Origin of the sequence: Ureibacillus massiliensis 4400831 = CIP 108448 = CCUG 49529 (assembly GCF_000772965.1) — a bacterium.
GTDB lineage: Bacteria > Bacillota > Bacilli > Bacillales_A > Planococcaceae > Ureibacillus > Ureibacillus massiliensis.
In genome coordinates, this window is sequence record NZ_JPVQ01000001.1 from 173015 (window position 1) to 230685 (window position 57671).

At 37.0% G+C, this 57671-nt stretch carries 56 protein-coding genes, 2 pseudogenes, 1 riboswitch and 1 other annotated feature (2 of these 60 running past the window's edge); of the genes and pseudogenes, 38 read left to right on the forward strand and 20 right to left on the reverse strand.

The window, feature by feature from the left end:
* From CD30_RS00870 to CD30_RS00880, 3 genes are all read left to right on the forward strand, one after another.
* A protein-coding gene (locus CD30_RS00870; RefSeq protein WP_036171058.1) for a DUF5704 domain-containing protein crosses the window boundary here: on the forward strand, positions 1-899 show its 3' end. The gene continues 1435 nt to the left of window position 1, outside the view; only the last 899 of its 2334 coding nucleotides appear in the window; its start codon lies off the left edge, out of view; its stop codon occupies positions 897-899.
* Between the two features lie 475 nt (positions 900-1374).
* Positions 1375-2250, forward strand: coding sequence for a transporter substrate-binding domain-containing protein (locus CD30_RS00875; RefSeq protein ID WP_036171060.1), 876 nt, complete (start codon positions 1375-1377; stop codon positions 2248-2250).
* A gap of 200 nt (positions 2251-2450) precedes the next feature.
* A complete protein-coding gene (locus CD30_RS00880; protein ID WP_036171061.1) occupies positions 2451-2993 on the forward strand; it encodes a cysteine hydrolase family protein in 543 nt (180 codons plus the stop codon).
* A 197-nt stretch (positions 2994-3190) separates the two neighbouring features.
* Here the strand turns inward: CD30_RS00880 and CD30_RS20485 are convergent, their stop codons facing one another.
* Positions 3191-3394 carry a hypothetical protein gene (locus CD30_RS20485; RefSeq protein WP_235801979.1) on the reverse strand — a complete coding sequence of 68 codons (204 nt, stop codon included), beginning with the start codon at positions 3392-3394 and terminating at the stop codon, positions 3191-3193.
* 311 nt (positions 3395-3705) lie between these two features.
* Here CD30_RS20485 and CD30_RS00890 point away from each other — a divergent pair, with 311 nt between their 5' ends.
* From CD30_RS00890 to CD30_RS00900, 3 genes are all read left to right on the forward strand, one after another.
* On the forward strand, positions 3706-4959 hold the full coding sequence (locus CD30_RS00890; RefSeq protein ID WP_036171453.1) for a Y-family DNA polymerase: 1254 nt from the start codon (positions 3706-3708) through the stop codon (positions 4957-4959).
* 325 nt (positions 4960-5284) lie between these two features.
* A complete protein-coding gene (locus tag CD30_RS00895) occupies positions 5285-5611 on the forward strand; it encodes a YolD-like family protein (protein WP_036171064.1) in 327 nt (108 codons plus the stop codon).
* 157 nt (positions 5612-5768) lie between these two features.
* Positions 5769-6722 carry an L-threonine 3-dehydrogenase gene (locus CD30_RS00900; protein ID WP_036171066.1) on the forward strand — a complete coding sequence of 318 codons (954 nt, stop codon included), beginning with the start codon at positions 5769-5771 and terminating at the stop codon, positions 6720-6722.
* A gap of 85 nt (positions 6723-6807) precedes the next feature.
* Here the strand turns inward: CD30_RS00900 and trpA are convergent, their stop codons facing one another.
* From trpA to CD30_RS00935, 7 genes are all read right to left on the reverse strand, one after another.
* Complete coding sequence (trpA, locus tag CD30_RS00905; protein WP_036171068.1) at positions 6808-7590, reverse strand: tryptophan synthase subunit alpha; 783 nt, start codon at positions 7588-7590, stop codon at positions 6808-6810.
* Positions 7587-8777, reverse strand: a complete 1191-nt coding sequence (gene trpB, locus CD30_RS00910) for a tryptophan synthase subunit beta (RefSeq protein WP_036171070.1) — start codon at positions 8775-8777, stop codon at positions 7587-7589. The genes trpA and trpB overlap by 4 nt, the downstream gene beginning before the upstream one ends.
* Entirely contained in the window at positions 8777-9400 is a 624-nt protein-coding gene (locus CD30_RS00915; protein WP_036171073.1) for a phosphoribosylanthranilate isomerase, read from the reverse strand. The genes trpB and CD30_RS00915 overlap by 1 nt, the downstream gene beginning before the upstream one ends.
* Positions 9397-10197, reverse strand: coding sequence for an indole-3-glycerol phosphate synthase TrpC (gene trpC, locus CD30_RS00920; RefSeq protein ID WP_036171075.1), 801 nt, complete (start codon positions 10195-10197; stop codon positions 9397-9399). The genes CD30_RS00915 and trpC overlap by 4 nt, the downstream gene beginning before the upstream one ends.
* The gene (gene trpD / locus CD30_RS00925) at positions 10197-11231 is read right to left on the reverse strand and encodes an anthranilate phosphoribosyltransferase (protein ID WP_036171078.1); all 1035 of its coding nucleotides are present in this window, start codon (positions 11229-11231) and stop codon (positions 10197-10199) included. Before trpD ends, trpC begins: the two co-directional genes overlap by 1 nt.
* Positions 11232-11309: 78 nt before the next feature.
* Positions 11310-11549, reverse strand: a binding site (T-box leader).
* Between the two features lie 216 nt (positions 11550-11765).
* Positions 11766-12032 (reverse strand): coat protein, encoded by a 267-nt coding sequence (locus tag CD30_RS00930; protein WP_036171081.1) that lies wholly within the window; start codon positions 12030-12032, stop codon positions 11766-11768.
* Between the two features lie 170 nt (positions 12033-12202).
* Positions 12203-12706, reverse strand: coding sequence for a QueT transporter family protein (locus CD30_RS00935; protein ID WP_036171083.1), 504 nt, complete (start codon positions 12704-12706; stop codon positions 12203-12205).
* A gap of 6 nt (positions 12707-12712) precedes the next feature.
* A riboswitch (PreQ1 riboswitch) is annotated at positions 12713-12757 on the reverse strand.
* 402 nt (positions 12758-13159) lie between these two features.
* On the opposite strand from CD30_RS00935, the gene CD30_RS00940 reads away from it, so the two are divergent.
* The 4 genes from CD30_RS00940 to CD30_RS19380 all read left to right on the forward strand — a co-directional run bounded on the left by CD30_RS00940 (position 13160) and on the right by CD30_RS19380 (position 17295).
* Positions 13160-14182, forward strand: a complete 1023-nt coding sequence (locus tag CD30_RS00940; RefSeq protein ID WP_036171086.1) for an ABC transporter substrate-binding protein — start codon at positions 13160-13162, stop codon at positions 14180-14182.
* 57 nt (positions 14183-14239) lie between these two features.
* Complete coding sequence (locus CD30_RS00945; RefSeq protein WP_036171089.1) at positions 14240-15280, forward strand: ABC transporter permease; 1041 nt, start codon at positions 14240-14242, stop codon at positions 15278-15280.
* Positions 15273-16067 (forward strand): ABC transporter ATP-binding protein, encoded by a 795-nt coding sequence (locus CD30_RS00950; protein ID WP_036171092.1) that lies wholly within the window; start codon positions 15273-15275, stop codon positions 16065-16067. Before CD30_RS00945 ends, CD30_RS00950 begins: the two co-directional genes overlap by 8 nt.
* Before the next feature lie 256 nt (positions 16068-16323).
* Positions 16324-17295, forward strand: a complete 972-nt coding sequence (locus CD30_RS19380; protein ID WP_052126002.1) for a nuclease-related domain-containing protein — start codon at positions 16324-16326, stop codon at positions 17293-17295.
* A gap of 536 nt (positions 17296-17831) precedes the next feature.
* On the opposite strand, the gene ilvA is transcribed toward CD30_RS19380, so the two are convergent.
* The 5 genes from ilvA to thiD all read right to left on the reverse strand — a co-directional run bounded on the left by ilvA (position 17832) and on the right by thiD (position 22958).
* The gene (gene ilvA, locus CD30_RS00960; protein ID WP_036171096.1) at positions 17832-19094 is read right to left on the reverse strand and encodes a threonine ammonia-lyase IlvA; all 1263 of its coding nucleotides are present in this window, start codon (positions 19092-19094) and stop codon (positions 17832-17834) included.
* A 164-nt stretch (positions 19095-19258) separates the two neighbouring features.
* Positions 19259-20611 carry a YjiH family protein gene (locus tag CD30_RS00965; RefSeq protein ID WP_036171099.1) on the reverse strand — a complete coding sequence of 451 codons (1353 nt, stop codon included), beginning with the start codon at positions 20609-20611 and terminating at the stop codon, positions 19259-19261.
* 273 nt (positions 20612-20884) lie between these two features.
* On the reverse strand, positions 20885-21562 hold the full coding sequence (gene bshB2 / locus CD30_RS00970; RefSeq protein ID WP_036171102.1) for a bacillithiol biosynthesis deacetylase BshB2: 678 nt from the start codon (positions 21560-21562) through the stop codon (positions 20885-20887).
* 14 nt (positions 21563-21576) lie between these two features.
* Entirely contained in the window at positions 21577-21927 is a 351-nt protein-coding gene (locus CD30_RS00975) for a YojF family protein (protein WP_036171106.1), read from the reverse strand.
* Between the two features lie 200 nt (positions 21928-22127).
* Entirely contained in the window at positions 22128-22958 is an 831-nt protein-coding gene (gene thiD, locus CD30_RS00980) for a bifunctional hydroxymethylpyrimidine kinase/phosphomethylpyrimidine kinase (protein ID WP_036171109.1), read from the reverse strand.
* A 376-nt stretch (positions 22959-23334) separates the two neighbouring features.
* Between thiD and CD30_RS00985 the strand changes: the two genes are divergently transcribed.
* The 6 genes from CD30_RS00985 to CD30_RS01010 all read left to right on the forward strand — a co-directional run bounded on the left by CD30_RS00985 (position 23335) and on the right by CD30_RS01010 (position 28300).
* Complete coding sequence (locus CD30_RS00985; protein WP_036171112.1) at positions 23335-24009, forward strand: uracil-DNA glycosylase; 675 nt, start codon at positions 23335-23337, stop codon at positions 24007-24009.
* Between the two features lie 86 nt (positions 24010-24095).
* Complete coding sequence (locus tag CD30_RS20490) at positions 24096-24272, forward strand: hypothetical protein (RefSeq protein WP_036171115.1); 177 nt, start codon at positions 24096-24098, stop codon at positions 24270-24272.
* Positions 24269-24544 carry a YwdI family protein gene (locus CD30_RS00995; RefSeq protein WP_036171118.1) on the forward strand — a complete coding sequence of 92 codons (276 nt, stop codon included), beginning with the start codon at positions 24269-24271 and terminating at the stop codon, positions 24542-24544. The genes CD30_RS20490 and CD30_RS00995 overlap by 4 nt, the downstream gene beginning before the upstream one ends.
* Before the next feature lie 43 nt (positions 24545-24587).
* Complete coding sequence (locus CD30_RS01000; RefSeq protein WP_036171121.1) at positions 24588-24968, forward strand: DUF423 domain-containing protein; 381 nt, start codon at positions 24588-24590, stop codon at positions 24966-24968.
* 290 nt (positions 24969-25258) lie between these two features.
* Positions 25259-26440: a M20 family metallopeptidase gene (locus tag CD30_RS01005; protein WP_036171124.1), complete on the forward strand. Its 1182-nt coding sequence runs from the start codon at positions 25259-25261 to the stop codon at positions 26438-26440.
* 174 nt (positions 26441-26614) lie between these two features.
* On the forward strand, positions 26615-28300 hold the full coding sequence (locus tag CD30_RS01010; RefSeq protein ID WP_036171127.1) for a methyl-accepting chemotaxis protein: 1686 nt from the start codon (positions 26615-26617) through the stop codon (positions 28298-28300).
* Positions 28301-28355: 55 nt separating this feature from the next.
* Here the strand turns inward: CD30_RS01010 and CD30_RS01015 are convergent, their stop codons facing one another.
* On the reverse strand, positions 28356-28835 hold the full coding sequence (locus CD30_RS01015) for a spore coat protein GerQ (protein ID WP_235801980.1): 480 nt from the start codon (positions 28833-28835) through the stop codon (positions 28356-28358).
* Between the two features lie 684 nt (positions 28836-29519).
* Between CD30_RS01015 and CD30_RS20265 the strand changes: the two genes are divergently transcribed.
* The gene (locus CD30_RS20265; RefSeq protein WP_036171130.1) at positions 29520-29684 is read left to right on the forward strand and encodes a hypothetical protein; all 165 of its coding nucleotides are present in this window, start codon (positions 29520-29522) and stop codon (positions 29682-29684) included.
* A gap of 60 nt (positions 29685-29744) precedes the next feature.
* Here CD30_RS20265 and hemQ read toward each other — a convergent pair whose 3' ends face one another.
* The gene (gene hemQ / locus CD30_RS01025; protein WP_036171134.1) at positions 29745-30494 is read right to left on the reverse strand and encodes a hydrogen peroxide-dependent heme synthase; all 750 of its coding nucleotides are present in this window, start codon (positions 30492-30494) and stop codon (positions 29745-29747) included.
* Positions 30495-30700: 206 nt separating this feature from the next.
* Here hemQ and CD30_RS01030 point away from each other — a divergent pair, with 206 nt between their 5' ends.
* A complete protein-coding gene (locus CD30_RS01030) occupies positions 30701-31534 on the forward strand; it encodes a lipoate--protein ligase family protein (RefSeq protein WP_036171139.1) in 834 nt (277 codons plus the stop codon).
* Positions 31535-31622: 88 nt separating this feature from the next.
* Here the strand turns inward: CD30_RS01030 and CD30_RS01035 are convergent, their stop codons facing one another.
* Positions 31623-32294: an RsfA family transcriptional regulator gene (locus CD30_RS01035; RefSeq protein WP_036171142.1), complete on the reverse strand. Its 672-nt coding sequence runs from the start codon at positions 32292-32294 to the stop codon at positions 31623-31625.
* 269 nt (positions 32295-32563) lie between these two features.
* On the opposite strand from CD30_RS01035, the gene CD30_RS01040 reads away from it, so the two are divergent.
* Together CD30_RS01040 and CD30_RS01045 are read left to right on the forward strand one after the other, a co-directional pair.
* Complete coding sequence (locus CD30_RS01040) at positions 32564-32788, forward strand: YuzB family protein (protein WP_036171145.1); 225 nt, start codon at positions 32564-32566, stop codon at positions 32786-32788.
* Positions 32789-32951: 163 nt separating this feature from the next.
* Complete coding sequence (locus CD30_RS01045; RefSeq protein WP_036171459.1) at positions 32952-34271, forward strand: HD domain-containing protein; 1320 nt, start codon at positions 32952-32954, stop codon at positions 34269-34271.
* 148 nt (positions 34272-34419) lie between these two features.
* Here CD30_RS01045 and CD30_RS01050 read toward each other — a convergent pair whose 3' ends face one another.
* Entirely contained in the window at positions 34420-34608 is a 189-nt protein-coding gene (locus tag CD30_RS01050) for a 2-hydroxymuconate tautomerase (protein WP_036171148.1), read from the reverse strand.
* Between the two features lie 70 nt (positions 34609-34678).
* Here CD30_RS01050 and CD30_RS01055 point away from each other — a divergent pair, with 70 nt between their 5' ends.
* Positions 34679-35197, forward strand: coding sequence for a YwhD family protein (locus CD30_RS01055; RefSeq protein ID WP_036171151.1), 519 nt, complete (start codon positions 34679-34681; stop codon positions 35195-35197).
* 334 nt (positions 35198-35531) lie between these two features.
* On the opposite strand, the gene CD30_RS01060 is transcribed toward CD30_RS01055, so the two are convergent.
* A complete protein-coding gene (locus CD30_RS01060; RefSeq protein ID WP_036171154.1) occupies positions 35532-37586 on the reverse strand; it encodes a transglycosylase domain-containing protein in 2055 nt (684 codons plus the stop codon).
* Positions 37587-38035: 449 nt separating this feature from the next.
* Between CD30_RS01060 and speB the strand changes: the two genes are divergently transcribed.
* The 14 genes from speB to CD30_RS01130 all read left to right on the forward strand — a co-directional run bounded on the left by speB (position 38036) and on the right by CD30_RS01130 (position 53530).
* Positions 38036-38908, forward strand: a complete 873-nt coding sequence (gene speB, locus CD30_RS01065; RefSeq protein WP_036171157.1) for an agmatinase — start codon at positions 38036-38038, stop codon at positions 38906-38908.
* 505 nt (positions 38909-39413) lie between these two features.
* Positions 39414-39860 (forward strand): YwiB family protein, encoded by a 447-nt coding sequence (locus CD30_RS01070; RefSeq protein ID WP_036171159.1) that lies wholly within the window; start codon positions 39414-39416, stop codon positions 39858-39860.
* Positions 39857-41524 (forward strand): arginine--tRNA ligase, encoded by a 1668-nt coding sequence (gene argS / locus CD30_RS01075; RefSeq protein ID WP_036171161.1) that lies wholly within the window; start codon positions 39857-39859, stop codon positions 41522-41524. Before CD30_RS01070 ends, argS begins: the two co-directional genes overlap by 4 nt.
* 314 nt (positions 41525-41838) lie before the next feature.
* On the forward strand, positions 41839-42228 hold the full coding sequence (locus tag CD30_RS01080) for a MerR family transcriptional regulator (protein WP_036171164.1): 390 nt from the start codon (positions 41839-41841) through the stop codon (positions 42226-42228).
* Positions 42221-43723, forward strand: coding sequence for a class I adenylate-forming enzyme family protein (locus CD30_RS01085; RefSeq protein ID WP_036171167.1), 1503 nt, complete (start codon positions 42221-42223; stop codon positions 43721-43723). The genes CD30_RS01080 and CD30_RS01085 overlap by 8 nt, the downstream gene beginning before the upstream one ends.
* Positions 43723-45390, forward strand: coding sequence for an acyl-CoA dehydrogenase family protein (locus CD30_RS01090; RefSeq protein WP_036171170.1), 1668 nt, complete (start codon positions 43723-43725; stop codon positions 45388-45390). Before CD30_RS01085 ends, CD30_RS01090 begins: the two co-directional genes overlap by 1 nt.
* A 285-nt stretch (positions 45391-45675) precedes the next feature.
* Positions 45676-46896 carry an acyl-CoA dehydrogenase family protein gene (locus CD30_RS01095; RefSeq protein ID WP_036171174.1) on the forward strand — a complete coding sequence of 407 codons (1221 nt, stop codon included), beginning with the start codon at positions 45676-45678 and terminating at the stop codon, positions 46894-46896.
* Complete coding sequence (locus tag CD30_RS01100; protein ID WP_036171177.1) at positions 46883-47755, forward strand: transporter substrate-binding domain-containing protein; 873 nt, start codon at positions 46883-46885, stop codon at positions 47753-47755. The genes CD30_RS01095 and CD30_RS01100 overlap by 14 nt, the downstream gene beginning before the upstream one ends.
* 212 nt (positions 47756-47967) lie before the next feature.
* Positions 47968-48678, forward strand: coding sequence for an amino acid ABC transporter permease (locus tag CD30_RS01105; RefSeq protein ID WP_036171180.1), 711 nt, complete (start codon positions 47968-47970; stop codon positions 48676-48678).
* Between the two features lie 14 nt (positions 48679-48692).
* Complete coding sequence (locus CD30_RS01110) at positions 48693-49412, forward strand: amino acid ABC transporter permease (RefSeq protein WP_235801982.1); 720 nt, start codon at positions 48693-48695, stop codon at positions 49410-49412.
* A gap of 12 nt (positions 49413-49424) precedes the next feature.
* Positions 49425-50180: an amino acid ABC transporter ATP-binding protein gene (locus CD30_RS01115; protein ID WP_036171183.1), complete on the forward strand. Its 756-nt coding sequence runs from the start codon at positions 49425-49427 to the stop codon at positions 50178-50180.
* A gap of 332 nt (positions 50181-50512) precedes the next feature.
* Positions 50513-51505 (forward strand): FecCD family ABC transporter permease, encoded by a 993-nt coding sequence (locus CD30_RS01120; RefSeq protein WP_036171186.1) that lies wholly within the window; start codon positions 50513-50515, stop codon positions 51503-51505.
* Positions 51506-52966, forward strand: a complete 1461-nt coding sequence (locus CD30_RS01125) for an adenosylcobinamide amidohydrolase (protein WP_036171189.1) — start codon at positions 51506-51508, stop codon at positions 52964-52966.
* A gap of 3 nt (positions 52967-52969) precedes the next feature.
* Complete coding sequence (locus CD30_RS01130) at positions 52970-53530, forward strand: cob(I)yrinic acid a,c-diamide adenosyltransferase (RefSeq protein WP_036171192.1); 561 nt, start codon at positions 52970-52972, stop codon at positions 53528-53530.
* 261 nt (positions 53531-53791) lie between these two features.
* Here CD30_RS01130 and CD30_RS01135 read toward each other — a convergent pair.
* Positions 53792-54134: pseudogene (locus CD30_RS01135) on the reverse strand (ATP-binding protein); the annotation flags it as partial.
* Between the two features lie 52 nt (positions 54135-54186).
* Here CD30_RS01135 and CD30_RS19685 point away from each other — a divergent pair.
* Positions 54187-54288, forward strand: a pseudogene (locus tag CD30_RS19685) (IS3 family transposase); the annotation flags it as partial.
* Positions 54289-55237: 949 nt separating this feature from the next.
* Here CD30_RS19685 and CD30_RS01140 read toward each other — a convergent pair.
* A complete protein-coding gene (locus CD30_RS01140; RefSeq protein WP_211254617.1) occupies positions 55238-56077 on the reverse strand; it encodes a transposase in 840 nt (279 codons plus the stop codon).
* A gap of 439 nt (positions 56078-56516) precedes the next feature.
* Between CD30_RS01140 and CD30_RS01145 the strand changes: the two genes are divergently transcribed.
* Both CD30_RS01145 and CD30_RS01150 read left to right on the forward strand, forming a co-directional pair.
* Entirely contained in the window at positions 56517-56939 is a 423-nt protein-coding gene (locus CD30_RS01145; protein WP_036171195.1) for a hypothetical protein, read from the forward strand.
* A gap of 11 nt (positions 56940-56950) precedes the next feature.
* A protein-coding gene (locus tag CD30_RS01150; protein WP_036171198.1) for a hypothetical protein crosses the window boundary here: on the forward strand, positions 56951-57671 show its 5' portion. Its footprint extends 53 nt past the window's final position; only the first 721 of its 774 coding nucleotides appear in the window; it begins with the start codon at positions 56951-56953; its stop codon lies beyond the right edge, outside the window.

Below are 57671 nucleotides of genomic sequence, written 5' to 3' on the forward strand. Positions count from 1 at the left end.
TGGATTGCTTTACGGAAGATGCAACAGAACTTCCAAGCTCTGATATTGTTGATCTTTATCGAAACGGCTATTACATAGATGCTGAAAAAGTAAATAACTATAAGACACGTAGCGAAATTACAGCAAACTATGAAAGAATTATTAATATCAATAAATCACCATCAAGAACGAAATCGTTTACGAATGATTCCGATGGACGAGATATTAATACCGTAACCGTCCATACACCGGTTGTGATGTATTCAAGGTCATCTGACGATAAGGAACATGACCAACGAATTAATCCACCGCTGCGTTCCACACCAGCCAATCCTGATATAGATCGACATGCGTATATCCTTGATCGACCGTTTACCGTTTGGTTGCCAACAAATGGACAGCATTTAGATTATCCAGGATATGGGGAACGAGATTACTTGAAGTATTATAAAAATAAACAAGTAAAATTTCCATTTGATGTGTACTCAGAAACAAAAGCGGCTTTCTATCCAGCAAATACATGGATTAACGTACCGCCCGATATGCAACAAGTAACATTTTTCTTACCGGTATGGGTACCAGAAGGAGAATATACGGTAGATTATCGAGCCTTTGCGATCAATTATCCAGGAGCAACGTATCCATATGAGGTAGCAGAAGGTGGAGAACAGCACGAAAAGAACACAACGATACCAAATAGTGAATACAACGTACCGCCTGCAGGAACGCAATCAGCTGCTCATACCGTATATGATTCTATTGAAGTCGATGTGGTGGGAAGATTATATGACTTCCATATTACCGATATCATGGATTACAACTGGAAAAACACATTCCGTAATCAAGATGGGTTAACACCGACAGGAAATTCATATTGGGTAGGATTGAATGGAATTGACGGACAATTCTCTTTAGGATAAGGAAGATAAGGAGCTAGGGTTAGATACATTTATTCGAATAGCAGTGATAAATATCGTTCTAATAGAGTAGCGCCGGGGTGATTCTTTCTAGAATGTGGTCTATCGAGGTGTGAGTTATACGTGTTTTCTGGCATTGGATGAAATGAAAAAGCTTCTACATAATATATCTGCAATTATTTTAAGAAGAATGTTTATTTAATCAAGAACTCATTTAGCTTTTTTCTGGAGAAGGGATGAAGTGTAAGTAAACTTTTTAGTATGTGACGAACTTTTCAATATGTTTTTGATATGAACAGGCAAACCATTTGCGTGACAAGACCACTAGTTCAAATGGTTATGATTATTTATTCTTAACCAATCCCATTTCTGGTATTATCTTTATATCCATTTCTGACCATTTTATTCCTCGCCAAATCTGCTACAATATGTAAAGTGCGCATTCCCATAGTTAAACGTATAAAAGGAGTTTTAAAAAATGAATTTCAAACAACTAGGTAAACTTTTCGCCTTAAGTTTTGCCACGGTATCGATTCTCGCGGCGTGTGGTAATAATGAAACGGCGACTGAAAATGAGCAGCCAGAAAAAGTACAAGAAACACAGGATGTTACAAAAATCAAAGTAGCCTTTGCACAAGCGGCAAAGCCAATTACATATGTAGATGAGAATGGAAATCCTGCGGGATATGATGTCGAAGCGATGATGTTAGTGGATGAGGCGTTAGAGGATTACGAATTTGAATTTGTTCCGACAACAGATGAAGACCTATTTATCGGTGTTGAGCAAGGGAAATATCAAGTGGGTGTGAAAAATGCTTTCTACACAGAAGAACGTGAAGAAAATTTCCTATTCCCAAAAGAGTTTCTTGGTTTAAGCAGTGCTGGGTTGTTATTACCTGCTGATCAATCCAATATTAAAAACTTAAGTGATTTTGCAACTTCTGAAATGACATTAGCACCGATTGCAGCAAGCAGCGCTCAATATACACTTGTTGCTGACTATAATGAAGCAAACCCATTTAACGAAGTGGAGCTTGAAGCTGGTGAAGAGTTCAATTTAGACGTTGTGCAATGGGTCAACGAAGGTCGTGCGGATGGAGCAATCACTATTGAAGCGTTATATACAGCACAAGTTTTAGATGAAAACGGTCCGTACTATGAGTTTAAAGATGACCTTGTTTACAATGAGTTTGCCGTAATCAAAACTTGGCCTTTATTCAACAAAGAACAAGAACAATTCGCTGCTGCTTATGACGAAGCGATTAAAGAAATCCGTGAATCAGGTGCTCTAAGTGAACTAATGGAAAAACACTATGGCAAAGATTTATTCCCGTTATTAGAGCAAGTAAATTAAACAAATCTTTACGAATTAGAGTAGAAGGAGTTTTCTTTCTGCTCTTTTTATTTAGAAACCTTCAGCTCGTTGTAAACCGAAAAGGCTTCACAGTATATTTAGTTGAAACGAAATAAAAATAGTTAGAGAAGTCCATTTGATTTTCCTTAATCATTTTTCGCTTTATAATGGATATATTAGGAATTTGAGGGGGAGAGTGTATGGCGAAAGAAGCTTTGATTATCGTCGATATGAGTAATGATTTTGTAGCGGATGATGGGAGTTTAACAGCGGGAAAACCTGCTCAAGAGATTGTCCCATATATTATTGAAACGGCAAATGAATTTCTGAGCCGTGATCAAGTGGTTGTAGTCGCAATGGATGCCCATCAAGAAAATGACCAACACTTTGAACTTTGGCCAGCGCATAATGTGGTAGGTACTTTCGGCCAACAGCTTTATGGTGACCTTATGACTTGGTATCAAGAACATGAAGCAAATTCCAACGTTATGATGCAGCCGAAATCGAATTACAATGCGTTCTTTAATACGAACTTAGCTGAAAAATTGCGTGCACTTGATGTTGAAAAAGTCCATGTTGTGGGTGTTTGCACGGATATTTGCGACTTCTTAACCGTTGCTGGTGCAGATGCAGAAGGATTTAAAACCGCTATCCACAAAAGAGGAACAGCAACCTTCACAGATTTAGGAGAAACATTTGTCAATCATATGAAAACATGCTTTTTTACTGAGATAGTAGAGTAATTATATTAGAGTTGAGTCTATAACTTATGGCTCAACTCTATTTTTCTAATGTAAATAATTGAAACGTACATGGCGTTTAAAAATACTTCAGTCGTGAAAAATATTAAGTTTCTTTAATAAGTTTTCGGATTTTCTTTTTTCATGCTGTAGATTTTTGCCTGATAGATAATCAACAGTTTCTTGTGTTTCAGTTAGCTCTACACGTAGACCATCCATTTTTTCTCTAGACGGTCAAATCGCTCATTCATCGTGTTTTCAAGTTGGTCAACGCGATTTTCTAATTTCTCCATACGAGTCTCAAAACTCCCCATTCGATTTTCTAAAGAATCGAATCGTCCATTCATCTCTGTTGAAAAAATTTTCAGTGCATTTAATACTTCTTGTAATTCATGCTTTTCCATTCAATTATCACTCCTACTTCAAAATTATCATTCATATTTTTGTGTTTTAAGGAATAATATCAAGAACGTTTGTTCCTATTGTAAAACGGATTGAAAAATTTGTAAAGTACGATGTTCCTCTTTAGTTTTCGATTCAACTTTTCTCCAAACCCCAAATAATACCACTTGCCGTCTCAATTATCTCATTTTAAAATGAATATAAGAACGTTTGTTCGCGTACACTATAATGAAATATTTTGGAGGTGTGTTTGATGCATGCAAGTAGTTTGAATGAATATGATACAGATTTTTGGCAGAAGGATTCTTTCTCTATATATAAAAATGCACCAGATCGACCGATTATTTGTATCGATATGAGGTGTTTTTATGCAAGTTGTATGGCAATGTTGGAAAATCTTGATCCGATGCAAGTGCCGATAGCCGTTGTCGGAAATTTTCAGCAAAAGGGAAGTGTTGTCCTAGCTGCATCGCCACCAATGAAAAAACGTTTCGGAATTAAAACGGGATCACGTCTTTATGAAATACCAAAACATCCTGATATTAAATTATTCGAGCCGAAAATGGAGTTTTTTGTTCAAATGTCAATGGCGATTACAGATTTAATTAATCAGTATGTGCCAAAAGAGGCTATTCATGTCTACAGTGTAGATGAAAGCTTTATTGATTTATCGGGTACGGAAAAGCTTTGGGGTCCACCTGAAGAGACAGCAAAACGTATTCAGTATAATATTTTTAATCAATTCCAAATTCAAAGTGCGGTTGGGATGGGGCCGAATATGCTGATGGCAAAGCTTGCCCTTGATATAGATGCAAAGAAAACAGGTTTTGCGAAATGGACGTACGAGGATGTTCCGAAAAAGCTATGGCCAGTTTCGCCACTTTCTGAAATGTGGGGAATTGGTAGACGGACAGAGCGCTCCTTAAATAATATGGGCATTTTTAAAGTGGGGGATTTAGCGAACGCAGATTTGAAAATGCTAGAGGATCGTTTCGGTATTATGGGAAATCAACTGTATTACCATGCATGGGGTATTGATTTATCGCCAATTGGAGCACCGCTTGTACAAGGGCAAATTAGCTTTGGAAAAGGGCAAATGCTCATGCGTGATTATCGTCATCGTGAAGAAATTTTAACGGTTATTTTAGAAATGTGTGAAGATGTAGCAAGACGTGCAAGGGAAGCATATCAGATTGGCAGAACAATTACTCTTGGTGTTACTTATAGTAAAGATACCTTTGGAGGAGGATTCCATCGCGCGCGAACAATCGATGAACCGACAAATGACACGATGATAATTTATAAAGTGTGTAAGGAACTGCTCGATGAATTCTACGCAGAAAGACCAGTACGACATATTGATATTAGTCTTTCGAAATTGGAATCAGAACACTCTATGCAGCTCAGTTTGTTTGATGAAATGAAATGGAAGAAGCGGAAGCTTGGCGCTACGATGGACTCTTTACGTTCAAAGCATGGAGCCACTGCTGTGTTGCGGGCGGTATCATTTACAGATGCAGGCACTGCTGTAGCGCGTGCTCAATTATTGGGAGGGCATAAGAAATAAGGGGGTTTTGCGAAATTCGAGGGGTGCTTGAATTGAGTTCCTTTTACTGGGAATACTCGCGGGTTGATCCAAAATACTCGCGCTTTTCGGAGGAATACTCGCGGGTTGATCCAAAATACTCGCACTTTTCGGAGGAATACTCGCGGGTTGATCCAAAATACTCGCGGGTTTCGGACAAATACTCGCACTTTTTCCGAAAATACTCGCGTCTCAGACCAAAATACTCGCACTTTTCGCACAAGATATCATACTTCGCCCGAAAATATTCTCGCACCCAAAACATCCACACCTCCCCGCATCCCTAATAAAAAAGAGGTGATGAACAATGATTCGAGATCGGGGGAATATTAAATGGAATGCCATGATGCTGCCAGAGCATGTGAAGCTGTTACGTGAATGGAAGGCACAGGACGAATACGTAAAAAAGCCGGAACTTGATGAATGGACGTTACAGGAGCTAAGTGAACAATTGCAAAGAGCTTACACCCAGAAAACTGAAGTAGAGCTAAAGGTTTGGGAAGAAAAGCAAATTTATAAAACAACAGGTGTCATTCACAAGTTAAATACCCAAAGCGGTAAATTTTATTTAGAAGATGGTCGTTCCTTTTCGTTTCAGTCCATTGTTGATATTTCATTAAATTTAATTGAATAAAGCACCATATGAAGTCAGAGCCTCTTTAAAAAAACATCGTCAACAGTCTCCTTTTTAATTACTTTATATAGGCGTATTGCATATGATAGGTTGATTAGTTTTGGACGGAATTTCTCCAATAAGGAAAACATATTCCATCAACCTAGGAGGAGACGACATGAAAAGAATACTCGTTACGGGGGCGCTTGGACAAATTGGCTCTGAATTAGTGGTCAAACTCCGCAAGCTTTATGGAGAAGAAAATGTTTTAGCAACGGATATAAGGGAACCTAAAGAAAAGGAAGGCCTATTTCAAGTACTTGATGTAACAGAAGGAAAGAGAATGTATGAGCTAGCGAAACAATTCAATGCAGATAGTCTCATCCATATGGCGGCTCTTCTTTCTGCCACCGCTGAGAAGAAGCCGCTCTATGCTTGGCAATTAAATATGGGTGGTCTTATCAATGCATTGGAGGTATCTCGGGAACTGAATTTACAGTTTTTTACCCCAAGTTCAATCGGCGCATTTGGTCCAACAACACCAAAAGAAAATACACCTCAGGACACAATACAAAGACCAACAACAATGTATGGAGTGAGTAAGGTGGCGGGGGAGCTATTATGCGATTATTACTTCCATCGCTTTGGTGTGGATACTCGAGGTGTTCGATTCCCAGGATTAATTTCTTACACGACGCCTCCTGGTGGGGGAACGACAGATTATGCTGTGGAAATTTATTATAAAGCGGTGGAAGAAGGGCGCTACACCTCCTACATTGCAGAAGGTACATACATGGATATGATGTATATGCCCGATGCGCTACAAGCAATTGTCGACTTAATGGAAGCAGATGGCTCCAAATTAGAGCACCGCAACGCCTTTAATATAACGGCCATGAGTATTGAACCAAATCAAATTGCCGAAGAAATTAAAAAGCATATCCCAGCATTTGAAATGGACTATGCTGTGGATCCTGTACGTCAAGGGATTGCAGAAAGCTGGCCTAACTTTATTGACCCGTCGGCTGCTAAAGAGGAATGGGGCTTTACAGCAGCTTACGATTTGGAAAAAATGACAGCAGATATGATTGAGAAATTAAGTAGCAAATTAAATAAAAAGTCATTTTCATAAAAAAGGCTAAGGAAAGGGAAATTAAATATCCCATTTCCTTAGCCTTTATTTAAGCGCGCACCAATCTCAATCTAGGGGCCACCAATTATTTCACGGCAGCCAATTTTGAAGCTTTCACTAATTCTTCAATAGTAGCCCAGTCATCTTTAGCTAAGCTATCCACAATCTTACTACCTACGATAACACCATCGCAAACGAGTGCGAAATTCTTCACATGCTCAGGTGTGGAAATTCCAAACCCAGCTAAAATAGGTGTATCGTTATAATTTCGAAGCTTTTTGAAATGCTCATCCAGCTCACTGGCAAAGCTTTGTCGTGCCCCAGTAATCCCATTCACAGTGACTGCGTAAATGAAGCCTTCGCTCATTTTAGTTAAACGTTCAATACGTTCAGGTGTACTTGTTAATGAAACAAGCTGAACTAAATCAATACCAGCCTCCTTTAAGGCAGGATGGACGATTTCACATTCCTCTAAAGGCATATCAGGAATAATAACGCCGCGAATTCCAGCTGCATAAGCATCGCGAGCAAATTCCCCAATTCCATAAGCAAGAATAGGATTTAAATAAGTCATCGCAACAAGTGGAATTGAAATTTCATCTGCAAAGCTAGTTAAAGTTTCAAGTACTTTTCGTAAAGTGGTACCCTCTGCTAATGCCCGTTCACCGGCAAGTTCAATGGTTGGACCATCTGCAACAGGATCTGTGAAGGGGATGCCTACTTCAATAGCAGTAACCCCAAGCTCCTGCAGCTTCAAAATGGTCGGTTGCACTTTATCTAATCCACCATCGCCAGCCATAATATATGGAACAAATGCTTTATCACCTTTTGCGACAGTAGATAAAATAGCTTCTTTTAATTGGCTCATGCTAAGTCACCTCCAAGGGCAGAAGAAATGGTGTGTACATCTTTATCTCCGCGTCCAGATAAACAAATGACTAAAATATCATCAGAAGACATAGTTTTCGCAAGATTTGAAGCAAAGTAAACCGCATGGGCACTTTCTAAAGCAGGTAAAATTCCTTCTGTACGGCAGAGTAGTTTTACACCTTCTAATGCTTCTTCATCCGTCACATTCCCATAGGTTGCGCGGCCGCTTTCATGAAGATGGCAATGCTCTGGACCAACACCAGGATAATCTAATCCAGCAGAAATGGAATGAGCCTCTTGAACGAATCCATTTTCATCCTGCAATAAGTACATAAATGCTCCATGAAGGACGCCTGTTTTACCGACATGAATGGCAGCGGCGTGTTTATCTGTATCGATGCCTTTTCCAGCAGCTTCAACACCGTATAAATCCACCTCCTGATCGTTTACGAAAGGATAAAACATACCAATGGAGTTACTTCCTCCACCAATACAAGCAACGACGGCATTTGGTAGACGATTTTCTACTTCTAGAATTTGTTTACGAGTTTCATCGCCGATCACTCGTTGGAAATCACGAACAATTGTAGGGAATGGATGAGGGCCCATTGCTGAACCTAAAATATAGTGCGTATCTTCAATGTTTGTAACCCAGTGGCGCAGTGCTTCATTGACCGCATCCTTTAACGTAGCGGAACCTTTTTCAACACCGACTACCTTTGTTCCAAGAAGCTCCATTCGGAATACGTTCAATGCCTGACGCTTTACATCTTCTGCCCCCATATACACGATACACTCTAATCCAAGTAGGGCACATGCTGTTGCAGTGGCTACACCGTGTTGACCAGCACCAGTTTCGGCAACAATTTTTTTCTTGCCCATACGTTTTGCAAGAAGCGCCTGGCCGAGGGCGTTGTTAATTTTATGAGCCCCTGTATGGTTTAAATCTTCCCGTTTTAAATAGATTTTGGCACCACCACAATGAGCTGTTAATCTTTCAGCGAAATAGAGGGGTGTTTCTCGCCCAACATAATTTTTTAAATAGTAATGAAGCTCCTTTTGGAATTCTTCATCAGCTTTATAGTTGTCATATGCTTCTTCAAGTTCTTGTAATGCCGTCATTAATGTTTCCGGGACAAATTGCCCTCCAAAACGGCCGAAACGTCCTTTTGTCTCAGTTGCCATTATATATACACTCCTTTTACAGTTGTTGCTGCTTGTATGAATTTTTTAATTAAATCGGCGTCTTTTCTACCATCTCGCTCCACACCACTTGATACATCTACGCCAAATGGGGAAACTTGCTGGATAGCAGGGCAAACGTTTTTACAATTTAAGCCACCAGCTAAAATTACGCGATCCTTTGAAATCGTAGCTTCTTCAAGTAATGTCCAATCAAAAACACGACCACTTCCACCAGCAAAATCAGTTCCTGGTGCATCAAATAAATAGTAATCTACATCATATTGACTAGCTTTTTCGACATCTTCATATCCACGAATGGAAAAGGCCTTAATGGAAGGAAATCCTAATTCTTGGATAAAGTCAGCACTTTCATGGCCATGATATTGGACGAAATCAAGACCAACTGTTTCGACTGCCTCGCAAACTTCTTCTTTTGTTGGATTAACAAACACGCCTACTTTTTTAACATGTGTTGGGACGTGTTTAGCAAGCTCTTTAGCATGATTTATCGTGATTTGGCGCTTGCTCGGGGCAAACATGAAGCCTATGAAACTAGCACCAGCATCCACAGCAGCTTTCACATGCTCGACTTCTTTCAATCCGCAAATTTTAACTTTTGTCATGACTTCACGACCTTTTCATTGTCAGAGAGGGGAACCTGTAAAGATTTTAAGGCTCCTTCAACATTCCCACTTCGCATTAAAGATTCGCCAACGAGTACACCACGAGCGCCTACTTTTGCTACACGCGCAGCATCTTCACTAGTCCATATGCCACTTTCACTAATAAAGGCGATTTCAGGAATCGTATTGATTTTCTCTGCTAATTTTTCTGTTTGTGCTAAATCAACATCAAAGGTCTTTAAATTACGATTGTTTACACCGATAATTTTTGGACCAATTGCAATGGCGCGATCCAGCTCTTCTTCATTGTGTACTTCCACTAAAACATCAAGATCTAAGCTAGATGCATAGTCGTATAATGATTTCAGTTTGTCGTCTGATAAAGCTGCAACAATCAATAAAATTACTGAAGCACCAGCAGCTTTTGCAACATCAATTTGAACCTCATGTATGATAAAATCTTTATTTAAAATCGGAATGTCCACATGATTTGCAATATCAGCTAAATCTTGAAAAGAACCTTTAAAATACTTATCTTCAGTTAATACAGAGATACATATAGCACCAGCAGCTTCATATTTTTTCGCTTGTGCAACAGGATCTACACCTTCATTTATTAACCCTTTAGAAGGAGATGCTCGTTTCATTTCCGCAATGACTTGAAGCTGCTTCGATTTCCGCAGTACATCATACAGTGAAGGACGCTCCTTTCTCACAACATTAAATTGGGGTTTGTTTGCAATTAATTGAGGTAGTAATGTTTCTTTATAGTCGATAATCGTTTGTAAAATCGTCATTATATTGCGCGCTCCTTTAAAATTCCTTGGCTAAATTCGATAACTGCCTCAAGCTTTTCGATAGCATGGCCTGACTGGATTGTTTCGAGAGCTAATTCCACGCCATCTAGAACGGAATCCACCTTGTTTGATGCAAAGAGGCCAAGTGCTGCGTTTAATAAAACGGCATCGAAGTAAGGACTTTGTTTTCCTTTTAGTAAATCTCTTAAAATATCAGCATTTTCATCTGGTGTTCCACCACGTAATTGGTTCACAGGCACAGAAGAAAGTCCAAGATCTTCTATACGAATCTCAATTTGTTTTACTTCACCATTTTCTAAAAGTGCAAATTTGTTTTCATTATCAAGGGAAGCTTCATCCATACCTTTTGTTCCAGAGACAACGACAGCACGTTTACGACCTAAAATATTTAACACTTCTGCATATTGAGTTACGAATTCTGGACGATTGATGCCAACAAGCTGAGTTTGTAAGTTTACGGGATTTGTTAACGGGCCTACCATATTGAAAATAGTTGGTGCGCCAATTGCACGACGTACTTCACCAATACGTTTAAGTTTCGGATGAACGTGTGGTGCAAATAGGAAGGTGATACCTTCTTGTTTTAGCATTTCAACATGATCCTCAATTGTAAAATCTGTATGGATGCCTAATGCCTGCAATACATCGGCACTACCGGATGCGCTTGAGATTTTACGATTCCCATGTTTAGCAATAGGGACACCACTTGCAGCAAGAACGAATGCACTTGTTGTACTGATGTTAAAGCTTTTAAGTCCGTCTCCACCAGTACCGCAGTTATCTAAATACGAACCTTCTGGAACAGGAACTGGTAAGGCATTTGCCTTCATCACCGTTGCGAGTGCTGCAATCTCTTGTACCGTTTCACCTTTTGTACTTAAAGCGATAAGAAAATCTGCAATTTCATCCTTTGGTGTTTCTTCATTAAATACGATTTTTACTGCTTCAATCATTTCTTCATATGGTAAGTTTTCACCTTTGCTCACACGATTTGTGAATTCTAAAATCGTCATATTCTTCATCCTCCTAAATGTAATATTTAAGATTAGATGGAAAATAAAAAAGCCCTCTACAAAAGGAAAATTCCTTTTGTAGAGGACGATTTAAACCGCGTTGCCACCTCTGTTGAAGTAATATAAATTACTTCCACCTTGGCGTGTTTTAGGTATCTAGTACTTAAAACACTTCCTTATAACGTAGGAAAAACGTCAGCAGACTAATGCCAGCTGCTCTCATAAGGCCCATTCACGAAAGGCATGCACTAGTTCACACCGACCACTAGCTCTCTAAACCATGCGAATTTCGCTACTATTCTTATTCATCAATTTTACTCGGCTATTCTCATCTAAACTAAATCTAAGCTCTTCTCGAAACGGTGGATGCGCTACCGCAACCTTTCTCCGTTACCGAACAATTAGTTAAGTTGAATTGTAGACTTAAAAACGGAATTTGTCAATGTATTCTGACAAAATAATAGCTACCACAAAGATATGCTAGTTATATATATTTATGAATGTTAATAAGGAACGGTGCTACATGTAATTTAATTAGAAAAAGAAATTACGTAATCTTATTACTTTAGAAAATAACGCCGCGTCTCTAGCCATTTTATCATTACGTCTCATATGAGGAGCTAAGCATCGAAAAAATTGTTCATCACAAAATGGTGTTCTACCGTATCTTGCATAACACTCATCATGCATTTTACAGCATGCATCAACGGGGTTTGTTGGTAAGCCAGGACCACTACAGCCAGGTCCGCAGTAGCGATAGCCAGGATAACATAAGCCTAGTCTTAAGCGTCTTCTTCTCATGATGATTCTACCTCTTTTCTTTTATTTACTAGTAGAAATAGAATATGTTTTTACAATAGAAATAGGAACGGCATATAGAGTAGAGTAAATAGACTAGAAAAAAGAATAAAAAAGAACAAACGAATTTGCCAATGGTTTTGTGATAGCAAATTGTTTGTTCTTAAGTTTTTTTATCCGCGATTTTTGATTAAATCTTTAAAATTTAATCGTTTATTTAAAAGGTACATAATCGGTGCCCCAACAGCTAATACAACAAACTCACCAACTGCACAAGTAAACCAAGTCCACAAGAACAATCCCCATGGAATATCATAAGCTAAGTGCAAATCTATCGTGATGATGAACATCGTGAAGGTAAATAAAAATGTATTGATGATAAGGCGTGCCCAGATGTTTTTCACAAATTTACAAATAAAAATAAAGATTGCAAGAGTAATAATCGAATGTCCCACACCGAACACTAAATCGTACAAACCTAATGGTGAGAATAAATTCGCAATAAACACACCAATTACAACACCCGTCATATAAAGTGGGTTAAAGGCGACTAAATGGTTTAATATTTCAGATACACGGAATTGAATTTCACCAAATCCAAAAGGTGCAATTAAAAATGTAATAGCCACATATAGGGCTGCAACTAAACCGATAGTAGCAATAAATTTCGTTTTCATATTCACTTCTCCTTAGTTTTTTTTCGTGGGATGGTTACGAACCACGGTGTATTAATATCTCATATTGAAAACGGACGATAAGATAAACACACAATTTAGTATATTAACATAAATGTAAAATTAGGTCAAAATCGTGCGATTAACAATTTGATGTAATTGTAAATTAATTACATTAAATTGGGAGGAATTGAGTAACTTTTTTTATTATATTTATATAATAATTTCATCGCAAGAAACCCTATATTAATTGGGTAATTTAGCGCTTTAAAGCGATAGATTAATATATTTGACTTAATATTTAGAAAATTGTTAAAGTCTGAAGATTCACAATGTTATTGACTATTATAGTTATCGGCTGTAATATAGCGGTAAACTCACATAAAGTAGAATACTAGAACGGATATGTGTAACCAAAATCATGTGAGAAAGAAAGACTAATGGGGGAAACAACGTATGAAAAAGCTATCGTTTTTATTATTTGGTTTAATTCTATTGCTTGCTGCGTGTGGGAGCGGGGGTAGTAGCGAACCTTCTAATGAACCTGCTGAATCAACTGAAAATACAAATGGTACAGCAGAGGAAACACCGACAGAAACGAAATCTTATAAAATTGGTATTACTCAAATTGTAGAACATGCATCATTAGATTCTGCGACAGAAGGATTTATTGCTGCTATTGAGGAATCTGGCTTAGACGTAGAATTTGTGAAAGAGAATGCGCAAAATGATCAAAGTATGAATATAACAATTGCGCAAAAATTAGTGAGTGAAAATGTTGATTTAATCTTTGCTAATTCAACACCGTCAGCTCAAGCTGCGAAAAGCGCGACAGGTGATATTCCTATCATATTTACGTCAGTAACTGATCCAATTGGTGCAGAGTTAGTTGACTCAATGGAAGCGCCAGGTGCAAATGTAACAGGTACAGTTGACTTACATCCAGAAACAATTTCAAATACAGTAGACTTTATTATTGATGAGCTTGGGATTACAAAAGTAGGTACGATTTACAACACAGGTGAACAAAACTCTGTAGTTCAAGTAAAACAAATGAAAGAATTATTAGAAGCAAAAGGTGCAACATTAACTGAAGCTTCAGTTTCAACATCTGCAGAAGTAAAGCAAGCTGCTGAATCTTTACTAGGCCAAGTAGAAGCATACTACATTATTACAGATAACACAGTTGTAACAGCACTTTCTACAGTAGTGGATGTAGCGAATACAAATCAATTACCTTTAATCGTTGGTGAATTAGATTCAGTTGCTGGTGGCGGTTTAGCTGCATACGGTTTCTCATATTATGATATCGGTTATGAAGCAGGAGAAATGGCTGTGAAAATTTTGAAAGGTGAAGCAACACCTTCAGAAATCCCAGCAGCATATCCAGCAAACTTAAAGTTAGTAATTAATAAAGCTACTGCTGAAACAATCGGCGTAGAAATTCAAGATTCATGGAACGCGGAAGTAATCGAATAATTCTTGTTAGCATGCAAAAAAAATAATTTGATATAACGAGCAAGGAGATGATTCAAAATGATACCATTTACAGCATTGTTCGGTTCAGTAGAACAAGGAATCATCTATGCAATTATGGCACTCGGAGTGTATTTAACATTCCGAGTGTTAGATTTTCCAGATTTAACGGTTGACGGAAGCTTTGTAACAGGGGCAGCTACAGCGGCGATGATGATTGCATTTGGCTACCATCCGATTTTAGCTACATTAACGGCGGTTGTTGCTGGATTTATTGCAGGATGTATGACTGGTTTATTACATACTAAAGGAAATATCAATCCGCTTTTGTCAGGGATTTTAATGATGATTGCATTGTATTCCATCAATCTACGAATTATGGGCCTTACTTCAGAAGATGCAATTGTACGCCCAAGTATTCCGTTGTTAAACGAAGAAACAATTTTTTCACAGTTTCAAAGTTTTTGGAGTAATTTAGGAATTGACGATGCATTAACAAGCTTTGTGAAAGATACTTTAGGATTTGAGACAGCACCTCAAACATGGGGAACAATTCTAGTTGTTTTAGTAATTACAATTACTATTAAAATGATCGCAGACTGGTTCTTAAAAACAGAGGTTGGGTTAGCAATCCGTGCAACAGGCGATAACAAAAGAATGATTCGAAGCTTCTCAGCGAACACGGATTCATTGATCGTATTAGGCTTAGGTCTTTCCAATGCATTAGTTGCATTTTCTGGAGCATTAATCGCTCAATATTCTAAATTCTCAGATGTGAATATGGGGATTGGGATGATTGTCATTGGTCTTGCATCGGTTATTATCGGTGAAGCGATATTTGGCACAAAAACAATCTTCCGTACAACTCTTGCAATTGTAATGGGGGCAATTATTTACCGAATCATTTACGCACTCGCACTACAGGTTGATTGGTTAGACACGGGAGATATGAAACTAATTACAGCAATCATCGTAATTTTAGCACTTGTTGTTCCGCAGATCATTAATAAGCAACGAGAGAAAAAACGTAAAGAAAAACGGCGATTAGAGCGTCTTGCGGAGCAACGATTAGGAATGCAAGGAGGGAATGACCTTGCTTAAACTAGAGGGAATAAACAAAATCTTTAATGAAGGCACACTGGATGAAAAAGTGGCTTTAAACAATATCAACTTACATCTGGCTCCTGGTGACTTTGTTACTGTCATTGGAAGTAATGGTGCGGGTAAATCGACGATGCTAAACATGATTGCAGGTGCATTAAGCCCGGATTTTGGTGCTATTTCCATTGATGGAAAAGATGTGACGAAGTACCCTGAGTATAAACGTTCAAAATTCATTGGCCGTGTTTTTCAGGACCCAATGGCTGGCACAGCACCAACGATGACGATTGAAGAGAATTTAGCGATTGCATATTCTCGTAATAAAAAACGTGCATTGCGATTCGGCGTTAATCGTGAGCGTAAAGATTTCTTCAAAACATCGTTAGAGAAATTGCATCTAAATTTAGAGAATCGTTTAAATGCAAAGGTTGGATTGTTATCTGGTGGTGAGCGTCAAGCATTATCATTATTAATGGCGACCTTTACTCAACCGTCCATTTTGTTGTTAGACGAACATACAGCCGCACTAGACCCATCTCGTGCTGAGCTTATTACAAACTTAACAAAGCAACTCGTTGAGGAAAACAATCTAACAACATTAATGGTAACGCACAACATGCAACAGGCAATTGACCTAGGCAATCGTTTAATCATGATGGATAAAGGTCAAATCATCTACGAAGTAACTGCAGAAAACAAACCAAGTTTAACAATCCCTGACCTAATGGCAGAATTCGAACGCATCCGCGGCGAAAAAATGGCATCAGACAGAGCATTATTAGGATAACGATAATCAAGGAAGAGCCTACTGAATTTTGGTGGGTTCTTTTTTTGTTGGGATAAACATGTGAAAGTTATAAAATGCAATATTTATAAACAAATGAAGGAACGCTTTATTACTAAGGTTTCTTCATTTTTTTAATTAAAAATGACCTTTGAAATTATAGATTTAATATCAAGAAAACCTTTAAAATTCGAATTTTCCACATTCGTCATATTTCCACTTACCATATAAAATACGAAAAGGAGGAGGAAAGAGGAAATTGATTGTTCTTGAACGAGTAAAATCTAGTAAATTACAAGTACTTGAAGCAATATCACGTAGGTTATTACTAAATGATTTTGAATATCCTAAATTTCAAGAAATGTACTTTCGTCAGAGGAAGGGCTACCAGGGAGAATTAAAAGTAGATAACGAATGGAATGAACTAAGCATCCCGATAGAATACTATTTACTCTTTAATTATGAAACGGTAAATGAAATAGGAAACTCCCATCAAATGGATACGATCATGTTGAGTCCAAATTTTATTTTTATTGTTGAAATTAAAAATATTTCAGGAAAAATTGATTACGATGAGGAGAAACGACAATTTACAAATACAAAAGAGGATGATAGGAAAGAAGTATACTCTAGTCCAGTGGATCAAGTAGAAAGACACACAAGATTAATTAGGCGAATGATGGATTTGGTAGGACTTCATTTACCAGTTGAAAGTGCAATCGTATTCAGTAATACGTCCACAATCATCGGGCAAATGTCGAAAAGAATCCCATCATTTCATTTAAGTGGTTTACACTCACATATTACGATGCTTTTAAAAAAGCATTCTAAACAAGAGATTTCAATTAAAGAAATGAATATGTTAAAAGATTTTTTATTAGAATCATTGAAAAGAGAACGATGGAAACCAAATATCGATAAACAAAAACTCTTAAATGGAGCAATTTGTGAGCAGTGTAATCAACAAACCATCATGACATATTCTAATGGTCGTTTTATTTGTCCAAAATGTAACGCTAAAAGTAAGGAAATCTTGTTGAAAAGTTTGAATGATTATCGATTGTTGTTTAGTCCGTGGATATCGAATCGTGCATTCAAACAATTTTTCAACATCGCATCATCAAAAACGTCTTATAAGCTATTAAAATCATTAAATTTACAGTGCTATGGAAATAATAGAGGCAGATTGTATTTCATACCGGAAGATATACTGAGTTATAAATTAGAGTGAATGATGATACGCGATCTAGTGAAGATGTGGAGGGCGATATGGACACAAAATAGGGCGATATGGACACAAAATGTATCGATTCGGACACAAAATAGGGCGATAACAAGGGTCGCGAAACGAGCATAAGAGAGTGGAAGGCGATACGGACAAAAAATAGGGCGATATGGACACAAAATGTATCGATTCGGACACAAAATAGGGCGATAACAAGGATCGCGAAACGAGCATAAGAGAGTGAGGGCGATATGGACACAAAATAGAGCGATATGGACACAAAATGTATCGATTCGGACACAAAATAGATCGATTCGGACACAAAATAGATCGATTCGGACACAAAATAGGGCGATAACAAGGGTCGCGAAACGAGCATAAGAGCATGGAGGGCGATACGGACACAAAATAGGGCGATAACAAGAATCGCGAAACGAGCATAACAAAATAGAGCGATAAACTTGAAATCCCAAATCCCAAATCCCAAATCCCACAAATAAACAAACCCCCCGCACTTCCAAAAAGCGCGGGGAGCCCTTAAACTAAACTAACAATCCAAACAATTGACTATCTTTATTCACTTCAGTAAATTCGAAGCCGTTGATGCGCATGCGATCGATTAATCCTTGGTAATCTTCAGGCTTGCTTACTTCAATCCCCACTAAAGCAGGGCCGCTTTCTTTATTGTTTTTCTTTGTGTATTCAAATGTTGTAATATCATCATTTGGTCCAAGAACAACCGTTAAAAATTGGCGTAGAGCTCCTGCACGTTGTGGGAAGTTTACGATGAAGTAATAAAGTAAACCTTCATACAATAAAGATTTCTCTTTGATTTCCGCCATACGGCTAATATCGTTATTACCACCAGTAATAACAGCAACGACAGATTTCCCTTTAATTTCATCAGCATATAGATCAATTGCTGAAATTGGGAGGGCACCAGATGGCTCCGCAACAATAGCATGTTTGTTGTACAAATCAAGGATTGTGGTACTCACTTTCCCTTCTGGGACAAGCAGGATGTCATCTAAATATTGATGACAAATTTCATAAGTTTTTTGACCGACGCATTGCACAGCTGTGCCATCACAGAATTTATCGATTTTCGCTAAGGTCGTTGGGCCACCGTTTTCAAAGGCTGCTTGCATACTTGCAGCGCCGGCTGGTTCAACACCAATTACTTTAGTAGAAGGGGATAGGTTTTTCACATAGGCTGCGATTCCTGACATTAATCCGCCACCACCGATTCCACCAAATACATAATCAATTGGTTCTTCGATATCGTTCATAAATTCTACTGCTACAGTTCCTTGTCCTGCAATTACATCTAAATCATCAAAGGGATGAATGAAAATCATTTCATGCTCTTCGCAATAATCCTTTGCAGCAGCTGCTGAGTCATCAAATGTGTCTCCAGCCAAGATAATTTCTATGCTATCACGTCCGAACATACGAACTTGGTCGACCTTTTGTTTTGGTGTTGTTAAAGGCATGAAAATCGCACCCTTAATATCTAAATGTGCACATGCAAAGGCAACACCTTGTGCATGATTTCCAGCACTTGCACAGACCACACCACTCTGACGTGCTTCATTTTCGATTTTTTTAATTTTATAGTATGCACCGCGCAGCTTAAACGAGCGAACATGTTGTAAATCCTCACGTTTAATGTAAATGTTAGCGCCGTACTTTTCTGATAAATATTCATTTTTTTGAAGAGGTGTATGTAATACTACTTCTTTCAAAAGATGATAAGCCTTTAAAATGTTTTCCACTGCAAAAGTTTTTGTATCTGCAACTTCCATCGTCTTGTTACCTCCGTAATTGTAAGAACATTTATTCATTTTAACATAAAATCAATGGTATTTTCACAAATATTGTGTGAATTCAAAAAATATAATCATTTAATTAAACCTGCTTGTATAAAAAAGAAGCTTACTCAGACAAAAGAGTAGCTTCTTTAAACAGCTTAAAATATTAAATGTGCAATCAATGCAATAATCGGCATTGAAATAAGTGTACGGATCAAGAAAATAAGGAATAGATCCCATATTTTTAATGGAAGCTTTGTACCTAAAATTAGGCCGCCTACCTCAGACATGTAAATTAACTGCGTTACAGAAATCGTAGCAATAAAGAAACGAGTCATCTCAGATTCTATGCCAGCCCCTAAAACGGAAGGTAATAACATATCAGCGAATCCTACGATCATTGTTTGAGCCGCCGCGCCAGCCTCAGGAATTTGTAGAAGAGCTAATATCGGCTCAAAAGGCATTCCTAAAATTTTGAAGAAGCTTGTATATTCTGCAAGTACTAACGCAATAGTACCGAAAGCCATAATGATTGGCGTAATTGCAAACCACATTTCAAGAACGTTTTTAAAGCCTGATGTAAGAACTCTACCTAGGTTTTTATTGCTATCCGCCTTGGCTAATGCATTTTGTAAACCTAATGAAAAAACATTGTGACCTTCTGGAATTGCTTCACGGTTTTCATCGGGCTTACTACCATTAAAATTCAAATCAGGTTTACGACTTAAAGGGAAAACACGTGGCATAATGAATGCTAAAATAATCCCAGTCAAAATTACGGTTCCATAAAATTGTAAAAAATAATTATTTAAATCAACCGTTTCTAAAACAACAAAACAGAATGTAATCGAAACAACGGAGAAGGTAGTAGCAATGGTTGCTGCTTCTCTAGCCGTATAGTTTCCTTCTTCATATTGTCTACTTGTTAGTAAAACACCAATTGTCCCGTCTCCAACCCATGATGCTAAACAGTCAATCGCAGAACGGCCTGGAATTTTGAATAGTGGACGCATCACTTTTACCATCATGGACCCAAAAAACTCTAGCAATCCGAAATCTGTTAATAATGGTAATAACAAACCCGCAAAAAAGAATAATGAAAACATCATCGTAACTAATCCACCATCTGGACTAAGTAGTAAACCAGAAGTATTGTCACTCATAAAGCTTTCAGGACCGATTTGGAACAAATACATCGCTGCGAAAATAACAGCAAGCACACGCATGATTGTCCAGAACCAATTTACGCGAAATAGAGAATCGAAAATTGTATGTCTTTCTTTTCTAGGAATAAACTGCATAATAATCGAACCAATTGCAGCAATGATAAACACAGCAAATGCAAACCAATGAATAAATGGCACAACGGCACTAGATAGCGTATTGGCTAAATATGCTATTGGAACCTTCAATCCATCTGCTGTATTAAATGGAGTTATAAATAAGAAAACGCCTAAAATAGAAAGGGCAAGAAATAAAAACCATGTATAAGGTGTGATTTTTTTTGTCATTTTTATATACCTCGATAATAATATAACTAATATTCAACACTGAATATTTATACACTATAACGTGATGTTATTCATATGTCTACATGTATAAAAAAAGAAATATTATTCAGAAAAGTCCGAATTTCAATCTACCTAATTCATTGCTATTTTGTGGATAGTAAGTATGGATTATTCAAAGAGGGAAAAGTTTCATTTAAGGAGCAAAAAGGCAGGAATGATTCACTCCTGCCCAAAATTTTAATTATATAATTTGTAATGCTTGGTTTAATTTCTTTAATCATTAAAAGTATAAAGATAGTAAGACTCGATATTAAACCAACTATCGCTCATCGGTTTTCCTTCTTCAACACGGTGTATCGTTTCTTCCATCATCCATGCTGTTTGAGATTTATGTGCGATAAGAGCAGCTTCTTTATCTTTTCGTACAGCCTTTACATCGTGTACGATTGTTGGTTGACCTAATTCATCAACAGTGTTATTTGCAAAGGCAGCGGCATAAATACGAGGGCGCGCACTTTTCTCCATACGTCGAACAGCCTCAACGACAGCTCGTGCTGTTGCCTCATGATCAGGATGTACTGCATATCCTGGATAGAAGGTGATAATTAAAGATGGGTTTAGTTCGTTGATTAAATCTGTCACTAGCTTCACCATTTTTTCATCATCTTCAAATTCTACAGTTTTGTCACGTAAGCCCATCATGCGTAAATCCTCAATACCCATCGCTTCGCAAGCAGCAATTAACTCCTTACGACGGATTTCAGGTAATGATTCACGTGTTGCAAATGGAGGATTGCCAAGATTACGTCCCATTTCTCCTAAAGTTAAGCAAGCATATGTAACGGGAACCCCCATATTTCGGTAAAGTCGAATTGTTCCAGCAGAAGAAAATGCTTCATCATCTGGATGCGGGAAAACGACTAATACATGATTTTCAGGTTGTAATGTCATCAGTTCATCACTCCTTAGTAAGTAAATGGCGTTTCACTTATTTCAAGTGCAACGGCAAGTTTTCCAGTATAGTCTAATCCAGCCATTAAAAGTCGACCTTGTTCATCCAGTTCGTAATGAGTAATGCCTTGAGCATAGACCCAACCATGCTCCATTTTTAATCCGACGCGATGAGGGGAATCAGCGACAACTTTTCCTAATTCATAGCGAATTTTCGCGTTGCGAATAAAAGCCCCTGCGTTAAATACTTGCTCATTAAAATGCGTAGCATAAGCCCCATTCGTTGTTTCTAAATGAATATAGACGTCTTTGTTCGCAAAAGAATTAAGCAGTTCTTGGAGCTCGTTAATTTGTACTTCCTTCATCCTAATTCTCCTTTCCACATCTATGTATTTTATAGTATAGTAAAAATTTCTAATTAATGAAATGAAAAAGCAGTGCGAAATGATGTCACACTGCTTTTCGTGTATCTGATTTCTTTGAAGATATACACATTTGCTGTTTTTGATACACACATTATAGAGTATTCCAAATTTCCATAAATATACCACTTTGGAGTGGATAGTTAAATTTCTCTAATTGTTACTTCTGGTGCACCTAAGCGAGGTTTTGCACCATGGTATACAGGGCCAACAAATTGGTTTAGTTTCCAGCCATGTTTAATACCTGCAGCGACAAATTCTTTTGCTTCAAAGACAGCATCTTTCACACTCATACCATTAGCTAAATTAGCCGTTACACTAGCTGCAAAAGTACAGCCTGCACCGTGGTTATAAGTGGTATCTACTTTATCTGTTTCAAGTAAATAGAATTTATCCCCATCGAAGAATAAATCAACTGCTTTATCTGTTGATAGAGCACGACCACCTTTAATCACGACGTTTTTAGCACCGAGAGAATGGATTTTTTCTGCTGCTGTTTTTAGCTCATCAATCGTTTTTGGTGTACCAGTGCCAGCCAATTGTCCTGCTTCAAAAAGGTTTGGTGTTGTTACTAATGCATGTGGTAATAAAAATTCAATCATTGCACCAACAGTACCTGGATTTAATACTTCATCTTCACCTTTACATACCATCACAGGATCAATCACTACATTTTTCACTCCTGATGCTGCTATTGCTTCACCTGAAGTTTGAATTACTTCCTCAGTTGATAACATACCTGTTTTTAAAGCATCGATTCCAGTGGAGAAAGCTGTTTTTAATTGTGCTTTTAATACATCAATAGGTAATGTATAAACGCCATGGTTCCAATTGTTATCTGGGTCCATCGTTGCAATCACTGTGACTGCTGCCATTCCGTAAGTATTATGCTCTTCAAATGCTTTTAAATCTGCTTCTAATCCTGCACCACCAGATGCATCAGATCCGGCAATTGTTAATGTTTTTTTCAACAATTTACATCGAACTCCTTTTACATTTGTATAGTAATTGTAAGTTAAGTATAAAGTAGAACTGATAGTATAAAAATAGCCAGAATCTTATAAAATTACATGGTCAGAAACTCTTACTTCAAACAATGTCTTTATCATAGGTAATGCTCTTTATATTGAATCGCTCTAATTTGTGTCGATATCGCTCTGTTTTGTGTCTGAATCGATACATTTTGTGTCCATATCGCCCTATATTGTGTCCAAATCGCTCTCCACACCGTTGAACTGGTTTCGCAACACTTGTTATCGCTCTGTTTTGTGTCTGAATCGATACTTCTTGACAACATTCATTGAAATTTCATTCCTAATAAAGTACCGTGAAAGGTAGAGGTGTTATGGAATGAAAAAAATATTTGAGAATGACTGGCAAGAAATTCTTGCAGATGAATTTGAAAAACCATATTATCAACAGCTCAGAAAATTTGTCGCACAGGAATACAGTACAACTACAGTGTATCCATCAAAAGAGGAAGTCATGAATGCATTTTACGTGAGCTATCAAGATGTTAAAGTCGTTATTTTAGGGCAGGATCCGTACCATGGACCTGGACAAGCGCATGGGATGTGTTTCTCAGTTAAGCCTGGAGTTCCACATCCTCCGAGCCTTCGAAATATTTTTCAAGAATTACAGAGTGATATAGGTTGTCCTATTCCGAAAGATGGCTATTTGATGAAATGGGCAAAGCAAGGAGTATTTCTTTTAAATACAGTACTAACGGTCCGTCAAGGTGAAGCCAATTCCCATAAAGGAATGGGTTGGGAGCAGTTTACAGATGCAGTTATAGAAAAATTAGCGAAGAGACAGGACCCAATCATTTTTGTGCTTTGGGGAAGACCTGCCCAATCTAAACAGTCTATTATCAGGCAATCAGGTGCACATCATGTCATACTACAAGCACCGCATCCAAGTCCATTAAGTGCTCATAGAGGTTTTTTTGGAAGTAAGCCATTTTCTAAAATAAATGAACAGCTTGAAGCTTGGGGAAAGCAACCGATTGACTGGTGTATAGAATAGTATAAAAGATTACATAAAACTTAAAAGACAAGCTTTCCTCTCTCTTAGTAATCTGATAAAGTGTACTAGAAAGTGAGGGAAGAGTTGTGCGAATCAATTGTTTTCAATGTCAATATTTTAAAGTTACTTGGGACCAAAACAGACCTCGTGGATGTACAGCCTATGGATTTAAAACAAAGCAGCTTCCTTCAGTAGTTGTAAAACAGTCTTCTGGTATGGAATGCATGAAGTTTGTGCCCAAAACACAGGAGGGAAAACGATGATCTCTGTCGATACAATACTCAATGAAATTGAAAAACATACGCGCATTGCAAAGGGTGTAAATGACAACCAATTAATACGTGAACATATCGTTGCAATCCGTGCATTATGCGATGTCCTATTAGCTGAGCAAAATTCTAATAAAACTGTGACATTCCAAAAAAATGAGGAACTAGATAACGTTCAATCGATACAAATGAAGAATACAGCATCACTACCTTCAAATAAATTAAAAGAAGAGGATGCGAACGGTGAGTCTTTGTTTGATTTTTAATAAATAAAAAACACAATAAAAAAGGAAATTGAGGGAAGTAAAAATGAAAGGTTCGATTATTTCAGGTGCTATTTATGGTTTCCTTGCTGTGGCGTTAGGAGCCTTTGGAGCACATGCACTAAAGAGTATATTAGATGATTATGGAATAGGGATTTGGAATACTGCTGTTCAATATCAAATGTTTCATGCTACAGCAATCCTCATAATAGGCGTATTGATGAGTGCAAAAATTCTAGGTTCAAGCAAATCATTAAAATGGGCAGCGATTTGTATGAACATAGGAATCATCTTTTTTGCAGGAAGTTTATATGTCTTGGCATTATCAGGAATTAAAGTTTTGGGAGCAATTACACCAATCGGTGGAGTGTTCTTCCTAATTGGATGGGTTCTACTAATTGTATCTACATTAAAACACGCAAAATAAACTGACACCAAAGAATCACAATGATCAAAAGCATTGTGGTTCTTTTTTTCTCAAAAAATGCGTTGGAACCTAGTATACTCGCTTTACTCTTGGATATTAACAATATAGGCTAAACGAATGTTTATGTCGCAGCCTAATACATTTTCCTATAAGTCATTAAATTTCTATGCTAAGTAACCTAACCAACTTAAAACATTCGTTCATTAAATAAGGTAAACTATTAATATTATAATTTTTGGTAGAATAGTTTTATAAAGGTTATAGATTTTAAAATGAAGGGGTTGTCGAGAGTGGAAAACCTAATAATGGGTTTAGATAAAGTGTTTGAAGAAATGGTATCAATTAGACGATATATACATGCAAATCCTGAGCTGTCATTCCACGAGGTACATACACCTGCATATATTGCAGATTTTCATCGTGAAATAGGGCTAGATGTGAGAGAAGGTGTAGGTGGAAGGGGCGTTGTTGCAACACTTAGAGGTGCGAAACAAGGAAAAACCGTTGCATTAAGAGCAGACTTTGATGCACTTGCCATCCAAGAATTAAATGACCTACCTTATAAATCAAAGGTTGAAGGTGTCATGCACGCCTGTGGTCATGATGGACACACAGCTACACTATTAGGGCTTGCAAAAGTATTAAAAGATATGCAAGAAGAACTGGCAGGAAATGTAGTATTTATTCATCAATTTGCGGAAGAAATTGCTCCAGGAGGGGCAAAGCCTATGATTGAAGATGGTTGCTTAGATGGTGTAGATGTCATTTTTGGCACACATTTATGGGCAACTACTCCTTTAGGTGACGTTTGGGTGAAAAATGGTCCCATTATGGCAGCTGCGGACCGCTTTGAAATTGAAGTAAAGGGAAAAGGCGGTCATGGTGCAGAGCCACATAATTCGATAGATGCTATTTTACTGGGCTCTCAATTCATTACTCAGCTCCAAACTATTGTCTCACGCAGAGTAAACCCTTTAAAACAAGCAGTTATATCAGTAGGTCATTTTGAAGCGATAAATCCATTTAATGTTATTGCGGATACTGCGATTTTAAAAGGAACTGTAAGAACTTTTGATGAAGAGATTCGTACATTTATAGAAAGTGAGATTGAATACTTATTAAAAGCCGTTTGTGAAGGTGCTCATGCGAATTATGAATATAAATATTTCAGAGGGTATCCACCGGTTGTGAACCATCCAAATGAAACGGCATTTATCGCAGAGATTGCTAGCCAAATTCAAGAGGTGCAGCAGGTAAAGGAATGTGATCCGTTTATGGTAGGGGAGGACTTTGCTTACTATTTACAACAGGTTCCAGGCACATTTTTCATTACCGGAGCAAAAGATCCGACTTGGGAGGTTGCCTATCCGCATCACCACGCCCGCTTCAATTTTGATGAAAGAGCCATGCTGATTGCAGCAAAAACGCTTGGATTAGCAACGATTCAATATTTGAATAATCAAGATAACTAAAAATTTTGATGATAATAGATATAGTGATGATGAAAGCATGTTTTTCACCTTCCTAAGATTATACAACATTAGTAAATTACTACTTTTTCATCTATTATTTTGGGATAAATATTTTAGTGTAATAGTTTAATAATAATATTTAAAATAAATAAACTAGTAAACGAGGGAACATACATGAAAATTGGGACAAAGTTAGGTGGATCATTCTACGCTTTAATTGTATTAATGTGTATATCAGTAGTTATTAGTTTTTTCAGTTTAAATAATGTTGAAACAAAGATGCGTGATGCTTTGGATAGTCGTGTTAATCAAATGCTAGTTGCAGATGATATTCGCTATGCTGTCTCTATGCAAGGTGCATTAGTGAGAGAAGTTATCCTCGAAGGCTCACAACGTGCTAAAGAAGAGTTAGCTCATTATCAAGGAGTATTTGATTCGAAAATTGAGGAGCTAGACGGGTTAGCACAAAGTGAAACAATGCGTGGATACTTAAGTGAAATCATCACACTTAATGAAGAATTTAAAAGTAATCTACAACTAGCCTTAGATGCTGTGGATACTGGAGAAACAAGACAAGCGTCCATTATAGTGTCAAACCTATTAAAAGAAGGCAATGCCGAGTTAGCGGAAATTACAACGGGTATGATTGACTATCAAAAAGGACAGTTAACAGCAATCAATAATGAAACGAATGCTGCAATTGCTATTACGAAATCTACAACAGTCATCGTATTGATTATTAGTATCTTTATAGGATTAGCATTAGTTTTCTATGTCAATAGAGCGATTTCTAAACCGATTAAATCTGTTGCAGAATCCGTTAAAATTTTATCATCGGGTGATTTAACAGTGGCGGATATCCATGTTAAATCAAAGGATGAAATTGGCCAGCTTGCTAACGCGATTAACACGATGAAAGGTAATTTTAGATCATTAGTACAAAATTTACAGTTAAATGCTGAGCATTTAAGTGCGGCAGCTCAGCAACTAAGTGCAAGTACTGAAGAAATTTCAGCAACAACGGAGGATGTAACAGGCAGAGTTAGCGCAACTGCACAAATTGCTAAAAGTAGTGCAAAAGCGGCAAGTGAGAGTGCAAATGCAATGGAAGAGACGGCAGCTGGAGTAGGGCGCATTGCTGAATCCACTCAAACTTTACATTCTACATCCCTTGAAGCAAGCGATACCGCTAGCAACGGGGAAGCAATTTTAAGCAAGGCAGAGCAACAAATGAATACAATCAACAACTCTACTACTTCTGTTAATGAATTAGTTCAGAAGCTGAGCAAGCAAACAGAAGAAATTGAAACCATTTCAAGAGTAATTACTGATATTACAGAACAAACCAACTTGCTTGCTTTAAATGCGGCAATTGAAGCAGCACGAGCAGGGGAGCATGGCAAAGGCTTTGCTGTTGTAGCAGATGAAGTACGTAAACTTGCGGTAGAATCCAAAGAATCTGCTAGTCAAATTGTTGCTTTAACCGTTGAAATTAAGAAGGACACTCACAATGTTACAAAGGCTGTAAATAACTCCATAACATCTGTAAACGATGGTGTTAAAGTTATTGGAGAGGCTGGACAATCTTTCACAAGTATTGTTCAAGCTGTTGAAAAGATGAAAGTTCAAATAGAAGAAATATCTGCTACTGCAGAACAAATATCAGCAAGCGCTGAAGAAGTTTCAGCGTCAGTAACTGAAATCGCTAGTGGCTCTACAAAATCCGCCAATGATGTGGAAATGATTGCAGCTAGCATTGAAGAACAATCTGCTACAATGGATCAAGTAAACACGATTGCGGTAGATTTAAGCGAAAAAGCACAAAATTTACAAACGCAAGTTCAAAAATTTAAAATCTGACAAAGAAGCCCACTTCAAACCTCGTTAGTTTGAAGTGGGCTTTACAATTACAGCATTATTGTCTGGCATTTGGATTAACAACTGATCCCCCACGTAAGTAAGTAATTGGTTCTTCAAATCTAGCGTAATCAAAATAAATCATCGGGAATAGGTAATAGTGGTCTGTTTGAAACTCACGAATGACAGCGTGGTCTCTACCAGCTTCAACAACAACTCCACGAACGAGTACAGTATTTCCGCTTTCATTTGTTCCTACAGCTGATGGAATGGTGAAAGAAAAAACAGCTTCTTTTCCACGATTTAATCGTAGAATATTCTCGATATAAGATTCTTCTCCACGAGCTCCTCCTGCGCTAGTTGTAAATGTTGGTATTCCAGCTGGCGCCATTGAGGCAGTACTAGGGAAGGCTGGTGTAGTCATTTGTTGTGTTTGATTAGGTGTTTGACTAGGTGTTTGAGCTGGGAACGGGTATTGTGGACTAGTAGTAAAGGGTTGTTGTTGCTGATTGTTATGATTCCAATAATAATAAGTCAACCAAAAACATCCTTTCAATTTTAAATTTAGATTCCAGGACAAACGCCCTGATTAGAGGCATAGATACATGGGATTTAAACTTTTACAGTGATAATACCACTGTGCTCGGGCAATTCCCTGTAGGCATAAAAAATCACAAAGCTCGGTCCATGGGCAAAAGAAAGTTCATCATTTACTACACGTCTAGCTAATGCAAAAATTTGAGGTCTTGATCGCTAGTAAAAGTAAATTTTTCCTGAGTCCTAAACCCTCGAGAACTTTTAAAAATTAATTTTCAATAGAGCGAATATTTTCGTAATCGAGGCAGTCAGCACGGACACGATTGACACCGACATTGCAAACTAAGCATCCCGAGATTCCCATCACTTCAGCCTCTGCACGCATTAATCTTGCGAGTAATTGGATTTGAGCATCATTAGCAGCAATTACAGCAATAGCTCATACCTCCTCAAAATAAATGTATGCATCAGTATATGTTTCAGAATAAAAAATGATAAAAATGTAGAAAATTGTATAGCAATGGCATTTTAGGGTGTAAAAAATAGTGTGTAAAAGTTGTATAAATGTGTCATTTTGTCAATAAAATAGGGGAAAAGATATGTTATGAACGGTTAATTTAACGGTTGTAAATTTTGAAATAAGGAGTATGAATATTCGAAAATAACTAATGAGGGGTTGGTTAAAATGCAGTTTGGTACGTGGATTGCTATCATTATTAGTGCAGTTATCGCTTTTATAGTTGCAGGATTTTATAATCAACCAGTGCATTGGTACTTATTTATTTTAATCTTATTCATTGGCTTCTTTATTAATACAATCATATTAATATTAAAATCGAATGATGAATAAAAATAAAAGGGCGACTCAGGTCTAATTGATTTGAGTCGTCCTTTCTTATGGTCAGTCTTATTAAACAGTTAAGAACTTAACTAATTTATCGTAGTCAAGGATGTTTCCTACAAGGAATTCGCCAAATTCACCGTAGCGAGCTGATACTTCGTCAAAACGCATTTCGTATACGATTTTTTTGAATTGTAGCATATCATCAGAGAATAATGTAACGCCCCACTCATGGTCATCAAAACCAACAGATCCAGTAATGTATTGTTTTACTTTACCAGCATAACTACGTCCGATTAAACCATGAGATCTCATTAATTCTCTACGTTCATCCATAGAAAGCATGTACCAGTTGTCATTACCTTCACGACGTTTATCCATTGGATAAAAGCATACGTATTTCGTGCGTGGTAATTCAGGGTAAAGTCGTGCACGCACATGTGGGTTTTGATATGGATCTTCGTCAGAGCCTTTTGCTAAGTAGTTTGAAAGTTCTACGACTGAGACGTAAGAATAAGTAGGAACAGTAAAATCAGCAATGGCAAGCTTATTGAACTCTGCTTCAAGCTCTTGTAGCTCTTCTGGTGTTTCACGAAGAATCATTAGCATGAAGTCTGCTTTTTGTCCTAAAATTGAATAAAACGCATGTGAACCAGTGTTTGCAACATGTGCTTCATTTAATTTTTCTAAGTATTGTACGAACTCATCAACTGCTTTCGTGCGTTCTTCTTCAGAAACTAATTTCCATGAAGTCCAGTCAATAGCTCGGAAATCGTGTAAACAGTACCAGCCGTCTAATGTAATAGCTGCTTCATTCATTGTATGAACACTCCCTTAATTGATTATCGTTTTCATTCACAATCTTAGCATAAAATCTAACAATTTCCTTGATTTGAATACTACAAATTGGTGAATTTATTCAATTCCAAAAGTAGTGTGCCCACTTTTAAAGAAAAAGTGAATCGTGTATGCTTGAAAGTAAATAAAACCAAATCAAAATAGACGATTTAGGAGCATTAGTGAAAATGAATCAATTATTAAATCAAAATAGTTGGCGTTTTATCGATCAATCCATCAGCTTTTTACAAAGAACTCCGCTTGAATCCTTTGCAATGGATGACACACTATGTCACATTGTGGGACAGGGGATGAGTGCTCCTACAGTTCGCACTTGGGTACATGAAAACTCTGTTGTATTAGGAATTCAGGATCACCGCTTACCTTATATTCAAGACGGAATCGAATGGTTAGAATCAAATGATTATAAAGCAATTGTGAGAAACTCTGGTGGATTAGCAGTAGTACTAGATTCAGGTGTATTAAACATATCGCTTGTATTAAGTGAAAATGAACAATCCATTAGTATTAATAATGGCTATGAAGCGATGGTAGATTTGATTAAAATGCTATTTCCTGAGGTTGCGGATCAAATTGAAGCATATGAAATTGTTGGCTCCTATTGTCCAGGTTCCTATGATCTGAGTATCGGAGGCAAGAAGTTTGCTGGTATATCTCAACGTAGAATGCGACAAGGTATTGCGGTGCAGATTTATTTATGTATTGAAGGTAGTGGCAGTGCCAGAGCTGAGCTCATCCGGAAGTTTTATCAAATAAGTCTAAAAGATGAAAAGACTAAGTTTGCTTATCCACAAATTAATCCAGAAGTTATGGCAAGCTTAAGTGAATTGATGAATCGACAACTTACTGTTTATGAAACGGTGTTGCGACTGCAAACTATTTTACAATCTACAGGGGATATGAAACTTCAAGTTTTGAATGATAATGAAACAGAGTACTATACTTTTTATATGAACAGAGTGTTAGAACGTAATAAAAAAATGCTCACATTAGAGAAATAGAATATGAAAGTAAGTTTAGTAAACAAAACTCTTAGCATAAGAAAATAAAAAACTAATCGTCTATGAAAGTAAAAATACGCGGATGTGCTTAATTAGGCACATCCACGTTTTCTTTTCCACTTTCAGCGTTACTAGTAGTAGAATAATTTGCAACGAGATTGCCGTTTTTCTCCATTTTAAAAACAGGTGCAATACGTTGTTCATCTTCTTCTAGTGTTACGAGTCTACGAGCGCGATTCATAATTTGTACGAATTGCTCATAGTCTTCTCGAATCTCTTTATTTTCAGTTTCGAGTTGTTTAATAGTTCTTTCTAGATCTTTAATTTTCTCAGTTGCTGCATTTGCAATTTGACGCCACTTAATAGCTTCATTGTCTGAGCCACTGTTATGCTGTAGGCGAAGTAAATATGCAATCACAATATCTAGATTAAGAGCAGATAGAGGAATAGATTTTGTTTCTTCACTACTTTGAGAACTTGGTAGTAAATAAACACCTTGATTACGGCGTCTACCGTTCATTCCTAATACTCGCATTCTCTCTTTTCTTTCTTTTTTAGCTTCGGCTAGTTCTTTTTCATATAAACGACGAACAACCGCATTCCAACGGAAACCGCATGCAGCAGCTGTACGATTTAATGCATCTCCAGCTTCTTCAAAAGCATTTAATTGTGTACTCCCTTCTTTGACATGGCGCAATACCGCTTCTGCCAAAAGTTCATCGTTTTCTTTTAACCAAGCATCCTGTCTAACTTTGACCATTATTTTACCTCCTGCGATGTTAATAGTTTTATTTGTTCAAAATGTATCTTCGCCATTTTTTTAGAAAAATATTCATATTTATTATATTAATAGGAAATTTTTTTGAATTTTTTGATTGAATTGGTTTCAGACCTTTGACGGATATAATCGTTTAATGCTTGAATGAATACTTCTTAATAGGCTAAAATAGCATTTAGATTTGAAATCCTTGTAAATAATCTCTCTACTTAAGAGTTAAAATATACAAATAGAAAGGGTTGTTGACGAATATGGCAAACGAATTTAAAGTTTGCGATGAATGTCAGGCCGTTAATTTAAAAACGTTAATTCCGAAATTAAAACAATTGGATCCAGAAGCAACGATTGAAATTGGCTGCCATTCATATTGCGGACCAGGACGAAAAAAAACCTTCACATTTGTAAATGGTCGACCTGTAAATGCATTAACTGAAGAAGAATTGATGGAAAAAGTAAAAGCGAAATTAAAAGGTTAATCATAATGTACGGGTGGATAGAATCACCCCTAAAAAGCTATCTCTGTTCGAATGGAGATAGCTTTATTATTTTTATTAAAAATTTTTATAGAATATATTTGATTGTAAGATATGAAGTGAAAATAGATGAAAAGTCACATATAATGAAAGTAAGATAATGGGAATGGGTGGTGTGCTAACAGTGAAAAATTATGCAAATGCAAAATTAGTAGAAGAAAAAGTATTTAAAGATCCTGTACACCGATATATTCATGTGCGAGATCAAGTAATTTGGGATCTTATCGGCACAAAAGAGTTTCAGAGATTACGTCGTATTAGGCAGCTAGGAACAACTTACCTTGTATTTCACGGTGCAGAGCATAGTCGGTTTAATCATTCATTAGGAGTGTATGAAATCGTAAGAAGAATTGTAGACGATGTATTTCGGGGTCGCCCAGAATGGGATGAGAGTGAACGTCTTCTCATTTTGTGCGCAGCGTTATTACACGATCTAGGTCATGGTCCATTTTCCCATGCATTTGAAAATGTGTTCCATACAGATCACGAATATTTTACAAGACGCATATTGTTAGAGGATACAGAAGTGAATGCCATCTTGAGGAAAGTTTCAGAAGATTTCCCTGAAAAGGTTGCCCAAGTTATCGAGAAAAAATATCCGAATGCATTAGTTGTTAGCTTAATCTCTAGCCAAATCGATGCAGATCGTATGGACTATCTACAAAGAGATGCTTATTACACAGGTGTAAGCTATGGTCATTTTGATATGGAACGAATTCTACGTGTCATGCGCCCTCGTAAAGGACAAGTCGTGATTAAATCTAGTGGTATGCATGCCGTCGAAGATTATATAATGTCGCGCTATCAAATGTATTTACAAGTCTACTTTCATCCTGTTTCACGCAGTGCGGAAGTATTGTTAAATAATATTTTAAAAAGAGCAAAACAATTAAATAAAGAAGGATATTCATTCAAACATGAGCCGACTCATTTTAAATCCTTTTTTGAAAAGAATATTACATTAGAAGAATACCTTTCACTAGATGAATATATTTTACTAACCTATTTCCAATACTGGATGAAGGAAGAGGACTTGATTTTAAGTGATTTATGTAAAAGATTTGTGAATCGTAAGCTCTTTGGGTATACAAGTATGAATCCAGAAGAAGAGCCTGAAAGATACGAAGAGTTAAAGACATTACTAGTTCGAAGTGGCATTGATATCGAATATTATTTATATCATGATTGCACATCCGATTTACCATATGATTTTTACCGTCCAGGAAAGGAAAGTCCAAGAATACCTATTTTCTTAGAAAAGCCAAACGGAGAGATACGAGAGCTATCTAAAGAATCCTTTTTAGTAGATGCCATTGCAGGCAGGATTAAAACGGATCATAAAGTGTATTATCCGAAAGAAATATTAGAAGATAAAAATATTAGTGTCGTTTTAAAAGAAAGATTGCAAAAGGTGTTAAGAGACTAGTATTAGGGGAGGGCATGCGAGAGATGGAGCTGTCCTAAAGAAGCAATTGAATTAGACGCTCGTTATGGTGACATCGCATCTAAAAAGGCGGGCATATCCTAAAAGAGTGGTGTACTTTTCACTTTTGGACATGCCCCATTTGCTATAACTAATTTTTATCGATTGCTCTTACGCCACCAGAAGCATAATGATTTTTAGACATTTCCTCAATTACGATTGTAACAGCTTCTCGTTTTGCATTTACTGTCTCAACAACGGCTTCAGTCACTTTTTCAACTAAAGCTTTCTTTTGCTCATCTGTACGACCTTCGAGCAATTTTACTGTAACGATTGGCATTTTTCCATCCTCCTTAGTGGATATATTGTAACTATATTCTTTATAATAGGCATATATGGAGGGATTTACAATGGCGAGTGAAGAAAAACCAAAACAAAAGATAGGATTTACTATCATTAAAAACGATCCTACAGATGGACATAAAGGATTTGGGATTGGTTCTTTATCCTTAGAAAATGTAACACCAGTTTTTATCGATATTGAAGAAAAACGAGGATTTATTGATATCGGTGCCATGCATGCAAAAAGTGAAGTAGAAAGACGAGTTAAGTTCACGACAAATCGTGAGGATTCAGAAGGTGGGAAACCTTATTGGCTCGTTTGGGTTACGATTGATTTTAAAGAAGAGGGACCTTATTATGCTGGGGTGACTGCTTGTGAAATGGTCGTAAATAAAGAAAAACGCCGTGGCTATAAAATATTAGCAGATCATGTAAATAAAATGGATAAATCCATGAAACGTAAAATCATGGTTGATTTTATGGATGACTTATCAAAGCAAGTGCTAGCAGAATTTTTAAAATCCCATAATCAAGAAATGTGGGATCGAAGTGAACAACAATTGAAGGATGATTTAGCTGTTCAGTAAAAAATTATTTCAAAATAATTCGTTGATTCTTGAAAAACAGGTTTGTCAAGAATAGTGAGTTAATAAAGAGTGGAAAATTGAACAATCTGTGACAGTTATTTTTCAAGTTCATTCCATTATTGAAAGTGAGTTTGAAAAAAAGTACACTAATTTTATAGCTCAAATAGTAGCTAGGACACCTTGGCGAAACGAAAGCTATGAGAGTTATGCGGCATTTTAAACCTTTCCCAAGCTAAATGCCCCATGATTCCCATGCTTTCTAACGCCATAAAAAAGCTCTCTCTTGTTACGGAAATAAATTCCGAATAAGAGAGAGCTTTTTTCATGGATTATGTTAAAAAGTAAACATGTCAGAGAATGCTTCAAATTGGAATAGGTTGAAGAAATCTCCCCATTCGTTATCATCAAAGATTGTACATTCCTCAGTTGGAATATCCTCTTCCTTCATATAAACAAGACGCTGCTTAGGACAAGCTTCCGTGGCAAGCTTACCGGTTTCAATATCAACAACGACTCCTTCAATACCAGAAGGGACTTCAAAGACTTCATTTTGTTTATCTTTATTAATTGTTTCCATGAACTCAATCCATACTTGTTTGGATGCGGCCATATCGGCTTGGACAGATAATGTTTTTCCTTGGTCGTAACCGTTCCAAACACCAGCAGTAACACTTGGTGTATATCCGATAATCCATTGATCGCTAAGTGTAGTTCCGGATTTAGCAGCATACGTATGTGTCATACGAGATCTTAAAGAAACACCCGTTGCAGGGGAATAGTCACTAAATACGGGATCAAATATACCTGTCATTAACTGAGTTAATATAAATGCATCCTGTTCTGTAAGGACTTGTTCTTCTTCAGACGACTCACTTTCATCGTATACAATTTCACCTTCAGCATTTTGAATGGAAAGAATAGTGGTTGGCTCATGTTTTTTTCCATATGCCGCAATGGTGTTATATGCACTAGTTAAGTCATATAAAGATGATTCGATTGTTCCTAACGCTACAGAAGGGTTATCCTCATCAGTATAATTCAACTCAAAACGTTTCAACATATCACGGAATTCATTGTACCCAATTTCTTGTAACGTTTTTACTGCGTAAATATTATCTGAAATCGCCAACGCTTGTGCAAGGGACATCTCACTGTCTGCATATTGTCCATTTACATTTTGTGGTTTGTAAGTAGCTCGTCCGTTATCATAGGTGAAAATTGTTTCACCAACCTCTAAATAAGTTAAAGGAGAAAAACCATTTTCTAATGCAGCCGCATATAAAATAGGTTTGATAGATGAACCAGGTTGACGAACAGCCTGAGTTACACGGTTAAATGAACTTTCATGATAATCCCGGCCACCCACTAATGCAGTAACGTGTCCAGTATCCACATCCATACTTACAAAACCGACTTGCAGCTCACTATCTGGCATATTATTGGCTACAGCTTCTTCTGCAGCTTTTTGATGGGATTGATTTAACGTCGTTTTAATCGTCCATCCACCTTCACGAATATTTAGTCCTTTTTCTGCAAGAACTTCCGTTGCTTCTTGCCACACGGTATCTAAGAAATAAGGAGCAATCGTTTGTGATGCAATCCATTCATCATTTTTTAATACGATTTGTTGAGAAAGTGCACGTTCTTTTTCTGTTGCGCTAATCAATTTTTGATCTTCCATTAGACTTAAAATTAACTTTTGACGATTTGATGCTTTCTCAAAATCGTTAATCGGTGAATAAATACTAGGACCTTTTGGAATTCCAGCAAGCATTGCAGATTCAGCTAATGTCAATTCACTAGCAGATTTACTGAAATAATACTGGCTTGCAGCTTCTACGCCATACATGCCGTGCCCATAGTTCACAGTGTTTAGGTATCCTTCTAATATTTCATCCTTTGAATAAAAGACTTCTAGTCTGTAAGCATAAAGTGCTTCATTGATTTTTCTCGTCCATGTTTTGTCTAATGTAAGATAAAGATTACGAGCTAGCTGCTGAGTGATTGTGCTAGCACCTTCAGCCATACTTTGTGTTTTTAAATCTTTAATAATGGCACTAACAATTCGAGAGTAATCAAATCCGTTATGTGAATAAAATTCTTTATCTTCCACTGCGATGGTTGCATCAACTAAATAAGGTGAAATGTCTTCAAGTTCGACCCAGTAACGACGTTCTTCTGTATAATAATCCCCGATTTTATTGCCATTACTATCTAAAAATACGGATGCTTTCGGTATAGTAAGAGGTGGAGCCCCTGCAATTTGAGCGTATATTCGCAATGACAACAGCCCGAAAGCTATTGCACAAATAAATCCGACAAGTGTTAGTACAGTAATCTTCAACCACTTATGTCGTCTTTTTTTACGAAAGTAGCTACGTCTTTTCAACCCTATTCACCCCAATCTCTCCAATTAACGATAGTATAGACCTTTCACTTATCGTTTAATCGAATGTATACTTAAAAAAACTGTTGCACTTTGTCTAAAAAGCACTATACTTTTTTGCGGAACAAAAATTATATTTTCAACATATCCCTTAGGAAAAATATCCTTTTGTCGCAGATTTAAGACAAAAAGTTGTATTTTCTTGCTAAATTGTATATAAAATTATACGGAAAAACACGAAAAAAGTTTCATTTTTGTGGTATTCGTAATTTTCTGGCTATTTGGCAGGATGCAATAAAAGTGATGGGGTATAGGTTTTATGTGCAAGTAGGGACCGAAATTTATCCAGTTGAATATTGGGGAATAAATTAGGTTCGTTTAATGTACTATAAACGCTCTAGGATATGGGAAAAGTAAATTTGGAAAAAATAATATTAGTAGGTGATTGTGATATGAGATTTGATGAAACATATTCAGGTAATGTTTTTATTAAAAGTCATCCAAATTATGAGGAATCGAAAGTAGTGCTTTATGGAATGCCAATGGATTGGACAGTTAGCTATCGCCCTGGTTCACGTTTTGGTCCTGCGCGTATTCGTGAAGTTTCAATTGGTTTAGAAGAGTATAGTCCATATTTAGATCGTGAATTAGACGATGTAAAATATTTCGATGCTGGTGATATTCCGTTGCCATTTGGTAATGCGCAAAAATCATTAGATTTAATCGAGGACTTTGTGAAAAAAGTGTTGGCTGATGGGAAAATTCCTGTTGGTATGGGTGGGGAGCATTTAGTTTCTTGGCCTGTAATGAAGGCAGTTTATGAAAAGTATAATGATTTAGCGATTATTCACTTTGATGCCCATACAGATTTACGTACTGAATATGAAGGAGAACCATTATCCCATTCAACACCTATTCGTAAAATTGCAGAGCATATCGGTCCGAAAAATGTTTATTCCTTTGGTATTCGTTCAGGTATGAAAGAAGAGTTTGATTGGGCACGCGAAAATGGCATGCACATTTCAAAATTTGAAGTGCTAGAGCCTTTAAAAGAAGTGCTTCCAAGCTTAGCAGGGCGCAATGTTTATGTAACAATCGATATTGATGTATTAGATCCTGCACATGCTCCCGGCACAGGAACGGTTGATGCAGGTGGTATTACTTCAAAAGAATTATTAGCATCCATCCATGCAATTGCTGGAAGTGGAGTGAATGTAGTGGGCTTTGACTTAGTGGAGGTAGCTCCCGTTTACGATCATTCTGAAATGACTGCTAACATCGCAAGCAAATTCATTCGTGAAATGATACTCGGTTGGGTGAAATAAATAATTAAGCAGCATGGGGAAATGAATTCTCCATGCTTTTTTAATTTGTAGATGGAGGATGGGGGTTTGAAACGGGGAGGGGCGATACGGACACAAAACAGGGCGATATAGACACAAATAGGGTGATATAGACACAAAATAGATCGATTCAGACACAAAACAGGGCGATAAAAAAGGTGGAAAATTGAGAAGGGCGATACGGACACAAAATAGGTCGATACAGACACAAAACAGGGCGATAAAAAAGGTAGAAAATTGAGAAGGGCGATACGGACACAAAATAGGGTGATATAGACACAAAATAGGGCGATATAGACACAAAATAGATCGATACGGACACAAAATAGATCGATAAAAATTCGAACACAAACTCAATCGAATACTTTCACAAATTTTTACGATCATTTTATTAGAACCCCAAACTTTATAGTTCCGTCTTGATTAATCTCTATCTTTCATCCTATAATAAATAGGTTATAAAAGGAAAAGGGAAGTGACCACAAACATGACGACGTTAGATATTGAAAAAAACGTGAAGATTAAATTAAATTCAACGATTCGCCCAACAGAAGGGGATCACGAATCTTATGAATTGTGGTTACAGGGATCCTTTATTCGAAAATCAAACAAAATGTATTTACGATACGAAGAAGTGTTAGATGGGAAGACGATTAGAACGACTGTAAAAATGAATGACCACAACGCATTTATATTAAGAAGTGGAGGCGTCAAAATGAGGCTACCATTTAATTTACAAGAAAAACAAAATGGTCATTATGATACAGAATACGGAACTTTACCAATACTGACAAAGACGCATCGATTAACTCATGTACATAATGATAATAATTCAATAGAAGGAAATTTCAACGTTCAATATGATTTGATCATTGGAGGACAATCCGTAGGGGAATATCAATTGGAAATACAATATTCGGAGGGTAAAGCATGAATGCAGTAGAACAATTACAACAATCGATAAAAGACGCTTTAGCAGAAGCGGTAATAAAAGCGGAGTTAGTCGAATCAACTTCAGAATTAAACATACATTTAGAGACACCAAAAGATAAAGCGAATGGTGACTTTGCAACGAATCTTGCGATGCAATTAACGAAAATCGCGAAAAAGCCACCTCGCGCCATTGCAGAAAGTATAGTAGAAAACCTTGTAACTGAAGGTACAGATATTGAGAAAGTCGATATTGCGGGCCCTGGTTTTATTAACATTACTGTTCGTAAAGACTTCCTTGCCGCTGTTGTAAAAGCTGTTAAAGAACAAGGTGAAAATTATGGTCGTTCGACAAGTGGGAACGGCGAGAAAATTCAAGTGGAGTTCGTGTCAGCAAACCCAACTGGTGACTTACATTTAGGACATGCTCGTGGTGCTGCATTTGGGGATTCTTTATGTAATGTGTTAGATTTTGCTGGTTATTCGGTTTCTCGAGAATACTATATTAACGATGCAGGCAATCAAATCAACAATCTTGCTTATTCATTAGAAGCACGTTATAAACAAGCTTTAGGATTAGAAGCAGAAATGCCAGAGGACGGTTATCATGGGCAAGATATTATTGACATTGCTTCTAAACTTGCTGAAAAATACGGTAACTCCATTTTAGAAAAATCAGATGAAGAGCGCTTTAATTTCTTCCGCGAAAATGGGTTACAGCTTGAATTAGATAAATTAAAAAGAGATTTAGAAAACTTCCGTGTTCGTTTTGATGTTTGGTATTCAGAAACTTCATTATATAAAAACGGAAAAATCGAGGTTGCTTTAGATAAATTAAAAGCAAACGGTCATGTATTTGAAGAGGAAGGTGCTACTTGGTTCCGCTCTACAACATTTGGAGATGACAAGGACCGTGTATTAGTGAAATCTGATGGCTCATTCACATACTTAACACCTGATATCGCATACCACGAAGATAAAATTCAACGCGGCTTTGATAAGCTAATCAATATTTGGGGTGCGGACCACCACGGATATATCCCTCGTATGAAAGCTGCCATTCAAGCGCTTGGTTATGATCGTGATAAATTAGAAGTCGAAGTTATTCAAATGGTTCAGCTATATAAAAATGGCGAAAAATATAAAATGAGTAAACGTACAGGGAATGCTGTTACGATGCGAGACTTAGTAGAAGAAGTAGGATTAGATGCAGTTCGTTATTACTTCGTAAAAACTGCTTGTGATTCTCATATGGACTTCGACTTAGACTTAGCTGTTTCACAATCAAATGAAAACCCGGTTTACTATGCACAATATGCTCATGCACGTATTTGTTCAATTTTACGCTCTGCCAAGGAGCAAGGCTTTGCATCTTCACTAGAAAACCTAGATTTATTGACTGCTGAAAAAGAAGAAGAAGTATTGAAAAAAGTTGGCTCATTCCCACAAATCGTGGCTGAAGCTGCTAAACATAGAACACCGCATAGAGTTGCGAACTTCATTCAAGAACTAGCAGCAAGCTTCCATAGCTTCTACAATGCTGAAAAAGTATTAAATCCTGATAATAAAGAATTAACAGAGGCTCGTTTAGCGCTTATTAATGCTGTACGTATCACACTTGCAAATGCATTGAAATTAATCGGTGTTAGCGCACCAGAAAAAATGTAGAACAGTTTAGTCCCCTAACCGTAGGGGGCTTTTTTTGTGAATTCGGAAATCCGCGAGTATTCCGCGTGAAAGCGCGAGTATTCTATTCAAAAGCGCGAGTATTTCCAAAAAAAGAAAGTGAATTATTTATATCCCCGTTATCATTTCTAAAAGTAATAATACCAATCCCTATCCTCAAGATATTCCATTCAACTAGTTTAATTGCTATATTTTTCTTAGTTACGAATGTTTTATTCTGCTAAAAGTAAAAATCTTGTTGAAGTTTACGTTAACGTAAATGCTATAATATTCCAAAAGGAACAGAGGTGATAAGGATGAAAACGATTAAGGAAGTCGCGAAGCTTTTCAATGTATCTACTAGAACTCTAAGGTATTACGAAGAAGTTGGACTGTTGTCTCCAAATCGTTCTCATTCAAATCAAAGAACCTTTTCAAAAAAAGAAATTGCAAAGTTGAAACTCATTTTTCGCGGCAAAAAATATGGCTTTTCACTTGATGAAATAAAGGAGATGGTGCTGCTATTTGATTTAGACAGAACAGGAGTTCAGCAGCTAGAGAGGACCGTTGAGTACGGGGAACAAAAAATGAAAGAAATTGAAGAAAAGATTGCAGAGCTTACGGTAATGAAAGAAGAGTTAATGGAATTGCATGGGACCTTTATTGAAAAATTAGCGAAAATAAAAGGGAGAGATGTTGATGAATAGTTCAAATTTGTTAGCAAGAAATGCCCGTAAGTATCCGACAAATGAAGCGGTTATTTGTCATGGACGTAGAGTGACTTATAAAGAGTTAGATGACCAAGTGAATCGTTTTAGTAATGCCTTAAAAAATCTAGGTATTCATCAAGGAGATAAAGTTTTAATCTTCATGCCAAATGTATTGGAATTTGTCGTTAGTTATTTTGCTATTCAGCGTATCGGAGCCATTGTAGTTCCGGTCAATGCGAAGTTTACATTAACAGAGGTGGAGTATGTTGCAGAACATGCTGAAGCAACAGCCATTCTTGTCCATGAAGCAATATTTGCAGCAGTCGAAAAGATTTCAAATGTCAATATAAAAATTAAAACAGGAGCATCACAGGAAGACTGGTACAGCTACAACGAATTAATTGTAAGCGGTAACAACAATGAAGTAGCTTGTCTATTAAAAGAAGATGATCTCTCCACAATTCTTTACACATCAGGAACGACAGGGAAACCAAAGGGGGTACTTTTCAGTTATCGTAATATTTTAGCGGTTGCACATATGATTGCTATTGAAATGGAAGTAAAGCCAGAAAGCCGCATACTATTGATGATGCCTCTTACACATTCAGCACCACTACATTTATTCCTTATGTCAGCAGTATTAGTAGGTGCGACGAATGTTCTAACACCTACATTCACACCGGATTTATTTATTGATTCTATTGAAACCGAAAAAACAACTCACTTCTTTGGAGCACCAGTTGCTTATTTAGTTACCGCATCTCATCCAAGACTTCGATCTGCAGATTTATCTTCAATGAAATGGTGGGTTTATGGAGGAGCACCACTTTCTGAAAAAGAAGTCCGTCATTTACAACAAGTATTCCAAACAGAAAACCTAACTTGTGTTTATGGCTTAACAGAAGGAGGCCCTTCAGGTTCATTACTATTCGGTTATGAGCATAAAGATAAGGCTGGTAGTATTGGAAAACGAGCGCCCTTTGGAACAGAACTGCGTATTGTGAATGAGGACGGGGAAGACGTGGCGGTAGGAGAAGTTGGAGAAGTAGTCCTATATGGCGAGGGGAATATGGTAGGCTATTACCGCGATGAGGAAGCAACGCAAGCTGCTTTTCTTGAAGGCTGGGTAAAAACAGGTGATCTAGCTCGCTATGATGAGGAGGGCTATATTTGGATAGTGGATCGTAAAAAAGATGTCATCATTTCAGGGGGAGTAAATATCTATCCAAAAGAAATAGAAGACCGTATTCTGCAATTTGAAGGCATTGTTGAAGTAGCTGTTGTTGGGGTTCCACATGAAGAATGGGGCGAAACGGTTAAAGCAATTTATGCAGCTAAAAAGCAAATAGACGAACAAGAGTTGAAAGATTATTTATCACAGCATTTAGCCAAATATAAAGTGCCTCGCATTTATGAACAAGTAGAAGCACTTCCACGTAATGCATCTGGAAAAATATTAAAGCAACAACTAAAACAACAGGTGGTGAGCTAATGAAGGTACTACAGTCAAAGGTGGAACGGGAAACGAATTTTTTTACAAACGACCATACGCTTCATAAAATATTGGAACAAATGCTAGACTCAGAGTTTTGTGATTTTGCTGGAAGAGAATTGGACGATTTTGGAAAGCTTGTTGCTGGTGAGATTGATGAACGCGCAAAGCACTCTGACCGAGAAGGTAAACCTCGTTTGGAGCGTTACAACAAATTCGGTGAAGAGGTATCAGAAGTTTGGGTGAATGAAGGATATAAGAAAACAATTGAACAAACTTATAACACAGGCATTGTTGGATATGTGCATAAGGAGATTCCACAATTGGGGAGAAAGGGAAACTACGTTTATAGTTTTGCGCAAGGTTATTTATTATCCCAAGCGGAACCAGGGATTTATTGTCCTGTGACTCTAACAATGGCAACAGCATATTTATTTGACCATTATGCAGATGAAGACTTGAAGGCAAAATTTCTCCCACATGTTTGTTCAACAGGAGATGTGAAACTGTACGAAGGAGCTACTTTTTTAACGGAACGTCAAGGTGGTTCAGACGTTGGTGCCAACATTGTAGAGGCGCGTTTCGATGGAAAAAATTATCGTCTATATGGTGAAAAGTACTTTGCATCGAATGCAGGAATGTGCGGGGTCGCAATGGTATTAGCTCGTATACCTGGTTCCTCGTCCGGTACGAGAGGATTAACCCTATTTGCTGTTCCATGGCGAAATGACGATGGTTCTGTAAATGGTTTGCGAATTCGTAGATTAAAAGATAAGTTAGGTGTTCGTGCTGTTCCAGCTGGAGAGGTAGAATTCGATGGGGCAGTCGGCTATGTCGTGGGTGATCCGAATAAAGGAATTTATTATATGCTGGAAGCTTTAAATCTTTCAAGAATTTGTAATGCGATTGCTTCTGTCGGGATTATGCGTAGAGCTTATTCGGAAGCAAAACATTATCTTTCAAACAGAGAAGCCTTTGGAGAGGTATTAACTAATTATCCGATGATTCAAGATTCACTTGCAAAGTTTGCAGCAAAAGTTCATGTGGAAGTAGCTACAACCTTTGATTTAATTCAATTGTATGATGTCGTAACAAGCGGTAATGGTTCGGAAAGGGACATCATTTTGAATCGTTTAAATATCGCCATTATAAAAAAAGAAACGGCTGAACAGGCGGTAAAATATGCGAGCGAGGCGATAGAACTCCATGGGGGCAATGGTTATATTGAAGATTTTGTAACACCAAGGCTGCTAAGGGATGCGCAGGTATTAACCGTTTGGGAGGGGACAGCAAACATCCTAGCACTCGAGGTCATCCGTCTATTCAAAAAATTTAGAGCGCATGAACTGTTTGTAACCGAAATGAATAATCGTTTATCACGAATAAAAAACAATTCACTTAAAGTCATTGTGCAGGAGAAATTAATGGAATTGGAAGAACAGCTGAAAATATTTGTTTCTTTGGATGATGCTATACAAAGCTTTGAAGGTAAAAAAATAGCAGAAAAGTTGGCATTAATGTATGAGAGTGTTGTGTCAGTAGAGTGGGCTGATAAATATGGTGGAAAATACGAAAAGCTTGCAGAAATATTTTTGGAGGGCAGTTGGGGACTTCGAAAATTAGGAGATCCGATGAAAACAGTCGAATACTTTTCAGATATTGTATAGGTAAGTTCATATAAAAATTTTATAGATTCAATGGAAACGCACAAAGTAATAAACTTACTTGTGCGTTTTTATTTGTCATAAATGATGATTTGATGGTTAATTATTACAAAATTTTAAAAACTTTATAATTCCGATAAAAAAACCTTGAAATACCTATTGACGAATAAATAATCAGAAAGTAAAATCAATTCAAATAGTTAACCGACTTTTCTTAGCGAAAAAGTAGGTATTAACGAATTCGGATTGAAAATTTATCTCAGGACGAGAAGAGGAGGATCTGACGTTATGAAGGATCTGTTCATAAAAACCGAGCAACAAAGAGAATGGCTAGAAAAATTATCAACACTTGAAGAACCATTTAAAGGGAATGCACAGCAAATTGATAAAGAATCAAGCTTCCCAAGTGAGCATATTCAAGCGTTACGAAAAATTGGTTATACGAAAATTACATTGCCAAAAGAACTAGGTGGAGAAGGCTTAAGTTTATATGAAACAATTTCATTACAGGAAACACTAGGGAGCTACGATGGTAGCACGGCATTGGCGATAGCTTGGACATTACTTACGGTTGGAGAATTGTTCGAAAATAAATATTGGGATTCGTCAAAATTAGAGGCATTTGCAAAAGAGGTAGAGCAAGGTGCCATTATTAATCGTGCGGTAAGTGAAGTGGCTACTGGAAGCCCAATTCGTGGTGGTCGTCCGGGAACACAGGCGGTACGTGAAGGGAATAAATGGGTGATTAATGGACGGAAAAGCTACACAACTGGATCACCTGAACTTGATTACTTCTTAACATCTGCATGGATTGAAGAAAAAGAAAAGGTTGGTTTTTTCTTAATTCATAAAGATACTCCTGGTTTATCTATCGATGAAACATGGGATGTTATCGCGATGCGTGGAACAGGAAGTCACGACTTATTGCTTAACAATGTAGCAGTTGATGAATCAGATTTAGTAGAGCTTCCAACATACAACACTGGGTTTAAATTGAATGGATGGTTACTTCTAATCCCTGCAACGTATTTAGGTATTGCTCAAGCAGCACGTGACTATGCACTTCGATTTGCTAACACGCATTCACCAAACAGTATTAAAGGAACGATTGCAACATTACCAAATGTTCAAAGCTATCTTGGGGAAATCGAATTAGAGCTTGCAACAGCCAGATTTGCACTTTATGGCGCAGCACAAAGCTATCAAGATTCAATACGAAAAGAAGCTGAAGGCCATACGCTAACAGAGGATGAAGGAATCGTTATCGTAAATGCAGTAAATACAGCAAAACATGTCGTGACAAATGCGGCAATAAAGGTTGTTGATAAAGCGATGCGCGTTGTTGGTGCAAAAAGCTTACAGCGTTCAAATCCGCTTCAACGCTATTATCGTGATGTTCGTGCAGGACTTCACAATCCACCAATGGATGATATTACAATTAAAAAATTAGCGGAATTTGCATTAAAACAAGATGAAACAAAAAAGGAGAATGAATATGAAGTTCAATAAATTATTAAAATTTGCTGTAGTTGGATTTGCTTCGATATCCATTTTAGCTGCATGTGGTAGTGGCGGTAGCGAACAATCTTCAGGTACAGCTGCAGAAGGTGGTAGCGAAGTTCGTATAGTAAAAGTTGCTTACGACCAAGCTGGTAAACCAATGACTTATATTGACGAAAACGGAAATCCAACAGGCTATGATGTAGAAGTAATGAAATTAGTTGACGAACTTTTACCAGAGTATCAATTTGATTACGTTGGAACAACAAGTGATGACTTATTAATTGGTGTTGAACAAGGGAAATATCATGTTGGTGTTAAAAATGCCTTCTGGACAGAAGAGCGTACGCAAAAATTCCTATACCCAGAAGAATTTTTAGGATTAAGTAGTGCAGGGCTTGTATTAAAGAAAGAAAATGAAAACATTAAAAACTTAAGCGACTTTGCATCTGCAGGTATGACTCTTGCTCCAATTGCTGCAAACAATGCTCAATATACAGTAATTGCTGAATACAACGAAGCAAACCCAGATAATCCGGTAAAGCTTCAAGCTGGTGAAGAGTTTACAGTAGACGTTGTTCAATGGGTAAACGAAGGTCGTGTCGATGGTGGGGTTATTATCGAAGGCGCATTTAAAGGTCAGGTATTGGAAGAGAACGGTCCATACTACAACTTAAAAGATGAAGTAGTTTACAATGAATTCGCAGTAATTAAAACATGGCCATTATTCAACAAAAATGAAGTGGAATTTGCTAAAGCTTACGATGAAGCTATTAAACAATTAAAAGAAACAGATAAACTACGCGAGTTAAGTATCGAATTTTATGGTAAAGATTTATTCGAAGTGTTAGACCAAGTAGAACGATAATTAAATAGCGTAAGGGCTGCCAGCAGTCAGTTGCTAGGGAGCCCTTTCTATATCTATGATAGGTTTGTCCAACTGTTAAATTTAATAAAATGGGAAAAGACAAATATTATTGCTTTTACTTTTAGTCCAACAATGTTTTGAAATGAAAAGTATAGAGTTGACTATAATTCTAGTAATAGCTTGATTTTGGGTAAGGAAAGTGGTGAAGTTAGGTGGAAAAATATTTCGATATAAATTACCTGTGGACGGCGCTTCCACAGCTATTACCTTATCTTTGGATTACATTATTCGTTGCTGCTTTAGCCGTTATTTTTGGTAGTTTATTAGGTTTAGTGATTGCTGTTTTTAAATTATCGAAAAATCGATTTTTACGTTTTCTTGCAAATAGCTATATTACGATAATGCGCTGTACGCCTTCAATAGTATTGCTTTTTCTTGTATATTATGGGATTCCCGCTTTTGCAGACTACTTCTTTGGCATCTATTTACAAGATGTACATACAGGGGTATTTGTCGTCATAACATTCAGCTTGCAGTTTGCTGCGATGATGGCTGAAGTTATCCGTTCAGCTTATTTAGCGGTTGATAAAGGTCAATACGAGGCTGCGGTAAGTGTTGGATTGACGCCATTCCAAGCAATGAGAAGAATTCTTTTCCCGCAGGCTGTTGTAATCGCGTTGCCGAACTTCGGTAACGGGTTAATCTCTGTCTTACAAGAGGGTGCACTTGCTTATACAATCGGATTTATTGATATCGTTGGAAAAGCAAATTTAATTATCGCAAATAATTACAATACACATGCTTTAGAAATATACATCGCGCTAGCTGTATTCTATTGGGTGCTTTCAATCGCAATTGAGAAGTTCTTTACAAAGCTTGAAAAAGTGTTCAGTAAAGGGCAACGTTCATTAAAGACTAGTTAGGGAGGCGAAAAAAGATGAACTCAAGCTTTATCAATATGGGATTTTTAATTGATACATTTTTTGTTGCATTGAGCGGTGTTCCTGTTGCGCTTCTTGTAACAGTCGTAGCAATGGCAATTGCAGTGCCCATCGGTTTTTTCCTTGCCTTAACGAGAATAAATGAAATACCTATATTAAATGGTTTTACAAAGGTTTATGTGTCGTTTGTAAGAGGGACGCCAATTATTATTCAAATTTTTGTTTTATATAGTATTATTCCACTTATCCTTGCAGGGATCTTTGAAAAATATAATATTGATTTTCCTATCTATGAGGTAAATCCATTGTGGTATGCATTTATTATTTTTTCTTTCAATACTGCTGCTATTTTAGTAGAAGTATTTCGTTCTGCCTTGAAAACCGTTAGTGCTGGGCAATTAGAAGCGGCGCATGTTGTTGGGTTAACAACTGCGCAAGCTTATCGTCGTATTATTATTCCGCAAATGCTTGTATCTGCAATGCCAAACTTATGTAATGCGACGATTAATCTAATAAAAGCAACATCCCTTGGATATGCGATTTCATTACAAGAAATTACATTAAAAGCAAAGGTGGAGGCAAATGTCGGATACAACTATTTAGAAGCATATATTGATATTTTTATCGTTTATTTGATTTTATGTATTACGGTTGAATATTTATTTAAAGTAGCTGAAAAACGATTAAGTCGCTATAAAGCGCCGGTAACTGCGTAAGGAGGGGTAATAATGTTAGAAATAAAAAATGTTCATAAATCTTTTGGGAAAAACGAAATATTAAAAGGGGTAGATCTCAACATAGATAAAGGTGATGTAGTTGTTATTTTGGGGCCTAGTGGTTCTGGTAAAACGACACTTCTACGTTGCATTAACTTTTTAGAAAGAGCGGATGAAGGGACAGCGAGATTTGGAGATTTATCTGTAGATCTACATTCTGCATCAAAAAAAGAAGTTTTAGAGGTTCGTAAAAAAACAGCTTTTGTATTCCAAAATTATAATTTATTTAATAATAAAACGGCTATCGAAAATGTAGCGGAAGGGTTGTTGATTGGACGAAAAGTTCCAAAGGATGAAGCGTTTAAAACTGCTAGAGAAGCCCTGGATAAAGTGGGTTTATCAGATAAATATGATTCCTACCCAAGTCAATTGTCAGGTGGTCAACAACAACGGGTGGGCATTGCTCGCGCTGTTGCGTTAAATCCAGATGTGATTTTATTTGATGAGCCAACTTCTGCCCTTGACCCAGAGCTTGTAGGAGAAGTGTTGGAGGTAATGAAGGAAATCGCTCGTGAAGGAACGACAATGCTTGTGGTAACACATGAAATGGGCTTTGCAAAGGACGTGGCAAAAAAGGTGATTTTCATGGATGGTGGGAACATCGTAGAAGAAGGTACACCTCATGAAATTTTTGTCACGCCAAAAGAAGAACGTACTCGTCGTTTCTTACGCCGTGTACTTCCCGGCGAATATGATTTTGAGATATAGAATTTGACGAATGAACCAGTCCAGTAAGTGGGCTGGTTTTTGTTTGCCAATAGTAGGGGGCGGTGAAGCGAGAATGTACCGCGAGTATTTAGTTCAAAACCGCGAGTATTTGATCCGAAAGCGCGAGTATTTCACGTAAATCGTCGTTTACTTCAGTGAAAAGTAAGTATATTCAACCATCCATTAGTTTTTCTGAAGCTCCGAGCCTAAGTACTAGCATTACTCCAATGAAAACTCACCCAATAGCACCATATTAGAATATACGTTATAATAACGTTAATTTTTTAGTTCGTTAAACGAAAGAGCTATATCAAAAGTTTAGAGGTAAATCTATGAAAAAAATGATTATTGCTTATTTCTCCTCTATAATCGTACTACTTATTAGCATTTGGCTAGGAGTTTCCATTGGAGCTGTTGATATTCCCGTTTCGGCTTTATGGGATGAAGCTGCCAATCCAAATACATATGCAATTTTATGGAGTATTCGAATGCCGAGGGTAATTTTAGCAGGGTTAGTTGGAGCTTCACTTGCCATTGCAGGTGCTGCATTTCAGGGGCTACTTAAAAATCCATTGGCAGATCCTTATACTTTAGGTGTTTCCTCAGGAGCGTCAGTTGGAGCAGTTGCGACCATCTTCTTTGGAATCACAATTTTCGGATCACTTACATTGCCAATTTTCGGAATGATTTTTGCCATCATTACAATGTTTGTCGTGCTAACATTTGCTCGACTTGTGGATCGCTCTATGAAAATGGAGACGCTTATTTTAACAGGGGTTATATTTAGTTCATTTTTAGGCTCGTGTATATCTCTTATGATCTCCCTTACTGGTGAACAGCTGAGAGAAGTGATTGGTTGGCTACTTGGGAGTGTCTCGATGCGCGGATGGCCATATGTGACGATGATTTTGCCATTTGTTATCATTGGCTCTATCATTTTATGGTTCTATCGTAGGGAATTAAATGCCATGATGTACGGAGATGAGCGTGCGCACTCATTAGGTGTTAATGTGAAGCGTAGCAAGTTTGCGGTACTTATCGTAGGATCAATGCTTACAGGTGCTGCTGTTGCTGTATCTGGGACAATCGGATTTGTTGGACTTGTTGTGCCGCATATGACAAGGATGCTTTGGGGAACAGATCATCGACATTTGTTAACGTTATCCTTTTTAAACGGTGCATCTTTATTAATCATCTGTGACCTTGTATCTAGAACAATTATAAGTCCATCCGAATTTCCGATAGGAGTTATTACGGCCTTTATTGGCGCTCCGGTTTTTGCATATATATTCTACAAACAAAGAAGAGGCAAGGGGGGAGCATAGTTGCTAAAAGTAGAAAATTTAACAGGTGGCTATAGTTCAACTCCAATTATTAAAGATGTTTCATTTAAAGTAGAAAAAGGTACAATGCTTGGCATTCTTGGGCCAAACGGATGCGGTAAATCGACACTTCTAAAATTGATTAGTGGCATTATAACTCCTACAACGGGATCTGTATTCATTGATCAAGTTAATCAAAATCATTATTCCGCGAAAGAGTTAGCAAAGAAAATGACTGTCCTTCCACAGCTACACGGGTCATCATTTTCAAATACAGTTAGGGATACCGTATCTATCGGACGATATCCACATCAAAAAGGGTTTTTTTCTTCATGGTCAAATACAGATGAAGAAGCAGTTGTAGGTGCAATGAATCAAACGGGCGTTACGCCATTTGAACATATATTCATTGAAAATTTATCTGGTGGGGAGCGACAAAGGGTTTTCATTGCACAGGCTTTAGCTCAGAAATCTGATTTATTATTGCTGGATGAACCGACAAACCATTTGGATATCGCACATCAACAGCAGCTTTTAGATATGATAAGAAAAGAAGTTGTCGACCAAGGATTGACAGTTGTATCGGTATTTCACGATATTAATTTAGCCTCCTTGTACTGTGATCGAATTTTACTAATGGATTCTGGTGTTGTAAGAGCCTTTGGTGAGCCGCATGAAGTGTTACTAGAGGGTGATATTATGGATGTTTACCATGCAAAAGTTGCCTCTCATGCCCATCCAGTACAACCAAAACCACAAATAACATTATTACCTGAAATTCAAAATGATGGGATTAATAATAAAGTAACGATTAACAACATAAAAAAATGCAATGAGTATGTAATGTTAAAAACAGATTTTCCTTTAAGAGTATTATCTTCAGCTGTTCATAATGCAGGGCTTGGCTGGTATTCGATATTATTGAATAGAACGGTACAACAAAACTATCACATTGAGCAGGTGAAGGAAGAATATTTGCAGTATATTATGAATGAAGGATTGTCTCCAACAAACACCGTTGGGATGATGACGGCAGTTGACACACAAGACGCAGTAATAAAAAGCTATGACGCTTCTTTTGGAACTGTTTTCGTAATTGTTACAGCAGGTGTGGGAAATGCTATCGATGTTTCAAAGGCCTACACGAGAGATGATCAACAGTATATCGGAACAATAAATACATGGATTATTATTAACGGAAATTTATCTGATGAAGCCTTTGTTCAGGGGATGATGACTGCAACAGAGGCAAAAACGAAGGCACTACAACACGAAAAAGTGTATGATACAATATCAAATACGATTGCCACTGGTACACCAACGGATAGTTTGCTTATTGCAGCTACACAGCAAGGCAAGCTTATGCAATATGCGGGGCCGATAACTGAGGTAGGAAAAGTTATTGGGAGAGGTGTTTTTGAAGCAATTAGTGAAGCAATTCAAAATTCACGAAAAGGGGAATAGGAAATGAAACTGTATACAAAAACAGGGGATAAGGGTAAAACAAGTTTAATGGGTGGCCGTGTGAATAAAGATGATTTACGTGTGGAAGCATACGGTACAATTGATGAATTGAATTCATTCATTGGAAAAGCAATGACGGAATTGGATGCAAATCTATTTAAAGATATATTGGAGGATTTGGAGACAATTCAGCATGAGCTTTTTGATTGTGGGGGCGACTTAGCAAATGTGATGAAGGAAAGAAAATATAAATTGCAGGAAGCTTCGATTGAAGTATTAGAAAAAAGAATCGATGCTTTAACTGAAGAAGTACCGCCGTTAAAAAGATTTATTTTACCTGGTGGGACGCAAGCTGCTGCAACCCTTCATATTGCCAGAACAGTATGTCGCCGAGCTGAACGTCGCGTAGTAACATTAATGAATGCTGTTGAAGATGTCCCGTCAATTGTTCAAAAATATTTAAATCGCTTATCAGATTACTTCTTCGCAGTTGCTCGTGCAGTAAATTATCGATTGAACGTAAATGATGTAGAATATATCCGTAGTGGAGATGTATTTAAATAAAATAAAGCCTAAAACATCAAAGTTTGAAGTGCTCCCTGTCAAGTAGACAGTGGAAATAATTAAAATTAAGTTATGCGGCCTTAATCCTGTATTCCATAGGGCTAAGGCCGTTTCATTTTTCTTGATAACGGTTGTAATTATAAAATTTTATGTATTCTTCATTCAACTCGTCTAAGGTTAAATATTTATGTTGTATTTTGCAAGATAAAAGTGCAGAGAATTGCAACGAAAAATACAGAGTGTTGCCACCCAATATTTTCACTATTTTCTCGACAATGCGTTGGCTAAACGAAAGCTCTGCCCCGTATATGAAATGATATAGGGATGGTGAATCAAGCGATCCACTAAAGCAGCCGTTAAACGTGAATCTGAGAAAATACGATTCCACTGACTGAATTCTAAATTAGACGTAATAATTAAGCTTTTTTGTTCGTAACACTCTGATATAATTTGAAACAATAATTTTGCTCCTTCTTCCCCAAAAGGAAGATAACCCATTTCATCTAAAATCATCATATCCACTTTCTTTCTCTAACTTGCTACGAAACTGCTTTAATTTCCCCATCATAAGTGCTTGCTCTAATTCTTCAACTAAATGCGATATACCCGAAGGGAAGCATATCACAATTAGAGGTGCAGTTTTTCTATGGGTAAAAGAATTAGAAAAGTATATTGAGTACTCTAATACCAAACGAATTAAGACAAAATTAAAAGGCATGAGTCCAGTACAATACCGAACTCATCAACAATCTGCCTAATGAATTAACCGTGTCTAACTTTTAGGGATCACTTCACAAATAACGGGGTTTTTATTAAGATGAATTTGTAAAATTTACAATTATATTGAAATAAAAAACCCTAGTACCATGATTTTTTATAATCGTTGGTCTAGAGATTTTAATATAACCAAAAGGAGTTGAAATAAAAGATATTTTATCTATTCAATTTGAATAGGCTACCATAATTATATATAAGGAGTTAAAATTATGTTGAGTAGAAAATTATATTCTGCAGTTCTAACAGCTATTCTTTGTTATTTTGTAGTACCCTTAGTTATATGTATTTTCTAATAACCCTATAGATAACTATTTTGCTATTGGTTTTGTGGTAAGTATAACAACTGTCCCTGCTCTTTTTATAGGGGGAGTAACTTTTTCAATTCTCATAGAGTTATTTAGTAAAAGTAATCATTTTTTAATCACTTATATCAAACATTTAGCATGTGGAATACTAATAGCAGGAGTTTATTCTCTAATGGGAATCACATTTAACTTGCTACATTACTCAACTATAGCATTTATTTATGTAACGATTTTCTTTATAATTGACTTATTAGTTAAGTACTTGGAAAGTAAACATATTGAATAATAAAAATAACAGCCCCTTTACACATTAAAATATGGTTAAGGGGCTGTATACTTCATGGATGACTTACGTGGGGCTGTAGTTGAATTACGTACTTCAACAATTGGGCGCGTTTAGGTACTGCACCCCAAAAGTTAGTTTTTTACTCTAACTTTTGGGGTGCAGATCATTCTTTAATAAGAAATATGTCTTTATTCATGAAAAGTGCCATATTTTGGAATAACATCTAAAAGGATTCTGGATATTTAAGTTGAAATTTTAACTGAGATAGTGAAATAGCACTCTTAAAGGAACGGGCTTGTTTAGGAAAGGGGAAGATGATAAATGGAAATTACAGAGCAGTTAGATATGGTGCAATTTGAAAGCGGTGAAACAATCGTGTTTAGTAGCTTTCTCACGGGCAATCAGTGTTTTTGCAATCTTTGAAACGACACCGCACTTCTGAAATTGGTAGCGCTTGAACCATTCTTTTAATCGTCGTTTTGCTTGTGTCATTGTAATTGCTTTCAAAACATATCTCATGTGATTTAACGCTTGATAAATGCGCTTCGTATGAAAATCTTCTTTCTTCCATTCAGCCACAAACCCACGTTCTTCAGCTGTTAATTCTTCTGACTTCCGTGCTAAGCAGCGGTCTATAAAACGTGATTTATGATGCTTTTTCGCTTCATCTAAATACCGTCTACGTCTTTGCTGAGCATCCGTGAAAAATTGGACGAGGTGAAAACGATCTAGCACGTGAATAGCGAATGGAAATACAGTTTGAATTGCATAGGCCATTGCCGGTGCCAAATCACTCACGACTGCACGAATAGTACCCGTTATTTTTTGTAAAACAGACGTAATTGCTTCTTGATTTCGGTGTGGGAGAATAGCCAAAATGCGCCCTGTTTTCGTATTTAACACGCTTGTCGCGTAGTTGTGTCCTTTGCGAAGGGCAAATTCATCAACACAAATCTGTTTCGCTGATTCTTCTACTAATTGGTCCGGTGCATACAAGTAAAACCAACGTTCCACGGTTGTATAAGGGAGATGATATTCACACGAAACATCCTTAATGGAGCGACCCTGACACCGCTTGATAATTTGCATACGAAATGCCTCTGTCGAGGAACGAACAAGTCCTAATCCATAGTTGTAGGAGAAAGTGAATCCACAGTTTTTACAACGTTGACGAGGCACAAAAAGCTCAATCCATAACATACCGATATTCCATGCATAGCCGTGGCGAAAACGAGCTTGGTCTGATCATGCCGGACGGTATGACCTTGGCAAATCGGGCACATGATTGTTTGTGGGCACACTTCTACCGGAAAGACGTTCGGCTCTTCTTCAGTTGGTAGAGAAATTGTAAAAAAGGAGGGTAAAGGTAAATTTAATTTGATAAACTGTGTGTACAAAGCGAAAACTCCAATCGTGTTTTGTCTAGGCAACAATTACGATACACGAGTTTTCGCTTTTATTCTATAACAAAATGTAAAATAATTGAATATTTGATAGATAAACCCCAAGTTATGGTGATTAACCGTAAAATGGAAAAAATGTAAATTAATATTGAAATCTTCTAAATCATAAATTATATTAAGTATAAGCACTTAAAAACTTAAAAAGGAGGCATAAAATGGTAAATAAGAAAAGCTTAATTATTAAGGTGCTTACAGTTACTTCTATGTTGTTCGGTGTATTAATATTTTTAATAATTACAAGTAATAAACCTTTAGAAGAAGTTAATAAAGGTAGTGATAATGACCAAGAATTGAGTTCCTCAGAATTAATTATTCCTACCAAAGAATATATTTTAAAAAATGGTTTCCCGAAAAATGAAAAAGGGGAAACATATGGACCAGATATGGGAAACTTAATTCTTGATGAACCTGTCTTATCGCTAACAGAAGGTGAGAATGGAGTATTAGGTTATATTTATCGACCTAAAGGTATATCTTCGCCAAGTGAGTTAGAGGAGTATAATAAATCACGTGAAAAATCGACTCCTTTATATTTGCAAGATGGCGAAACAGTAATTGGTACATATTATTTTAATTAAGGGGTAATATTGTGAAAAAAGTAAAAGAATTTAAACTAATAACTGCATCATTATTCGCTGTAATTTTAATATTTTCATATTTTAGTATGAATGCTTTTGCAGCATCTGCATCCAGTACAAAGAAATCTGTAACTATTAATGGTGTTTCATATTCGTATTGGTCCACTGTAGAAACTAATTCATTACAAACTACCGGATTTGGCGTTATCTCAACTGTATCTGGGAATAATGTTCCAACAGGATACATGGGTGTAGAATCAAATCTTTATAATTCTGCTGGAACTCGTGTAGATGGTGGTGCATTTTACTATAATTCGATACCAGCTGCAGGAATAAAAGATGGTTCAGCAATAACTAATAAAAGTGGAACTTATTATTCAAAAGCTAGAATGCAATTTTACAATGGTAATGGATATAGTACGTACACAAGTTATGCATCACCTAAAGTCCAATTTTCATTAGCGTCTATTCCTGTGATTCCAGATAAAGCTTATGAAGTTAATGAAAATGGTTTATCTTATGGATCAGATTTTTATTCAGAGTCACAAGAAGATAGTCCAGACCTTATACGAGTGATTGGAAAAAATGGTATTGAAGGTTACGTTTATTCTAAGAATATTAATCTAAACTTTAATAATCTTTCTGAAGTGTTAGATCACATTAATTCTGGTCAATCAAATTATACAATACCAGTTTATAAAGTAGACGGAACTACAGTTGTGGATACTTTTG

Bases quoted from the DNA above. Each gene is read 5' to 3' on its own strand.
- CD30_RS20485 (WP_235801979.1), bottom strand. From the start codon at position 3,394: ATGGAAAAGCATGAATTACAAGAAGTATTAAATGCACTGAAAATTTTT.
- CD30_RS01055 (WP_036171151.1), top strand. From the start codon at position 34,679: ATGGCGAGTGAAGAAAAACCAAAACAAAAGATAGGATTTACTATCATT.
- CD30_RS20265 (WP_036171130.1), top strand. From the start codon at position 29,520: ATGCAGTTTGGTACGTGGATTGCTATCATTATTAGTGCAGTTATCGCT.
- CD30_RS00995 (WP_036171118.1), top strand. From the start codon at position 24,269: ATGATCTCTGTCGATACAATACTCAATGAAATTGAAAAACATACGCGC.
- CD30_RS01115 (WP_036171183.1), top strand. From the start codon at position 49,425: ATGTTAGAAATAAAAAATGTTCATAAATCTTTTGGGAAAAACGAAATA.
- trpD (WP_036171078.1), bottom strand. From the start codon at position 11,231: ATGACGATTTTAGAATTCACAAATCGTGTGAGCAAAGGTGAAAACTTA.
- CD30_RS01095 (WP_036171174.1), top strand. From the start codon at position 45,676: ATGAAGGATCTGTTCATAAAAACCGAGCAACAAAGAGAATGGCTAGAA.
- CD30_RS00935 (WP_036171083.1), bottom strand. From the start codon at position 12,706: ATGAAAACGAAATTTATTGCTACTATCGGTTTAGTTGCAGCCCTATAT.
- CD30_RS01080 (WP_036171164.1), top strand. From the start codon at position 41,839: ATGAAAACGATTAAGGAAGTCGCGAAGCTTTTCAATGTATCTACTAGA.
- CD30_RS01070 (WP_036171159.1), top strand. From the start codon at position 39,414: ATGACGACGTTAGATATTGAAAAAAACGTGAAGATTAAATTAAATTCA.
- CD30_RS01045 (WP_036171459.1), top strand. From the start codon at position 32,952: ATGGGTGGTGTGCTAACAGTGAAAAATTATGCAAATGCAAAATTAGTA.
- bshB2 (WP_036171102.1), bottom strand. From the start codon at position 21,562: ATGACATTACAACCTGAAAATCATGTATTAGTCGTTTTCCCGCATCCA.
- CD30_RS00930 (WP_036171081.1), bottom strand. From the start codon at position 12,032: ATGAGAAGAAGACGCTTAAGACTAGGCTTATGTTATCCTGGCTATCGC.
- CD30_RS01085 (WP_036171167.1), top strand. From the start codon at position 42,221: ATGAATAGTTCAAATTTGTTAGCAAGAAATGCCCGTAAGTATCCGACA.
- CD30_RS00940 (WP_036171086.1), top strand. From the start codon at position 13,160: ATGAAAAAGCTATCGTTTTTATTATTTGGTTTAATTCTATTGCTTGCT.
- hemQ (WP_036171134.1), bottom strand. From the start codon at position 30,494: ATGAATGAAGCAGCTATTACATTAGACGGCTGGTACTGTTTACACGAT.
- trpA (WP_036171068.1), bottom strand. From the start codon at position 7,590: ATGAGCCAATTAAAAGAAGCTATTTTATCTACTGTCGCAAAAGGTGAT.
- CD30_RS01050 (WP_036171148.1), bottom strand. From the start codon at position 34,608: ATGCCAATCGTTACAGTAAAATTGCTCGAAGGTCGTACAGATGAGCAA.
- CD30_RS01035 (WP_036171142.1), bottom strand. From the start codon at position 32,294: ATGGTCAAAGTTAGACAGGATGCTTGGTTAAAAGAAAACGATGAACTT.
- trpC (WP_036171075.1), bottom strand. From the start codon at position 10,197: ATGACGATTTTACAAACGATTATCGACTATAAAGAAACATTACTACCT.
- argS (WP_036171161.1), top strand. From the start codon at position 39,857: ATGAATGCAGTAGAACAATTACAACAATCGATAAAAGACGCTTTAGCA.
- ilvA (WP_036171096.1), bottom strand. From the start codon at position 19,094: ATGGAAGTTGCAGATACAAAAACTTTTGCAGTGGAAAACATTTTAAAG.
- trpB (WP_036171070.1), bottom strand. From the start codon at position 8,777: ATGGCAACTGAGACAAAAGGACGTTTCGGCCGTTTTGGAGGGCAATTT.
- CD30_RS01120 (WP_036171186.1), top strand. From the start codon at position 50,513: ATGAAAAAAATGATTATTGCTTATTTCTCCTCTATAATCGTACTACTT.
- CD30_RS01030 (WP_036171139.1), top strand. From the start codon at position 30,701: ATGAATCAATTATTAAATCAAAATAGTTGGCGTTTTATCGATCAATCC.
- CD30_RS01010 (WP_036171127.1), top strand. From the start codon at position 26,615: ATGAAAATTGGGACAAAGTTAGGTGGATCATTCTACGCTTTAATTGTA.
- CD30_RS00945 (WP_036171089.1), top strand. From the start codon at position 14,240: ATGATACCATTTACAGCATTGTTCGGTTCAGTAGAACAAGGAATCATC.
- CD30_RS00985 (WP_036171112.1), top strand. From the start codon at position 23,335: ATGAAAAAAATATTTGAGAATGACTGGCAAGAAATTCTTGCAGATGAA.
- CD30_RS00880 (WP_036171061.1), top strand. From the start codon at position 2,451: ATGGCGAAAGAAGCTTTGATTATCGTCGATATGAGTAATGATTTTGTA.
- CD30_RS01110 (WP_235801982.1), top strand. From the start codon at position 48,693: ATGAACTCAAGCTTTATCAATATGGGATTTTTAATTGATACATTTTTT.
- CD30_RS00895 (WP_036171064.1), top strand. From the start codon at position 5,285: ATGATTCGAGATCGGGGGAATATTAAATGGAATGCCATGATGCTGCCA.
- CD30_RS01040 (WP_036171145.1), top strand. From the start codon at position 32,564: ATGGCAAACGAATTTAAAGTTTGCGATGAATGTCAGGCCGTTAATTTA.
- CD30_RS01130 (WP_036171192.1), top strand. From the start codon at position 52,970: ATGAAACTGTATACAAAAACAGGGGATAAGGGTAAAACAAGTTTAATG.
- CD30_RS01145 (WP_036171195.1), top strand. From the start codon at position 56,517: ATGGTAAATAAGAAAAGCTTAATTATTAAGGTGCTTACAGTTACTTCT.
- CD30_RS00900 (WP_036171066.1), top strand. From the start codon at position 5,769: ATGAAAAGAATACTCGTTACGGGGGCGCTTGGACAAATTGGCTCTGAA.
- CD30_RS01090 (WP_036171170.1), top strand. From the start codon at position 43,723: ATGAAGGTACTACAGTCAAAGGTGGAACGGGAAACGAATTTTTTTACA.
- CD30_RS00915 (WP_036171073.1), bottom strand. From the start codon at position 9,400: ATGACAAAAGTTAAAATTTGCGGATTGAAAGAAGTCGAGCATGTGAAA.
- CD30_RS00975 (WP_036171106.1), bottom strand. From the start codon at position 21,927: ATGAAGGAAGTACAAATTAACGAGCTCCAAGAACTGCTTAATTCTTTT.
- CD30_RS00875 (WP_036171060.1), top strand. From the start codon at position 1,375: ATGAATTTCAAACAACTAGGTAAACTTTTCGCCTTAAGTTTTGCCACG.
- CD30_RS01000 (WP_036171121.1), top strand. From the start codon at position 24,588: ATGAAAGGTTCGATTATTTCAGGTGCTATTTATGGTTTCCTTGCTGTG.
- CD30_RS00965 (WP_036171099.1), bottom strand. From the start codon at position 20,611: ATGACAAAAAAAATCACACCTTATACATGGTTTTTATTTCTTGCCCTT.
- speB (WP_036171157.1), top strand. From the start codon at position 38,036: ATGAGATTTGATGAAACATATTCAGGTAATGTTTTTATTAAAAGTCAT.
- CD30_RS01100 (WP_036171177.1), top strand. From the start codon at position 46,883: ATGAAGTTCAATAAATTATTAAAATTTGCTGTAGTTGGATTTGCTTCG.